The 57,671-nt window shown below is 68.6% G+C and carries 43 protein-coding genes, 1 tRNA gene, 2 pseudogenes and 1 riboswitch (1 of these 47 only partly in view); of the genes and pseudogenes, 22 read left to right on the top strand and 24 right to left on the bottom strand.

What is annotated here, in order from left to right; genetic code table 11:
- Positions 1 to 761, bottom strand: partial view of a CmpA/NrtA family ABC transporter substrate-binding protein gene (locus tag OWC43_RS14405; RefSeq protein ID WP_393957138.1) — the 5' portion only. 610 nt of this gene lie to the left of the window's left edge; only the first 761 of its 1,371 coding nucleotides appear in the window; it begins with the start codon at positions 759 to 761; its stop codon lies off the left edge, out of view.
- Positions 762 to 1,005: 244 nt separating this feature from the next.
- Between OWC43_RS14405 and OWC43_RS14400 the strand changes: the two genes are divergently transcribed.
- The gene (locus OWC43_RS14400) at positions 1,006 to 2,832 is read left to right on the top strand and encodes a sigma 54-interacting transcriptional regulator (protein ID WP_393958564.1); all 1,827 of its coding nucleotides are present in this window, start codon (positions 1,006 to 1,008) and stop codon (positions 2,830 to 2,832) included.
- 244 nt (positions 2,833 to 3,076) lie between these two features.
- Here OWC43_RS14400 and OWC43_RS14395 read toward each other — a convergent pair whose 3' ends face one another.
- From OWC43_RS14395 to OWC43_RS14355, 9 genes are all read right to left on the bottom strand, one after another.
- On the bottom strand, positions 3,077 to 4,009 hold the full coding sequence (locus OWC43_RS14395; protein ID WP_393957137.1) for a transporter: 933 nt from the start codon (positions 4,007 to 4,009) through the stop codon (positions 3,077 to 3,079).
- A 336-nt stretch (positions 4,010 to 4,345) separates the two neighbouring features.
- A complete protein-coding gene (locus OWC43_RS14390; protein ID WP_393957136.1) occupies positions 4,346 to 5,614 on the bottom strand; it encodes an MSMEG_0569 family flavin-dependent oxidoreductase in 1,269 nt (422 codons plus the stop codon).
- Positions 5,615 to 5,651: 37 nt separating this feature from the next.
- On the bottom strand, positions 5,652 to 5,933 hold the full coding sequence (locus tag OWC43_RS14385; protein ID WP_137829915.1) for an MSMEG_0570 family nitrogen starvation response protein: 282 nt from the start codon (positions 5,931 to 5,933) through the stop codon (positions 5,652 to 5,654).
- Complete coding sequence (locus OWC43_RS14380; protein ID WP_393957135.1) at positions 5,926 to 7,116, bottom strand: MSMEG_0565 family glycosyltransferase; 1,191 nt, start codon at positions 7,114 to 7,116, stop codon at positions 5,926 to 5,928. Before OWC43_RS14380 ends, OWC43_RS14385 begins: the two co-directional genes overlap by 8 nt.
- Positions 7,113 to 8,105 carry a sll0787 family AIR synthase-like protein gene (locus OWC43_RS14375; RefSeq protein WP_393957134.1) on the bottom strand — a complete coding sequence of 331 codons (993 nt, stop codon included), beginning with the start codon at positions 8,103 to 8,105 and terminating at the stop codon, positions 7,113 to 7,115. The genes OWC43_RS14380 and OWC43_RS14375 overlap by 4 nt, the downstream gene beginning before the upstream one ends.
- Positions 8,105 to 8,650 (bottom strand): MSMEG_0567/Sll0786 family nitrogen starvation N-acetyltransferase, encoded by a 546-nt coding sequence (locus OWC43_RS14370; protein WP_137829912.1) that lies wholly within the window; start codon positions 8,648 to 8,650, stop codon positions 8,105 to 8,107. The genes OWC43_RS14375 and OWC43_RS14370 overlap by 1 nt, the downstream gene beginning before the upstream one ends.
- Positions 8,647 to 9,747 carry an MSMEG_0568 family radical SAM protein gene (locus OWC43_RS14365; RefSeq protein ID WP_393958563.1) on the bottom strand — a complete coding sequence of 367 codons (1,101 nt, stop codon included), beginning with the start codon at positions 9,745 to 9,747 and terminating at the stop codon, positions 8,647 to 8,649. The genes OWC43_RS14370 and OWC43_RS14365 overlap by 4 nt, the downstream gene beginning before the upstream one ends.
- Positions 9,701 to 10,813, bottom strand: a complete 1,113-nt coding sequence (locus OWC43_RS14360) for a Nit6803 family nitrilase (protein ID WP_393957133.1) — start codon at positions 10,811 to 10,813, stop codon at positions 9,701 to 9,703. The genes OWC43_RS14365 and OWC43_RS14360 overlap by 47 nt, the downstream gene beginning before the upstream one ends.
- Before the next feature lie 65 nt (positions 10,814 to 10,878).
- Positions 10,879 to 11,361, bottom strand: coding sequence for an MSMEG_0572/Sll0783 family nitrogen starvation response protein (locus OWC43_RS14355; RefSeq protein WP_012452016.1), 483 nt, complete (start codon positions 11,359 to 11,361; stop codon positions 10,879 to 10,881).
- A 353-nt stretch (positions 11,362 to 11,714) separates the two neighbouring features.
- On the opposite strand from OWC43_RS14355, the gene OWC43_RS14350 reads away from it, so the two are divergent.
- Together OWC43_RS14350 and OWC43_RS14345 are read left to right on the top strand one after the other, a co-directional pair.
- Complete coding sequence (locus OWC43_RS14350) at positions 11,715 to 13,154, top strand: PLP-dependent aminotransferase family protein (RefSeq protein WP_393957132.1); 1,440 nt, start codon at positions 11,715 to 11,717, stop codon at positions 13,152 to 13,154.
- Positions 13,155 to 13,361: 207 nt separating this feature from the next.
- Entirely contained in the window at positions 13,362 to 13,865 is a 504-nt protein-coding gene (locus tag OWC43_RS14345; protein WP_393957131.1) for a c-type cytochrome, read from the top strand.
- 63 nt (positions 13,866 to 13,928) lie between these two features.
- Here the strand turns inward: OWC43_RS14345 and OWC43_RS14340 are convergent, their stop codons facing one another.
- From OWC43_RS14340 to OWC43_RS14330, 3 genes are all read right to left on the bottom strand, one after another.
- Complete coding sequence (locus tag OWC43_RS14340) at positions 13,929 to 14,300, bottom strand: response regulator (protein ID WP_393957130.1); 372 nt, start codon at positions 14,298 to 14,300, stop codon at positions 13,929 to 13,931.
- 564 nt (positions 14,301 to 14,864) lie between these two features.
- Positions 14,865 to 15,239 (bottom strand): VOC family protein, encoded by a 375-nt coding sequence (locus OWC43_RS14335; protein WP_393957129.1) that lies wholly within the window; start codon positions 15,237 to 15,239, stop codon positions 14,865 to 14,867.
- Between the two features lie 293 nt (positions 15,240 to 15,532).
- The gene (locus OWC43_RS14330; protein WP_393957128.1) at positions 15,533 to 16,717 is read right to left on the bottom strand and encodes an MFS transporter; all 1,185 of its coding nucleotides are present in this window, start codon (positions 16,715 to 16,717) and stop codon (positions 15,533 to 15,535) included.
- Between the two features lie 1,045 nt (positions 16,718 to 17,762).
- Here OWC43_RS14330 and OWC43_RS14325 point away from each other — a divergent pair.
- The 6 genes and pseudogenes from OWC43_RS14325 to OWC43_RS14300 all read left to right on the top strand — a co-directional run.
- Positions 17,763 to 18,350, top strand: coding sequence for a response regulator (locus tag OWC43_RS14325; protein WP_393957127.1), 588 nt, complete (start codon positions 17,763 to 17,765; stop codon positions 18,348 to 18,350).
- Positions 18,351 to 18,408: 58 nt separating this feature from the next.
- A pseudogene (gene groEL, locus OWC43_RS14320) lies at positions 18,409 to 18,633 on the top strand (chaperonin GroEL); the annotation flags it as partial.
- 403 nt (positions 18,634 to 19,036) lie between these two features.
- Positions 19,037 to 20,485 (top strand): alpha/beta hydrolase, encoded by a 1,449-nt coding sequence (locus OWC43_RS14315; RefSeq protein WP_393957126.1) that lies wholly within the window; start codon positions 19,037 to 19,039, stop codon positions 20,483 to 20,485.
- Positions 20,482 to 22,032, top strand: coding sequence for a GMC family oxidoreductase (locus OWC43_RS14310; RefSeq protein ID WP_393957125.1), 1,551 nt, complete (start codon positions 20,482 to 20,484; stop codon positions 22,030 to 22,032). The genes OWC43_RS14315 and OWC43_RS14310 overlap by 4 nt, the downstream gene beginning before the upstream one ends.
- A gap of 1,082 nt (positions 22,033 to 23,114) precedes the next feature.
- On the top strand, positions 23,115 to 23,381 hold the full coding sequence (locus OWC43_RS14305; RefSeq protein WP_393957124.1) for a hypothetical protein: 267 nt from the start codon (positions 23,115 to 23,117) through the stop codon (positions 23,379 to 23,381).
- Positions 23,378 to 23,955 (top strand): annotated as a pseudogene (locus OWC43_RS14300) (transposase); the annotation flags it as partial. The gene OWC43_RS14305 and the pseudogene OWC43_RS14300, both read left to right, overlap by 4 nt.
- A gap of 188 nt (positions 23,956 to 24,143) precedes the next feature.
- Here OWC43_RS14300 and OWC43_RS14295 read toward each other — a convergent pair.
- Positions 24,144 to 24,220: transfer RNA gene (locus OWC43_RS14295), tRNA-Arg, on the bottom strand.
- Between the two features lie 509 nt (positions 24,221 to 24,729).
- On the opposite strand from OWC43_RS14295, the gene OWC43_RS14290 reads away from it, so the two are divergent.
- From OWC43_RS14290 to OWC43_RS14280, 3 genes are read left to right on the top strand one after another with little or no spacing between them, the layout of a single operon-like run.
- Positions 24,730 to 25,674, top strand: coding sequence for an endonuclease domain-containing protein (locus OWC43_RS14290; RefSeq protein WP_238308761.1), 945 nt, complete (start codon positions 24,730 to 24,732; stop codon positions 25,672 to 25,674).
- Positions 25,671 to 26,324, top strand: coding sequence for a hypothetical protein (locus OWC43_RS14285; protein WP_137829893.1), 654 nt, complete (start codon positions 25,671 to 25,673; stop codon positions 26,322 to 26,324). Before OWC43_RS14290 ends, OWC43_RS14285 begins: the two co-directional genes overlap by 4 nt.
- The gene (locus OWC43_RS14280; protein ID WP_393957123.1) at positions 26,321 to 29,521 is read left to right on the top strand and encodes a helicase HerA domain-containing protein; all 3,201 of its coding nucleotides are present in this window, start codon (positions 26,321 to 26,323) and stop codon (positions 29,519 to 29,521) included. The genes OWC43_RS14285 and OWC43_RS14280 overlap by 4 nt, the downstream gene beginning before the upstream one ends.
- A 514-nt stretch (positions 29,522 to 30,035) precedes the next feature.
- On the opposite strand, the gene OWC43_RS14275 is transcribed toward OWC43_RS14280, so the two are convergent.
- Genes OWC43_RS14275 through OWC43_RS14265 form a run of 3 tightly spaced genes read right to left on the bottom strand, consistent with a single transcriptional unit; the run spans position 30,036 to position 33,811 of the window.
- A complete protein-coding gene (locus OWC43_RS14275; protein ID WP_393957122.1) occupies positions 30,036 to 30,998 on the bottom strand; it encodes a TIGR03885 family FMN-dependent LLM class oxidoreductase in 963 nt (320 codons plus the stop codon).
- Between the two features lie 17 nt (positions 30,999 to 31,015).
- Positions 31,016 to 32,860 (bottom strand): glycoside hydrolase family 15 protein, encoded by a 1,845-nt coding sequence (locus tag OWC43_RS14270; RefSeq protein ID WP_393957121.1) that lies wholly within the window; start codon positions 32,858 to 32,860, stop codon positions 31,016 to 31,018.
- 57 nt (positions 32,861 to 32,917) lie between these two features.
- A complete protein-coding gene (locus OWC43_RS14265; protein WP_393957120.1) occupies positions 32,918 to 33,811 on the bottom strand; it encodes an SMP-30/gluconolactonase/LRE family protein in 894 nt (297 codons plus the stop codon).
- Positions 33,812 to 34,158: 347 nt separating this feature from the next.
- On the opposite strand from OWC43_RS14265, the gene OWC43_RS14260 reads away from it, so the two are divergent.
- Complete coding sequence (locus tag OWC43_RS14260; RefSeq protein ID WP_137829887.1) at positions 34,159 to 34,656, top strand: hypothetical protein; 498 nt, start codon at positions 34,159 to 34,161, stop codon at positions 34,654 to 34,656.
- A gap of 206 nt (positions 34,657 to 34,862) precedes the next feature.
- Here the strand turns inward: OWC43_RS14260 and OWC43_RS14255 are convergent, their stop codons facing one another.
- The 5 genes from OWC43_RS14255 to OWC43_RS14235 form a co-directional block, all read right to left on the bottom strand.
- The gene (locus tag OWC43_RS14255) at positions 34,863 to 35,636 is read right to left on the bottom strand and encodes a pirin family protein (RefSeq protein WP_393957119.1); all 774 of its coding nucleotides are present in this window, start codon (positions 35,634 to 35,636) and stop codon (positions 34,863 to 34,865) included.
- Positions 35,637 to 36,678: 1,042 nt separating this feature from the next.
- A complete protein-coding gene (locus OWC43_RS14250; RefSeq protein WP_393957118.1) occupies positions 36,679 to 39,093 on the bottom strand; it encodes an EAL domain-containing protein in 2,415 nt (804 codons plus the stop codon).
- A gap of 309 nt (positions 39,094 to 39,402) precedes the next feature.
- Entirely contained in the window at positions 39,403 to 40,929 is a 1,527-nt protein-coding gene (locus OWC43_RS14245) for a tripartite tricarboxylate transporter permease (RefSeq protein WP_137829884.1), read from the bottom strand.
- A 190-nt stretch (positions 40,930 to 41,119) separates the two neighbouring features.
- Positions 41,120 to 41,617 carry a tripartite tricarboxylate transporter TctB family protein gene (locus tag OWC43_RS14240; RefSeq protein ID WP_137829883.1) on the bottom strand — a complete coding sequence of 166 codons (498 nt, stop codon included), beginning with the start codon at positions 41,615 to 41,617 and terminating at the stop codon, positions 41,120 to 41,122.
- Positions 41,618 to 41,835: 218 nt separating this feature from the next.
- Positions 41,836 to 42,822 (bottom strand): tripartite tricarboxylate transporter substrate binding protein, encoded by a 987-nt coding sequence (locus tag OWC43_RS14235; protein WP_137829882.1) that lies wholly within the window; start codon positions 42,820 to 42,822, stop codon positions 41,836 to 41,838.
- Positions 42,823 to 43,616: 794 nt separating this feature from the next.
- Positions 43,617 to 43,727, top strand: a riboswitch (guanidine-I (ykkC/yxkD leader).
- 404 nt (positions 43,728 to 44,131) lie between these two features.
- Between OWC43_RS14235 and OWC43_RS14230 the strand changes: the two genes are divergently transcribed.
- The 9 genes from OWC43_RS14230 to uca all read left to right on the top strand — a co-directional run bounded on the left by OWC43_RS14230 (position 44,132) and on the right by uca (position 54,916).
- Positions 44,132 to 45,139: an ABC transporter substrate-binding protein gene (locus OWC43_RS14230; protein WP_137829881.1), complete on the top strand. Its 1,008-nt coding sequence runs from the start codon at positions 44,132 to 44,134 to the stop codon at positions 45,137 to 45,139.
- Positions 45,140 to 45,149: 10 nt separating this feature from the next.
- Positions 45,150 to 46,220 carry an ABC transporter permease subunit gene (locus OWC43_RS14225; protein ID WP_393957117.1) on the top strand — a complete coding sequence of 357 codons (1,071 nt, stop codon included), beginning with the start codon at positions 45,150 to 45,152 and terminating at the stop codon, positions 46,218 to 46,220.
- Entirely contained in the window at positions 46,217 to 47,155 is a 939-nt protein-coding gene (locus OWC43_RS14220; RefSeq protein ID WP_393957116.1) for an ABC transporter ATP-binding protein, read from the top strand. Before OWC43_RS14225 ends, OWC43_RS14220 begins: the two co-directional genes overlap by 4 nt.
- Entirely contained in the window at positions 47,152 to 47,940 is a 789-nt protein-coding gene (locus OWC43_RS14215) for a creatininase family protein (protein ID WP_393957115.1), read from the top strand. Before OWC43_RS14220 ends, OWC43_RS14215 begins: the two co-directional genes overlap by 4 nt.
- A gap of 3 nt (positions 47,941 to 47,943) precedes the next feature.
- Positions 47,944 to 49,317, top strand: a complete 1,374-nt coding sequence (gene glnT / locus OWC43_RS14210; RefSeq protein WP_393957114.1) for a type III glutamate--ammonia ligase — start codon at positions 47,944 to 47,946, stop codon at positions 49,315 to 49,317.
- Positions 49,318 to 49,329: 12 nt separating this feature from the next.
- Positions 49,330 to 49,692, top strand: coding sequence for a cupin domain-containing protein (locus OWC43_RS14205; RefSeq protein ID WP_393957113.1), 363 nt, complete (start codon positions 49,330 to 49,332; stop codon positions 49,690 to 49,692).
- A 235-nt stretch (positions 49,693 to 49,927) separates the two neighbouring features.
- Positions 49,928 to 50,740, top strand: coding sequence for an urea amidolyase associated protein UAAP1 (locus tag OWC43_RS14200; protein WP_393957112.1), 813 nt, complete (start codon positions 49,928 to 49,930; stop codon positions 50,738 to 50,740).
- Positions 50,741 to 50,754: 14 nt separating this feature from the next.
- Complete coding sequence (locus tag OWC43_RS14195) at positions 50,755 to 51,372, top strand: urea amidolyase associated protein UAAP2 (RefSeq protein ID WP_393957111.1); 618 nt, start codon at positions 50,755 to 50,757, stop codon at positions 51,370 to 51,372.
- A 4-nt stretch (positions 51,373 to 51,376) separates the two neighbouring features.
- The gene (uca, locus tag OWC43_RS14190) at positions 51,377 to 54,916 is read left to right on the top strand and encodes an urea carboxylase (protein WP_393957110.1); all 3,540 of its coding nucleotides are present in this window, start codon (positions 51,377 to 51,379) and stop codon (positions 54,914 to 54,916) included.
- 291 nt (positions 54,917 to 55,207) lie between these two features.
- On the opposite strand, the gene atzF is transcribed toward uca, so the two are convergent.
- Both atzF and OWC43_RS14180 read right to left on the bottom strand, forming a co-directional pair.
- Positions 55,208 to 57,007, bottom strand: a complete 1,800-nt coding sequence (gene atzF, locus OWC43_RS14185) for an allophanate hydrolase (RefSeq protein WP_393957109.1) — start codon at positions 57,005 to 57,007, stop codon at positions 55,208 to 55,210.
- A 254-nt stretch (positions 57,008 to 57,261) separates the two neighbouring features.
- The coding region (locus OWC43_RS14180) for a carbohydrate porin (RefSeq protein ID WP_393957108.1) at positions 57,262 to 57,671 on the bottom strand (410 nt) is incomplete at its 5' end.

Here is a 57,671-nt window from a genome sequence, read left to right as displayed (position 1 = left end):
TCGGCGCGCATGTTCGCGACCATCTCGGGCGGCGGCACCGCGCGGATCTGCACATCGGTGTCCGGATCGATGCCGGCTTCCGCCAAGTAGTAGCGCAGCAGGTAATTGTGCATCGAGTAGTCGAAGGGCACGGCGAGCTTGAAGCCCTTCCAGTCCTTCGGGTCGCGCCGGTCCTTGTGCTTCATCGCCAGGGTGATGGCCTGGCCGTTGACGTTCTCCACCGCCGGCATCGTGTAGGGCTGCGGGTTCGAGCCGAGACCGAGCGAGATCGCGATCGGCATCGGCGCCAGCATATGGGCGGCGTCGTATTCCTTGTTCAGGGTCTTGTCGCGGATCACCGCCCAGCCGGCGGTCTTCACCACTTCGACGTTCAGGCCCTGCTTCTCGTAGAAGCCCATGGGCTTGGCCATGATGATCGGCGTGGCGCAAGTGATCGGGATGAAGCCGACCTTCAGGTCGGTCTTCTCCGGCTTCCCCGCCTGCGCGAAGGCTTCGGCGGCGAACTTCGTCGGGAAGAACTGACTGACCGCCGCGAGCGCGGTGGCGGCCCCGACGCTCCTCAGGAACGCGCGCCGCTCGGCATCGTGCGGGAAGAGCGCGCGCATCACCGCGCCCTCGACGGCCCGCTCCAGGGCGGCCTCGCCCTCGGGCGCGGCGGCTTGCTCGGCATCGTGGGCGGCCTGGCTGGCATGGGCGCCGCAGGAGCAGCCGCCGCGGGCGAGACGGCGTTTCGCGTCGAAGGGATTGTCGAACAGGGCCATCAGCGCCTCGCGAAATTCGGGACGCCACCAGATTGGCAAGGGGTGTGCCAAGCGTGAAATTTATACAAAATCGTTATCTGTCAGAGAGTTGTCATGATCGTGCCAAACTACGACATCTCGTGTAAAACGAAGTTTCGTAGCGCAACGACGAGATCTCGTGATGCTTGGAGCGGAGTCGGACGGAGCGGCAAGTCCCGATCTCAGGGCTGATTTCGGGCCCGTCTTCGAAGCAGGGGTCGAGGCGATGCTGGTGCTCGATCCGGCCGCCGACCGGGTCGTCGATGCCAACGATGCCGCGGCCCGTCTGCTCGGCCATACGAGGGAAGCCTTGCGGGACATGGCGGCGAGCGCCCTGCATCCCGGCCAGGTCCCGGCCCTGATCGTGTTCACCCAGGGCGTCCAGGCCAAGGGGCGCTGGTGGACCCATACGCTCACGCCCCGGCATGGGGCGGGCCGCGCCCTCAACGTCGAGGCCGTCGGCACGGTGCTGCCCGGCGGGCTCGTCCTCGTCACCCTGTTCGATCTCGACGAGCGCCGTCAGCGCCAGGTCGACCGCGAGGCCGACCGCCACATGCGCGCCGGCCTCTCGGAATGGCAGCGCATGGAGCGGATCTTTCGCGACATCGAACGGGAGAACCAGCTGATCCTGCGCGCCGCGGGCGAGGGCATCTACGGGGTCAATGCCGAGGGGGTCACGACCTTCCTCAACCCGGCCGCCGAGCGGATGCTGGGCTGGTCCGCCGCCGACCTCGTCGGCCGGGACATGCACGCCTCCGTGCATCACACCCATCCGGACGGCTGCCATTATCCGCACCGGGACTGCCCGATCTACGCGGCCTTCCGCGACGGGGCCGTGCATCAGGTGGACAACGAAGTGTTCTGGCGCCGCGACGGCACCGCCTTCCCGGTCGAGTACACCTCGACGCCGATCCGCGACCGCGGCGCGCTCGTCGGCGCCGTCATCGTCTTTCGCGACATCAGCCAGCGCCGCGAGGCGGACGAGCGCCTGCGCCAGGCGCTCGCCGAGGTCGTGTCCCTGCGCGAGCGCCTCGAACTGGAAAACGCCTATCTGAAGGAGGAAATCCGGGCCGGCAGCCACCATCAGGGCATCATCGGCCGGAGCCCGGCCATCGAGGTGATCCGGCGCCAGATCGATCTCGTGGCCGGCACCGACGCCACGGTGCTGGTCACCGGCGAGTCCGGCACCGGCAAGGAACTGATCGCCCGCGCGATCCACGAGGCGAGCCGCCGCCGCGACCGACCGCTGATCCGGGTGAATTGTGCGGCGGTGCCGCGTGAATTGTTCGAGAGCGAGTTCTTCGGCCATGCCCGCGGCGCCTTCACGGGGGCCCTGCGCGACCGGGTCGGGCGCTTCGAGCTCGCCGATGGCGGCACCCTCTTCCTCGACGAGGTCGGCGAGATCCCCCTCGACCTGCAGGGCAAGCTCCTGCGCGTGCTGCAGGAACGCTCGTTCGAGCGCGTCGGCGAGGAGCGCACCCGCGCGGTCGACGTGCGCCTCGTGGCGGCGACGAACCGCGACCTGAAGGAGGAGGTGCGGCGCGGCCGCTTCCGCGGCGACCTCTACTTCCGCCTCAACGTCTTTCCGATCGGCGCGACCCCCCTGCGCGAGCGGCCGGAGGACATTCCCCTGATCGCCCAGCACATGCTCACCGGCGCCGCGCATCGCCTCGGCGTGCCGGAGCCGCGCCTGACGGAGGGCGATGTCCGCGGTCTCCTCCGCTACGGATGGCCGGGCAATGTGCGCGAGTTGGAGAACGTGATCGAGCGCGGCGTCATCCTGGCCCAACGCGGGCGCCTTCGCCTCGACCTGCCGGAACGGGAGGAGACCGGCCCGAGCGAGGCAGCCGCCGGCGACGGCCTGACGGTCGCCGTTCCCGGACACCGCCCGCGCAACGAGACGGAGCGCCGCGCCCGCGATCGTGCCGAGATCGTCGAGGCCCTGGGCCTCTGCGGCGGCAAGATCTTCGGGCCGGGCGGGGCGGCCGAATTGCTCGGCCTGCGCCCGACGACGCTCGCCTCCCGCATGAAGGCCTACGGGATCAGGAAGTAGGCTTCGAAGAAAGCTGCAGGCCGAACGTCGGACATGTTGCCGATACGTCAAAAAGGCCCCGAGAGCGGCCAGAGAGCGGTTTCGATACGCTCTCGTCGATGGGGAGCGGGACCGGGCGGCGTCGGTGTCGAGACTTGGCCACCCGGTCCCCGTCGAAGCATGATCCTTGGGAAGGAAGTGGCTTCGATCCGAGCCGCATCCCGGCGTCACATCGCGTGAGAAGCCGGAGCGCGGGATTCGTCGATCAGTACTTGCGCATCAGCGCGACCGGCTCGATCGCGGCGGCCTTCGGGGGCGAGTAGAGCGGCGCGACCAAACGGATGAAGCCGTCCGTCGATTCCGTGCCGGGGGTGCGCACGGCGACGTCGCGGGCGACCATGAGTTGCGCGGTGAACGGCCCGAAATCGTAGCCGACCAAGCCGCCGATCGCGAAGCGTCCGGCCCGGCTATAGCCTTGCGCCGTCGCGCGCGCGAAATCCCGACCGCTCAACGGCAGGTCCGTCACGCCGTAGGCCACCGCGCCGATCTCGAACTTGCCGAACTTCCGGGTCGCCGTGAGGTCGAGCAGGAGTGCGTCGGCAAGGTAGAGCGGGCCGATCGCCCGGCCGGCGGCGCCTTCGAACCGGCCCGGCGAATCGTAGAAATTGTGGGTCAGGTTGGCCGTGAGGTTCCAGCCATCGGCGGTGTAGCTGGCCGCGAAACCCTGGCGATAGGTGTTGGAGGAAAATTGCGGCAGGCCCCGGCCGGCATCGAGGTCGTTCAGATGGACCGCCGCGAGATAGCTGACACCGAAGCCCTGGCCGAGATCCCAGGCGAAGATCGACCCTATCAGGGTGCCGACATTGATCGTGAAGTCACGGTTCGGCACCCCGGCCGGGTTGTTGGGAAACCCGAACACGGTCGGCTGTGCGATCAGGGGCTGAATATTGGCGCCCAAGATCTTGTAGCCCGTCGACCAGACCAGGACCGGCACGTTGATCGCCGTGTCGGTCGAGAACCGTGTGTCGTTCCGGCGGTAGATGAACGTGTCGATGGCGTAGATACCCTCCGGCAGCGGAGCACCGACGGCGAGACCGACCTGTTCGCCCGGGATGGTGGTGGCCTGGGCGGTGGCGGCGGTCGCGCTCAGCGTCACGGCGGCGAATCCCGCCGCCGCGGCCGCGTACTTCTTCAGCATCGTCGGACCCTTTCCGGTCTGTGCATCGGCCAGCCGCACGCGTTCGCCGAAGAGGATCGGCGCAACGCAGATACTAGCGTGATGTTATTTCGGATTGTCTTGATTGCATGGAAATACATACAATCTGTATGGATCTCCATCAATGCTTATATTCTGCACCGTTAAATCGAAGAGTCGAGCAGAACTTGCTTGGACTCTGCTTGCAGCAAGTGCTTGTTGCAAGATCGGCACAGGTTTTGTCGGCGCGGCGAACAACGGTGCCGCACCGGCGCGACACGATCCGGATCGGCCCGCCCCGATCCGGCACCGAAGGCCCGACCGGTCTCCGCGTCGGTGTCAGACCGCGAATTTCAGGGCCGGCCGCTCGGCGCCGAGGCGCTTCTGGATTACCTGCACGAGATAGTCGGCGTCGCGCCCGACCGCGCCGAAGCGGCCGGAGCCCCATGTGTTCAGCCAGGGCAGACCGATGAAGGACACGCCGTCCTCGTTCGTGATCCCCCGCTTGTGCTTGGGCTGGCCTGCACCGTTGAACACGGAGGCATCGAGCCAGCGGAAATCGGGCGTGAAGCCGATGCACCAGACGACGCTGGTGATGCCCGACCCTTCGAGCGCGAGGCGGGTGACCGGCTCGCCCGGCTCCCAGACGGGGGCGTAAGGGGCCTGCGCCGGCACCGCGATGCCCATCTCGGCGATGTGCTGGTCGATCGCCGCATTGATGCCGTTGTAGGTCCGGTCGGCTCCGTCGAGCGAGCGCTTGAGAGTGTCGCGGAAGTGCAGGCTACCCTGCCGGTAATCCTCGAGCACGCCGTAGAGCCGCATGCCCTCGGTGGCGAAGCGGCGCAGGTCGATGTCGCGTCCCCCGTCCCGGCCGGTCACGTAATGATTGGTGTTGTCGCGGACGCCGTCGCGAAGCGGATGATCCTCGACCGTCTTCTCGTAATAGCCCATGTCGGCGAGCCACGTGACGACGTCGCGGCCGCGATAGAACCGGGCGCAGCGGGGCGCGTCCCCGACCGCGAGATGCACGCGGCGGCCGGCGAGATGCAGATCCTCGGCAATCTGCGCGCCGGACTGACCCGAGCCCACCACCAGCACCTCGCCCTCCGGCAATTGCGCGGGATTGCGGTACTGGTTCGAATGGATCTGGACGACCGAGCCCGGCAGCCGTTCGGCCATCCGCGGGATGATCGGGCTGTGGTAGCCGCCCGAGGCCACGACGATCTCGTTGGCGATGCAGTCGCCCTCCGACGTGGCGACGTCGAAGAGGCCGTCCGCCCGCCGCGTCACCCGCGTGACCGCGACGCCCTCGCGGATCGGCGGCGCCACCTTGGCCACGAAGGCCGCGAGATAGGCGACGATCTCGTCCTTCTTCATGAAACCGTCCGGATCCGGCCCGTCATAGGGATGGCCCGGCAGGTCGCATTGCCAGTTCGGGGTGACGAGACAGAACGTGTCCCAGCGCTGGGTCGCCCAGGTATGGGCGGCCGTCTCCTTCTCGAAGATCAGATGCGCGATGCCGCGTTGCTTGAGGTGGTAGCTGACCGAGAGGCCGGCTTGCCCACCTCCCACGACGACGACGGGGACATGGCGAGGCGTGGCGGTCATGGCGCTCACTCCGTGATGCGGGAGAAGGGCTTCGGGTTCAGGGCTCGAAGGTCTCGACCGTCACCCGGCCGCCGGGCTCGTGCCGCTTCGCCGTGGCCTCGATCCGGGCAAGTTGATCCAGGGCCGAGGAACAGGCGAAACCGTATTTCTCGCGCACCCGCTCGCTGGCGATGGTGAGGGCCGCGCGGGTCTTCTCGACGAAATCGTCGAGGGAATAGCTCTCTCCCGGCGCGAGGAAATCCTTCACCACGAGGGAGGGCGAGTAGCAGGCCTCCCGCCGGCCGTCGGGCCAGCGGACGTGGAAGCGCATCTCAGGCATGGATCGGCTCCTGTCGGGGGCGGGCACAGGCCGCGTAGGCGGGCAGGTGGCGCTCGGCGCAGGCGCGCCAGGAATGCGCGGCGGCCCGCGCGAGGCCGGCGGCCCGCAATCGGCTGCGTCGGTCCGGCATCGTCACCGCGTCCATCGCGTCGGCGATGCCGCCGGACTCGGCCGGATCGACGAAAAGGGCGTCGCAGGGGGCGAGATACTCGGTGAAGGGCGCGAGCCGGGAGACGATCACGGGCGTGCCGCTGGCCATCGCTTCCAGCACGCAGAGACCGAAACCTTCCTTCCACGAGGGGAAGGCGAGCATGTCGGCGATCCGATAGAGCCCCGGCATGTCGCCCTGCGGGACGGGTCCCGTCTCGATCACGGCGGCACCGGGCCCGAGCGCGAGCCCGGCGGCGGCCAGGGCCGCGCGACAACGGGCGCGGTAGGGCGCGTGATCGAGCAGGGAGGCCCCGCCCGCGACCACGAGCTGGGCCGCCGGGTGGCGCTCCCGGAAGCGCGCGAAGGCCGCGATGATGCCGGCCGTGTTCTTGCGCTCTTCGAACCCGCCGACGGCGAGGACGATCGGCCCCGGACCGAGGCCCCAGCGCTCCCGGATGCCCGGATCCGTCCGTGCCGGCTCGGGGCGGTACACCGACAGATCCACGCCGTTCCCGACGATGTCGGCCTCGGTGCCGAGGTCGTCCCGGATCCAGTCGGCCCAGACCCGGCTGACGCAGAGCAGGCGCTTGGCCTCGCGGATCGACCGATCCTGCCATTCCGCGAGCAGCGGGTCGGCGAAGCTGTCGACGTGGTGGACCGTGCGGACGAAGCCGGGAATCAGGCGCCGGTGCCTGAGGGTCGCGAGCGCGTTGCCGCCGATCCCGTCATGGGCGTGGAAGACATCGAAGTCGCAGGCCGCCGGCGACGCGAAGTGACGGAGATAATCGTTGATGCGGGCCTGCACGCGCTCGGCCGTCGTACCGGCGGCCGCCTTGTCGGCCATGGTCCTGGCGGCGACCGGGACCGTCGGACAGGCGGCGGACCGGAAGAAGCCGTTTCCGTCGGGATCCGGCGCGTGAACCACCGCCTCGTGCCCGAGCGCGCACAGGGCCTCGGCCAGCGCGAGGCAATGCGCGACGCCCCCGCGCGGGTTGGTCGAGTGGGTCAGGATGGCGATGCGCAGCGGCCTCATGCGTCGGGCCCGGCGTCGCGTCCGCAGCCGATGAGCGGCCCGGCGGCGAAATCCCAGACCACGGCTTCCTCGCCCGCGGCACTGCGGACCCGGGCGACACGGCTCGCATCGAGGCGTCCGATCGGCGCGCTGGCGATGCCGCGCTCGGCGAAGCGGGCGAGCACGGCCGGCGTGCGGTCCGGGCGCACGCTGAGCAGGAAGCCGAAGCTCGGGAAGGCGGACAGCCAGCGGGCGAGCGGCACGGGCGCGGGGCGCGGGATCGCGGCGAGATCGATCACGCCGCCCACCTGCGAACATTCGAGCAGCATCAGCGCCGTGCCGACGACGCCCGCCATGCTGATGTCCTTAGCCGCCGCCGCCAAGCCGTCCTCGGCGATTCCCGGAAGCAGGGAGAGGTCGCCGCGCAGGCGCTCGCCCGGTGCGCCGGTCGAGGCGTCCCAATAGGGATGCGGCTCGCGGAAGCGTCCGCGCAGGTCGATCGCCGCGATGAGATCGTCGCCGGGTGCCGCGTCGAAGCTCGTCAGGAGGCGCCCACCGGCCCGGCCGAGCACGGCCACCGCCAGGGCGCCGGAGGTCGCGCGGGTATTGGTGTGGCCGCCCACGACCGGAACGCCGTAGAGCGCCGCCGCGTCGGACAATCCGGCCAGGATCGGATCCGTCGCCGCGGCGTCGCGGCTCCAGAGGGCATCGACCACGGCGAGCGGGCGACCGCCCATGGCGGCGACGTCGCTGAGATTGACCATGATGCCGCAATAGCCGGCAAAGTAGGGATCGGCGGCGACGAAGCCGTCGAGGAAGCCCTCGATGGCGAAGAGCAGGTGCCCGTCGCCGTCCGGAATCGCGGCGCAATCGTCGCCGACCGGGATCGCGTCGTGTCGGCTGCCCAGGCCGAGCCGCGTGATCACGGCGTCGATGTCCCGCTTATGGGCGACCCCGCGCGCCTCGCGGATCTGACGGGCCAGCGCCGGAAGATCGAGGGCCACCGTCATCACGCGGCCTTGCGGAAGGTGATGAGCCCCCGCTCGGGATCGTGCATCGGCGGATAGGCCGCAAGATCCGCCTGCATCCGATGATGGGGCCGGCCGTGGAGGTCCACCGTCCCGAGGCTCGCCCAATGCAGGGCCTCGAACAGCGGCACGTTCCGCTCCTGAACATGGGCAAGGAAGCGCGTGCATCCGCGGGCATGGGCCGAGGCGACGGCGACCTGGATGAGCCCGGCCCCGAGCGCGGCGGTGCCCCGGAAGGCCGGGGCGACCGCGAGGCGCGAACCCCACCACTCTCCGGGGCGCTCCGGAACCTCGTGGATGCGCACCGTGCCGACCACGGCGTCGACGTCGCCGCCCAACGTCGAGAGGGCGCAGATCGGGATGGCCCGCGCGTCGATGGCGTCCCGGTCGTCGCCTTCGAACAGGCCCTGCTCCGTGCAGAAGACCTGCCGGCGCAGGGCCGCGCAGGCGCGCCGCTCCCAGGGGGCGACCGCGAATTTCACCCGGAAATGGTTCGGGCGGTAGGGCGGAACGGGTTCGAGGATCATGCCGCCCCCGTGCGCTCGTAGGCCGAGAGCGCCGAGCAGGCACCGCAGCGCCCGCACCCCGCCTTGATGTCGCCCGAGCGCAGGCCGGCGCGTGCCAGCATGTCCGCGAGCGGCTGCAGGATGGCGTGCATGAAGTCCGGCGCGGGCGCCGGATGGCTCTCCAGCGGCGTGCCGGAGATCGGCACGAAGGGCACGACGAAGGGGTAGACCCCCATCGCGATCAGGCGCTCGGCCATCGCCAGGATGGCCTCGGGCGCATCGCCGAGGCCTGCCAGGATGTAGGTCGAGACCTGGCCGCGCCCGAAGACCGGCACCGCCGCCTCGAAGGCCGCCGCGTACCGCTCCAGCGGCACGCTCGCCTTGCCGGGCATGATCCGGGCACGCACCTCCGGGGTGACGGCCTCGAGATGCATCCCGAGGGCATCGATGCCCGACGCCTTCATCCGCTCGAACCAGCGGTCGTCGTCAGGGGGCTCGCACTGGGCCTGGATCGGCAGATCGACCGCCGCCTTAACGGAGAAGGCGCTCTCGCACAGCAGGGCGGCGCCCCGGTCGGTCGCGTTCGGGGTTCCGGTGGTCATCACCATGTGTTTCACGCCGTCGAGCAGCACCGCGGCGCGGGCGACTTCGGCCAGTTGCTCCGGCGTCTTGCGCGCGATGGTGCGGCCGGCGGCCAGCGATTGGCCGATGGAGCAGAACTGGCAGGTCTTGGTGCGGCTTTGATAGCGGATGCAGGTCTGGAGCACCGTCGTGGCGAGCACGTCGCGCCCGTGCAGCACCGCGATCTTCGAATAGGGCACGCCGTCGAAGGTCGAGAGGGCGTAGAAGCGGGGCTTGCCGGGAAAGGTGGCGCGCCCGATCACCACGCCCTCATGCTCGATGATCGCGACGCCGTCCGCATCGGGACGGCGCACGAGGAAGGGCGACTCGAAGGCGGTCTCGGTATGGACCGGCACCATCACGGTTCGCCCCGCGATGGTCATGGCCTTGTGGTCGGAGGGCCCCGCGCCGCCGCGGCGGCTCGGCGCCCCGGCACGGGTGTCGGCGAGCCTAACGCCGTAGGATTGCAACGCGTTGATCAGCCGCTCCGTCGGCATCCCGACCAAGCCCGCCGCTACCGCCGGCAGCGAGGGAGGGCTCATCGGAAGCGGAGTGCTGCTCATGGTCGAGGCTCCGGGAAGGGGGCGGGGAAGGGGGCTGGGCAGAGGTCTGGGCAGGAGTCTGAGAACGGATCGGGCCGTGCACGAACGGGGCCGGACGGTCGTCGTGGACCAGGCTGAGGAGTTCGGGCCGGGCGTAATGGCCGACGGCGTCCATCATCCGCTTGCGCTTGGTCACGAGGGCGAGGTCCATGTCGGCGATCAGGAGGCCCTCGCCGGGGCCCAGAGGATCGGCGAGATGCTTGCCTTCCGGCGAGACGATGGCGGTGCAATTGCCGCCGCGGCAGGCGCCGCGCAGGCGCTCGTCGGGACAGACCTGCGCCACCTGCGCGTCGGTGAGCCAGCCGGTGGCGTTGACCACGAAGCAGGCCGCCTCCAGGGCGTGGTGGCGGATCGTCACCTCCATCTGGTCGGCGAAGATCTGGCCGACGAGCGAGCCGGGGAACTGCGCCGCGTGGATCTCCTCGTGGCGGGCCATGAGGGCGTAGCGGGCGAGCGGGTTGTAGTGCTCCCAGCAGGCCAGCGCCCCGACGCGGCCCACCGCCGTCTCCACTACGGCGAGGCCGGCGCCGTCGCCCTGCCCCCAGATCATGCGTTCATGATAGGTCGGCGTGATCTTGCGGCGCTTGAGCTTCAGCGCGCCGTCCGCGTCGAAGATCAGCTGGGCGTTGTAGAGCGATCCATGGTCGCGCTCGTTCACGCCGAGCACGATGACGGCGCCGTGGCGGCGCGCCGCCGCCGAGACCGCCTGCGTCACCGGCCCCGGGACCGCGACCGCGCGCTCGTAGAGCTTGAGATGCTCCGCCCCCTGTTGAGCCGGCGGCAGGACGAAGGAGAAGTAGGGATAGTAGGGCACGAAGGTCTCGGGGAAGACCATGAACCGCGCGCCCTTGGCCGCGGCCTCGTCGATGGCGTTCAGCACCCGCTCCAGGGTGCCGTCCGGCCGGTCGAGATCGGGGGCGATCTGGACGGCGGCGGCCCGCACGATCCGGCTCTCTGACATGGATGAACCTCCGGCTTGAGACGGCGGCCGGGCCGTGCGCGGCCGCCGGAAGCATTGCGGGTTCCTCAGACCGTCCAGGTGTCGATGATCACCGCGTTGTCGCGCTTGTGCAGGAGGATGCAGTCGAGGACGTCGAGGGGGTTGATCATGCGGATCCCCTCGATGAAGGCCGCCTCGCCGTGGCCGTACAGGGCTTGGGTCGAGAACCGGCAGGCATAGACCTTGCCGCCCTCGGCCATGAACTTCTCCAGTTGGTTGTTGAAGTTCAGGTGGCCCGGAAATGCCTCGTCGCCGAGCCGCGGGAAGCCGCGCTGGACGCCGAGCGTGATGCCGGGGCCGTAAAGTAGGATCGAGGTGTCGAAGCCCTTGCGCTGCAGACGGGTGGCCTGAAGCAGGTTCACGAGGCCGATCGAGCCCTCGAACGCCACCGTGTGGAAGGTGACGAGCGCCTTCTGCCCCGGCTCGGCCTTCACGTCCTCGAAGACCTTCTCCTCGTAATCGACCAGGAAGTCGCCCTTCTTGTGGGGTTCGCGGTTCACGGCAGGCATGGCTCTCGCTCCTTGGAGGACGGACCGCGGCACGGGGACCTGCCGGCGATCGCGGGTCGATCGTGGCAAGCGATGTGCCATTCCCCGCCGATCAATGCGCCGATCAATCTCTTCGAATAGAATACATACAAATATACGATCAATTCGCATCACTCTTGCGATGTCGATCATTCGCAGGCGCATGGTTACATCGGCGCCGGATGCGCAAATGAGCGCCATCGGATGCCCGATGCGGTGGCGAAGATTATTGGAATTGTATGGATTTCGTCCGGGAATCCCAGGAATTACGGTGCGGTACGCCATTTGCAGACCATACAATCGGACATTGATCGTATGGTGATGGTGCGGATCGCATGGGGTCGATGGATCGAGACCTGCGCGGGGATGGTCGGAGCGGCGGGCCGGGGGGCTGGGCGCCCGACCTGAAGCGCTGGGGCAAGCCCCATTACCGCGCGATCGCCGAAGCGCTGTCGGACGACATCCGGACGGGCCGCCTGACGCCGGGCACGCGCCTGCCGACGCAGCGCGCCCTGGCCGAGGCGCTCGGGCTGAACTTCACGACGGTGTCCCGCGGCTATGTCGAGGCGCACAAGCGCGGCCTGATCGAGGGGCGCGTCGGCCAGGGCACCTTCGTGGTCGATCCGGCCCGGACGGCGCGTTCGGGCGGTGTCGAGGGCGCGGCCCGGACCGGGCCGGTCGACTTCACCATGAACCTGCCGCCCGAGCCGGATGCCCCGGCCCTGCAGGCCACCATGCAGGCCTCGTTCGCGGAATTGTCGGGACACCTCAACAACCTGCTGCGCTACCAGGGCTTCGGCGGAACGGACGAGGACAAGGCGGCGGCGTTGCACTGGCTGAGCGGCCGAGGGATCGCCGCGCCGCGGGAGCGCCTGCTGATCTGCCCCGGCGCCCACAGCGCGCTGTCCAGCGTACTCGGGCAGGTCGCCCGGGCCGGCGACACCATCTGCGCCGAACGCATCACCTATCCGGGCATCCGGGCCCTGGCGGCGCATCTCGGCCTGCGCCTCGTCGGCCTGCCCATGGACCGGCACGGGGTCGATCCCGATGCGTTCGCCGCCGCCTGCACCAAGGTCGCGCCGAAGGCCATCTACCTCAATCCGCTGCTGCAGAACCCCACCACCGCGACCCTGCCCCGGACGCGGCGCGAGGCCATCATCGCGGTGGCGCGGCGCTACGCCGTCAGCATCATCGAGGACGACGCCTACGCGCGCATCTGCCCGACGCCGCCACCGAGCTTCGCCGAACTGGCGCCGGAGATCACCTACTACGTCGCCGGTCTGGCGAAGTGCCTCGGCGCCGGCCTTCGCCTCGCCTTCCTGGTCGCCCCGAGTCCCCGATCGGCCCTGCCCCTCGGCGGCGCGCTGCGAGCCGCGACCGTCATGGCCTCCCCGATCTCGACCGCCTTGGCGACGCGCTGGATCATGGACGGCACGGCGGAGGCCATCGTGCGGTTCGTCCGCGAGGAATCGAGCGCGCGCCAGCGCATCGCCGCCGCGCTGCTCCCGGCCGGGAGCTACACCGCCGACCCGCACGGCTTCCATGCCTGGATCACATTGCCCGAGGGGTGGACCCGGTCGGCCTTCGCCAGCCAGGGGCGATCGGCCGGCCTCGGCGTCGTCGGCAGCGACCCCTTCTGTGTGGCCGGGACCCCGCCGGAGGCGGTGCGCCTCTGCCTCGGCGGTCCCTCGACCCGGCAGCAGATCACGCATGGCCTGGAAGTGCTGGCCCACGCCCTCGAAGGCTCGCCGGCGCTCGCCTCGACCTATATCTGAACTGTCGCCGAGAGCATCGTGTCGGATATCGGATCCGGCACGATGCTCTCGGTTATTGTGGCGCATCGGCTTTTTCCGAAAGCCGGCTCCCACCTTTCGGGCCGATGCTTTAGGTCGAAAGAAGCGTTGGCCCGCTTCACGCCATGCCCGAAAGGGACGGGCGATGCGCCGGTGCAAACAGACGCTGGCCGCCGAGCCAGGATGTCCATGCAGATCGCTTCATCGGTGCCACGCCGGTCCCCTCGGCCCTCACGCGCTGGGCTGTTCGCGCTCACCCTCCTCGTCGCGGCCTGCTCCGACGACGCCCCGGAGCGTCGCCGTGCCCTGGGCGAGAACCCGAGCTTCGGCGACGCCATACGGGTTGCCGACGCGGAGCGAGGCGGACGCCTGTTCCGCGCCTGCGCAGCGTGCCACACGATCGGGATGGGTGCCGGCGACCGCAACGGCCCGGGCCTCTACGGCGTGATGGGCAAGCCCGTCGCCGGGAACAGCCGGCGCTTCGCCTATACCGGGGCGCTCCGATCCCTCGGAGGCGTTTGGACGCCGGACCGAATGGACCGCTGGCTTGCCGCCCCGGCCAAGATGGCACCGGGCACGAGCATGACCTTTCGTGGGGTCGCCGATCCCCTCGACCGGGCGGACATCATCGCGTTTCTCCAAGCGCAGAGCGTCGTCGGAGCCGGCGCCGCAGCGTCCCCGCCCCGGCCCTGATCCTCGCGCGTCAGGCGTTCTCGCAGACAGGCGCACCGACTTCGCGCCGGGCGAGGCGGAAGGTCATGCGGTGCACAGGCGCGCAGCGGTGCGAACGAGCTGGCGAAAGTCCGCCGGTTTGCGCAACCGCTCGACATGGTCGAAGCGCGCCGGGATCTCCTCGTCATCGTACCCTGTCACGAACACGAACGGCACGTTCGCGTCCTGCAGCGCCTCCGAGATCCGGTAACCGATGCCGTGGCCGAGATTGATGTCGACCAGGGCGCAACTTGGTCGCTCGGTCTCCAGCAAGGTCAGCGCCAAGTCTTCGTGCCCAACCGGGCCGATCACCTGCCCACCCGCTTCGCGCAAGGCCCGCTCGGTGTCCGAAGCGATGAAGTAATCGTCCTCGACCACCAGCACCGTACACCCGCTGAGATCTTCTTCTCCCGGCATGTCCAACGAGCCTCCTGCCATCGCTGCGCTGAGCGCATCGTGTCAGCTCGCAAGATACGGTCGCCGCGCCGCAACGGAAACTCCCATGCGCAGCACACCCCGTCCGGCTTGACGGCAACCCTGGCCGGGTCCGTCCCATCTCGTCAGGAATCCTCCGTTGGGCGGGCCTCTCGCGCTCGGTGGATGCCGGGCCGCGGACCGAGCCGCAGAGGGCCGCGGCCTTGATGACGGTCGGCCGAGAGAGCCGCTGCACGGCGTCGCTGCGCTTGATCGGAAAGCCCGGCCGCTCGTCGCTGTCCGACGAACCCGTTGCACCACGATGGCCTGCACGGCCCTCATAACGGCGTTGCATTCGTCGTGGCGGGGGAAATGTCCGTATCGAAGATTTGGATAGCCGACTTCATGCTCGGGCTCGCGCCGGCCCTTTGCAGAGAGCGCGACCCGGATCGCCTACCGCCGTGAGGGGAACGGTCCATCGCACGGCTGTAGAGGTCGAACTACGGCGCCCTCCCCGATCAGCCCGTCACGGTTGGCCCGTGCGCCTGCGGCGATGGGCGAGCCCCGTCACCGCGTCGGCGGCGTCCGTGCCGTCAGCTTGTTTCCATCGGGGTCGCGCAGATAGGCGACGAATGCCCCGTTCGGGCGCTCCGTGGGCGGGCTCTCGATGGCGATGCCCCCGTGCCGGATGCCGGCCTCATGCCAAGCCAGGACATGGTCGCGGCTCGCGGCGGCGATACCGATCGTCCCGCCATTGGCCGCGGTCGCCGGCTTGCCGTCGATCGGTGTCGTGATCATCAGGCGGCCGCCCTCATGGGCGTAGATCAGCCGACCCCTGGCATCTCTCTCGCCGGGCTTGCCCCCCAGCGCGGCGAAGGTCGCGTCATAGAAGTTCCGGGCGCGCTCCAAGTCGTTGCTGCCGATCATGACGTGGGTGAACATGCATCCGCTCCCGAAAAGGGAAGCCTGGGATAACCCGCGCCGCCCGCGGAGACGAGCGGTGCGCCGCCCGATGCAGGGGGCCATGGCAAGGGATCGACGCTCGGCGGCATCGCCCCGCTCAAGGCCCGGGTTCGATGAAGCCGTGCGGCCCATGTCGTGGGAGAGAGGAGCCGTCCGTCTTCACTGGCCGGCGCCGACGACTCCCTGCGGGCTTGCGAGTGAGGACGGCATCCTTGGGGAAACCTCAGGCCTTTCCGTAGTGAGGCCTTGCCGGCATGCCGGCCGCCTCCGGCTCACCGACGCGTGACGGGGCGCTTCGGCAGCGCAACGGCACACAGGATCTGAAGCACCGCCAGGATCGCGAAGACGAACCAGAACGGCAGGGCCGGATCGTATTCGTAGAGCGAGGTCGTCAGGGCCGGCGCGATGATCGCGCCCCCACCCTGCACGGCCGAGACGAGGCCCGCGACCGAGCCCTGCAGGGTGCCCGGCACCGCCAGGGAGGCCCCCGACATGAAGCCCGGCAGGAGCAAGCCCGCTCCGACCCCGATCAGGGCGAAAGCGACATAGTAGCTCCACAGCGACATCGTCATGAGCAGGATCAGGATGCCGGCGGCGAAGACGGGGATGCCAACCGTCACCATGCGGCCCGCCTGCCATCGCAGCAGCTTGACCTGAACGACTTGAACCAGCAGCAGGACGAGGCCGGTGATGGTGAGCGCCATGGCGAGCGTCCTGCCGGTCTCCAGCGCCGACAATCCCAACCGATCCTGCAGGTAGAAGCCCGCGTTGATCTGCAGCGTGACGATCACCGTCATGGCACCGAGGCCCACGAGCAGCCAGGGCCATAAATTGGGGTGCCAGGGCCGCAGCGGCTCCTGCGCGCCCATCGGCTTCGGCCGCGTGCTCCGGAGCACCAGGAGCATGGCGCCGAGGCCCATGAGCGGCAGCATTGTGGCGGCATAGAGCGGCCAAAGCAGGCCTCCGAGCAGCAGCACACCGCCGATTGCAGGGCCGAGGATCAGCGCCATGCCGTTGGCCGCGCTCACCAGCGCCATCCCCGCACTGCGACCGGCCTCGTCGGTGACATCCGCCATGTAGGCCTGCGACGCGGTCGGTACGGCCGGAATGAACACGCCGATCAGGGCTCGGCCGAGGATCAGGGCCGCGAGCAATGTGGTCCCGGCCAAGGCGCCGGCGAGACCGAGCATGACGCAGGCCGTGTAGGCCGCATAGCTCGCTGCGAGACCGGCAAATCCGGCGAGGATCACCGGCCGGCGGCCGATCTTGTCGCTCAGGCGGCCCCAACGCGCACTCGCCAGGACCATGGTGGCGGCACCGATCGAGATCATCCAGCCGCCCTGGCTCTCCGACAGCCCCAATTGGCGGACCAGCGGCGAGACAATCGGCAGGATTACCATCATGCCGAGATAGCAGATGAAAATCCCGAGGAAGAGGATCGGTTTCGCACGCCGCATCGCGAACGCCTCCGCAGGCGAAGGCGAAGGCGAATGGTCGGCGTCCCGAACGAATGTCGAAGATGAAGCCGTTTCAGCCATGGAACCCCTTCGAGAACATTCTACGAATGGCAGAGCCGCCGCATCCGGTGGAGCGGATGACCGCGCCGATGGACGCTGCCGGTGGCCCGCCGGGCCTCCGACCCGTGGAAAGCTCAGGCGGTGACGCTGTGAGGCCGGGCCTTGCAGTCGCGCGATGCGACCCGGCGATCGATGGTCGGATCGCCGGAACGGAACCCGTGGCCGCCGACGATGCCCCCGCACCAGGGCGATTTCCGTCGGCACGAGCGTTACGCCGCGGCATGCATCGGCTTGCGGAGCGGATCACCACGCTCATTGCGCGAGCGCGTCCATAGCCGAGCGCTGGCGGACGATTGCCTGCACCGCGATGTCGGATCATCGAGTGTCGGTCCCTGCAGCGGCGGGATCGCCGCCATCGATAGCGGTGGGCTCCACGCAAGGGCTCCGCCCAATTTGATCGAAGCCACGGCGGAGAAGCGCCGCATCAACCTTTATACTGGTTGATCAGACTATCTTCCAAAATCATACGACTCGTCAAATGTCATGCTGCAATCATCAAAAACAAATTTGAATTATTCAATTACATTGATCGGCGCATCCTTACTGCTGATGTGTGGCGGCAGCATCGAACACTGCGTGTCGCACAGCAGCCCTCGACGTCGGCAACTGGGCCAGCCGGGACGGCGAAGAAGGCATCTCGCATCGGTCGGCCCTCTCGCGCTCAAGAAGACAGCTTGAGAAAAAGATCGGTCTTCGCCCGCGCTCGTGAACGGATCTCCATTGATGGGACGATGTTGTTGCCGACAACATTCGCCCGGTGCGCACATGGCCCGAACAGATTCGGGGCATCCGCGCCCTGATACGGATTTCTTCTCAGCTTGGCCGAAACTAGATCCTTTCGACTACGTTCAAAACACAAGCGACTCACATGGATTAACCGAGAACCTGAGCCGTAATGTTGCGCGCTCTCAGGCAGGGAGGAGCTATGCGTCGAGCCGATCAGATTCCTCAGCTCAGCAGCCCTGGGCCTGCCCGCTTCACCGTTCACGGCGTCGCCGACGGGTTGGCGGACAGCTATGCCGGCCTCATCGACGCCGATCTTCCCGACGACATCGCCTCGCTCGTGCTCCTGCTTCACCAGCGCGACGCGGTCAGCCGGAAGCGGCAGGGCGACGGCACGGTGTCGTCCTTGCCATCGAAGCTCGTCCTCGTGGTCGAAGATGATCCGACGGTGCGAGAGCTGACGGTGGCGATGCTGGAGGAAACCGTTCTCGACGTCCTCGCTTGCGCCTCGGCGGAGGAGGCGATCGCGATCATGCGCCAGCATGCGGACGAGATCGCCATGCTGTTCACCGATATCCAGTTGGCCGGTGCCCTAGACGGCATCGACCTCGCGAGTCTCACCGACGCCTCGTGGCCGAACGTTCATCTCGTCGTCACCTCCGGCGGCATGGGCCATCGGATCGCCGAACTGCCTGACCGGGCTGTCTTTCTGGGCAAACCTTGGCGCGCGCTCGATGTCTTCCGGCAAGTCGATCGAGCGGTGCGAGCGCCGGCTTTGGCCGACCGGTAACGACCCATCCGGCGGCGCCGCGCAAGATGCCGGAAATGCTTTCGGCCATTCGTCATAGGGCTCGATCGTGGTGTCCAGGGTGCTCGGAAATCCATCCGAGCCCTCTGGTTTAGACGCGCAGACCGAGACACATGGCGACCTCGTCGAGGCCGGCATCGTCGATCCCGCCAAGGTGGTGCGCACCGCGCTCCAGGATGCTACCTCGGTCGCGGGCCTGCTCGTGATGACGGAGGCACTGGTGGCCGACCGGCCGAAGGAGAAGGCCCCGCTGGCGCTGCCCGCAGCCCCAACTTCTGACCCCGCGCTCGCCGGGCGGCCGATCCGTCACCCGGCAAGCTTGGCGGCATCTTTGTCGCTCGGAGTACTCCCGCCATGCGAGCAATTCCGATCGCAACTCTGGGAGCGCTGCGGGCTTGAGGTTCAGGCCCAGCAGGCGGGTCCAGGCCGGAGCGTCTGCCACGCGCGCAAGAGCCGGGCGCTTGGCGCCGATAGGGAGCTGAGGCACGATCCCTGAGAAATCGGTGGCTCTGCAGGCGTGACGCCCACGGCGGTTCAGGCCTCGGGCCGGGAAAACGGAGTCGTCGCGCCCCACGCGAAGGCGGCACCACCCTGCATCCGCCGCGGTTCATCCCGCCTGCGATGTCGCACTGGCTTGAACTAAGTTAAGCTCGCGCGATGTCCGGCGCATGACCGAACGCGCCCCCGACACACTGTTCTGCCTTCACTTTCTCGGCGGAAGCGCCCGGACGTGGACGCCTCTCGCCGAGGCTTTGGCCGGGACCATGCGGGTCGTCCCCCTCGATCTGCCCGGCTTCGGCGACGCCCGCGAAGAAGGCGGATACAGCGTCGATGCGATGGCCGACAGGATCGCCGCGGCCATCGCTGCCCAATCCGGCCCCTATCGTCTCGCCGGCCACAGCATGGGCGCCAAGGTCGCCCTCATCCTCGCCCGCCGGGCGGAAGATGGAGATCCAAACCTTGCCGGGCTGAGCGGCCTCGTGCTGGTCTCAGGCTCGCCGCCGAGTCCGGAGCCGATCCCGGACGACCGGCGTAACCAAATGCTGTCGTGGATCGATGCCGATCCCGAGACCCGTGCCAGGGAAGCCCGCACCTTCGTTCGGGCCAATGTCGGCGGCTCCCTCCCGTCTGACCTCGAAAATTTGGCGACGGACGATGTGCTCCGGGCCGCCCCCGCGGCTTGGAAGGCGTGGCTCAACTCCGGTGCCGACGAGGATCTCTGCCGCCGGGTCGGCGTGCTGCGTACGCCTGCGCTGGTCTTCGCCGGCAGCGAGGATGCCGATCTCGGCCCCGACGCGCAGGCGGCGCTGACCCTGCCCCACCTCGCCCACGGCCACCTCGTCACCGTCGATGGCGTCGGCCACCTGCTCCCGCTCGAACAGCCGGACGCGCTCGCGCGGGCGATCCTCGATCATGCCGCCAAGCCTCGCGAGCCCCGCGCGGCCCCGCCCGCGATTCCCCCGGGCTACGCCGACCTGATCGCCAGCGACCGGGTGAATTCCCGGCTGCGCTCGGCCCTGAACGAGCGGGCCGCGGCCGACGACCCGGCCTATACCCCGCAGGCCCTCGATCCGGTGGAACTCGCCATCCTGCGGGCGGTCTTCGCGCGGGTCCTGCCGGTCGCCGGCCTCGATGTCGCGGCGCGGGTCGATGCACGCCTCGCCGCCGGCGGGGGCGACGGCTGGCGATTCATGGCCCTGCCCGCGGACGACAAAGCGTATCCCGCCGCCCTGCGCACCCTCGATGCCGCCGCCCGTGCCGCCCATGAGCGCCCCTTCGTCGTCCTCGCCGGGGATCGGCAGGACGCGCTTCTGACCCTCGCGCAGAAGGGCAAGCTCACGGTGCCGCCCTCCCTCGGTGGGAGGCTCGACGCCGACCGGATGCGGTTCTGGTTCGAGGATGCCCGGGCCGATGCCGCCCGCCTTTACCTGTCCCACCCGGCCGCCCTCGCGCGGCTCGGCTTTTCCGGCATCGGGGCGGGGGGCGACAGCCCCGATCCCATCGCCCAGGGCCTGCGGGGCTTTGCCAATACGAGCCTCGATACGCCCGAGCCTTGGGAGCCAAAGCCTTGGGAGCCCGAGCCTTGGAAGCCCTTGGCCGAGGAGTCCGCACGATGAATCTCGACACGATGCGGATCCATTCCGAGGACGAGACGGTCGATGCCGTCGTCATCGGCACCGGGGCGGGGGGCGCGCCCGTCCTCGCCATCCTCGCGGCGGCGGGCCTGAAGGTCGTCGCCCTGGAGGCTGGGCCGAACTTCACGCCGGAGACATTCGCCTTCGACGAGACCCTGGCCGATGAGATCTACTGGACGGAGGAGCGTCTCAGCGGCGGCTCCACGCCCGAGGCGTTCGGCGGCAACAACAGCGGCACCGGCGTCGGCGGCTCGATGCTGCACTGGGGCGCCTTCGTCCCCCGGGCCGATGCCCGCGACCTGCGGCTGCACACCGAGAGCGGTGAGGGCGTCGATTGGCCGATCTCGCATGACGCGTTGCGGCCGTTCTACGAGCGGGTGGAAGCGTTCCTCGGCGTATCAGGGCCGCCGAGCTACCCGTGGGATGCCGAGCGCCGCTATCCTCTGCCCCCGGTGCGTCGCAACGGCCCGGCCGAGCTGATGGCCGGGGCCTGCAAGGCCCGGGGCATCCGCTGGGCCGACGCGCCGGCGGCGGTCGTCTCCCGGGATTTCGAGTCCGAGGGCGGGCCGATGCGCCAGGGCTGCATCAATTGCGGCTTCTGCCACCAGGGCTGCCGCACCGGCGCCAAGGCGAGCATGGACGTCACCTACCTGCCGCTCGCCGTCTCCCACGGCGCCGAGATCCGGCCGGAGAGCTTTGCCCACGGATTCGAGCGGGATCGGGACGGCCGCATCGCGGCGGTGCTGTACACGAGGGACGGGCGAGAGCGCCGCCAGCGCTGCCGGGCGGTCTTTCTCTGCGCGGGGGCCGTCGAGACGCCGCGCCTCCTGCTGCATACCGGCCTCGCCAACGGGAGCGGGCAGGTCGGCCGCAATTACATGGGCCATGTTGCGACGCAGGTCTGGGGCACCTTCGATCACGAGGTGCGGATGAACCGGGGCTACCCCTCCTCCCTGATCACCGAGGATTTCATCCGCCCGAAGGACGCGGACTTCGCGGGGGGCTACCTGATCCAGAGTCTCGGCGTGGTTCCCGTGACCTTCGCCAACGCCGTCGCCCGCGGCCGCGGCCTGTGGGGGCAGCCGCTCCTCGACTATCTCGGGCGCTACAACCACCTCGCGGGGATCGGCATCAACGGCGAGACGCTGCCCTGCGACGCCAACGTGCTCACCCTCTCCGACGAGACCGACGCCCGCGGAATGCGCAAGGCGCGGATCGATTTCGGCTACAGCACCAACGAGAACCGGCTGAACGTCCACGCCACGAAGGTCATGCGCGACCTCTGGGAGGCGGCCGGCGCCACGGACATCTGGGTCCTGGAGCGCGTCGCCCACACCCTCGGCACCTGTCGGATGGGCCACGACGACGACACGGCGGTCGTCGATCCGCACGGGCGCAGCTTCGAGATCGACAACCTCTGGATCAGCGACGGCTCAACCTTCCCGAGTTCGCTCGCCGCGAACCCGGCCCTGACGATCATGGCGCTGGCGCTGCGGACGGCGGAGCGGTTCCTGGCTTTGGGGCGGTAGCCCGTTCGCTTCCGCTCGCTTGTGCAAGGATCGCCGCAACATACGAGTGAGGGGCCAGCGCATGTCCCTCCTCTGCGGGGGAGCGTGGTCACTGCAGCAACAGGGGTCGCGCGAGGGGAACGACGCTTCTAAAAAAAGCGCGCAGCGGTCGTTCAGCGGGCAGAATGTTGAGCGGCAGTTTTCCACCCGTATCAGATGGAGTGCATTCCTTTACTCCCTGCCATTTTGGCATTTTTACATGACAAGAAATAATGCATGCAGATCAATCCGTACAAGCGTTTGCGGATTTGCTAAGATTCATTGCCTGACCATGACCAAATGACACTCGTAAAGAAACACATCTTATTTAATAGGTGTCATGCAGACAACGCGCAAACCGCGCTCCTGTCTGCGCATGAAGCCAATTATTTTTCTCAAACTCTTTTTTAAAGAAATATAGCCCGTCGATGTGGGCTATAAAATATCTCAAAGCATTTTTCTGTACCGCGATTGTATGCAGCACGCATAAAGTGACACCAGGATGAAGATCGTTGTCGTACAAGCCCATGAGGTAGGGGCCACTACGAGTAAAAATTCCCCACACCTCTGGCATCAATCTGAGGTTAAAACAGCTTCAGGCGAGAAACCGCCATCGAACAAATGTGGCGCTATGACGGGTCAGCCACAGTCAGGCGGTTCTCTACGTGCAACCCCCGTAACGTCCGCGAACCACTCAAAGCAGGCCCTCGCTGCGGCCGCTTCCGCGCAGTCTTACGAACCGTATGAGCGACTACGGAGCTACCGATCAGACCATAATTACCGAGAAAGTGGATCCTTGCCGTTTCAAGGTCGCTTCTTGGGTGAACGGTTCGACCTAGAGAAATGGCAAGCCTTACGCCGATCCCTCAACATCCTCAGGCAAGCCCGAACCCAACTCACCCGCTTCCTCAGCGATCCCGGCGCCGATCTCAACGTCCTCGACGACAAGCTCAACAGCACACTTCGTAGTCCTGGCTTTTTGGGAAACCTTTCGGCGCTTCGAGCGTAGCGTTGGCTTTAGGCATCCTGCCAGAGGACCGAGCGCGATGGAACCGATGAAACCCATGAAGCCGATGGAGCCGATGAAGGGCTCAAAGCCCTGGTGGCCGCAGGAACTCGGCCAACCCTCGACCAGCGGTGGCCAGGACGGTATGCGCTACGCGTTCTTCCCCGATCAGCAGCGGCTCCTCGTCGAGACCGACGGCAAGCTGGCCAATTACGACAGCGGCGACCACCGCATCAGCGGCGTCTCTCAATCGAACGGCCGGGCACCGAGCTTCACCACCCAGGATGGTGATGTGAATGTAAACGACCTGAAGGTCGTGGATTGAGGGACGTTCCGGCACGCAAGCGGGTCGAAGCCGTGATCAAGAACATCCGCCGAGCCACGCGTCGGCAATTCACGGACGAGGAGCAGATCCGCATCCTGCTGGAAAGCCTACGCGGTGAGGACAGCATCGCCGAACTGTGCCGGCGCGAGGGCATTGGCAGCTCGATGGACTACGGCTGGTCCAAGGAGTTTCTGGAAGCCGGCAAGAGGCGGCCTTCCGGTGCCACGCCTCAAGCCGTCACCGCCAACGAAGTCAAGGAGTCGCATCGTGAGGCAGGTGCGCTGAAGGAGGTCGTGGCCGACCTCGTTCTCGAAAACCGCCTGCTCGAACAAGCATGAGCAGGGCTTGGGTGCGACGAGGCATGAGGTATCCGGCTCACAAGAAACGGGAGATCATCCGGCTGGTCGAGCCATCCCATCTCCTGGTGCTCGCCACCCTGGAGAAGCTCGGCATCACCCGCGCGCCGTTTTACCGGTGGTACGACGCCGACCAGGGTGGCGGCCCCGAGGCGCGGGCCGACCGTCCATCCCGCCCCTGCCGAGTCTGGAACCGCCTACCGACCGAGATCCGTGACTTAGAGCGCCTAACAGAACCGTCTGACCTGGTTGATGGTGATGAGGCTTGCGGCGAGGCTGGTATAGCCGCCGACCGCCACGCGTCGCTCGGCCGCACTCTCTGGCGTGAAGGCTCGCGCTGCTTCCGCAGAGCATCCGCAAACCCCTCACGGGTATGGCTGGATACCAGCTAAGTCAATGAAATGATTGGCGCACCCGACACGATTCGAACGTGTGACCTTTGCCTTCGGAGGGCAACGCTCTATCCAGCTGAGCTACGGGTGCTGAGCCGTTCCGTGAGTAGCCCAACTGGGCGGCGCGCGCAACGCCGCTGAGCGGGGGAAATGAAGATCCCGATCGCTCAAGGGGATGAACGCGTGGCCCTCCTCAGGCAAAGGTCACACGGTCGAATCGTGTCGGGTGCGCCGGAAGACGGCGGTGGGGACGCTCAAGCGGAGACAAGTTCGGTGCGGCGCTGTGAGGCACGCGGCGTGTGCCGCTATCGTGCCGTCAGTAGCCCTCGACGAACAGCGCGAGCCAGGCACTCCAGTTTGTCCATCCGCCGTTGGGGTGGATCAACCAAGACATCTGACTGAAGTGCTGGGGCACTCATCAACGCTCGCATCAGAAGCAACCTGAGGATGCGAATTCAGTAGCCAGGATCATATGCCTGTGATGAAGTGCCGAGAGCGATGGCTGCCCGGCGATGGCTCAACGGTAGCCGCCCTCCGCTCCACGGCTTCGGTTTGCGACCATCCCTTTATCCTGACGATGCGGCGCGGCCGCAGATCACGGTGAGCGATCTGGTTCGAGGCATCGTCCGCCTCCGGCCGGGGCAGCGCATGGTCGTCGTGGGGATCGACCGCGAGGGCGTCGGTGCCCTCGTCTCGGAAGCGGTCGATGGCGACCGCAGCGCGCTTCTCGTCTCGGGTGAGAAACCTCTCGCTCCCCAGGCGATCATCGACCGATTGCTCGATGATTTGGCCGAATTAGCACTCGCTCGGTGGCCACACTGGCCGGCCCCGGTCGGGGATGCCGAGCCGATCGCAGAAGCCCCCTGGCTGAAGGCCGCCTCCAAGCGGGCCCGGCTAGGCCGGCTGCCGCGTTTCCATCGGTTGGCACGGGAGCTCGAATTCACTCGCTTGCTCACGGTGATCGATCCGGCCGGCATCGTCCTGATCTGGGAGGTCGATCCCGCCTCGACCCAGCGGGCACGTCCGGTGATCGAGGCGCTCGAATGGTGCACGCGGCATGGGGCGGCCCTCGTGGTGGCCCTGACCGTGCCACCGGCCGAGACGACACCCTACGACCGCATCCTCTACGGCGCCGTCGACCTCGTCCGCGCGGAGCCTGCAGCCGTCGCCCGCTTCATCGCGCCGGCCGGAACGCACCCTGCCAGCGCCATCGAGAGGCGGGTCGCTGCCGCCCTGGAACTCGACGCCGAACTCGCAGGCCTGTTCGCCTGCAATGCGGCGGTGCCGGTCGGAGACTGGGGCGTGCGACCGCGGGTCGACTTGCTCTGCCGCACCCATCGCGTCGTCGTGGAACTCGACGGGCCTGAGCATCGGAGCGAACCGAAGTTCAGCAACGACCGCCACCGCGATTACGAGTTGCTGACCGCGGGCTATCTCGTGCTGCGCTTGACCAACGATCAGGTGGCTGCCGACCTGCCGCTGGCGATCGAGAAGATACGCGCCGTCGTCCGTCTGCGGCGTGGCACGACCGAGGAGGAGCGATGAGCGGGACGCCGACATCCAAGCAGGCCCTGATCCTCTGGTGTCTCCTCGGTCGGCACGGGAGCGCCCTGCAGAGCACCCTGGTGCCGCGCATCGATCGGGCGGATCGGGAGGCGTTGATCGCTGCCCGCTACCTCGAGGCCGAGAAGCAGGGCCGCTCGCTGCTCCTGACCGTCACCGACCGGGGCTGGGCCTGGGCCGGCGCGCATATGGGCGAGCCCCTGCCGCCGAACTTCCGCGTGCTGCAAGATTGGCTTGAACGGCTGCAGGCCGATCTCGCCGCGACCGGGCGGACGCTTGCCGACCTCGTGGGGACCCCACCCGAGATGCCGTCGGCGGCACCCGCGCGCAAGGCTGCCCCCAAGCGCACAAAACCGCCCACTCCGAAGCAGCTCCGGGCCCGGATCGAGAACGCCTATCTCGCGCTGACGGGCGGAGAGCGGGCGCAGGCCGTGCGCTTGAGCGCCCTGCGCGCGCATCTCGGCGACCTCGACCGCGCGACGGTCGATGCCGGGCTCGCGGCCATCCTGCGTGGCGACAGGACGGCGCGGCTGAGCCAGTTCAGCGACCCGAAATCACTTGACGCGGCCGAGCGCGCGGCGGCGTTCAGCCCGGCGGGCGAGCCCTTCCACATTCTCTGGATCCAGTCATGACGGACGCCCTCGACGCCCTGCGCCGGGTCGATTTCGACTGGGTGCGCACGCTCGACAGCATCTGGCTCGACACGCCGCCGACCGGCGGCCCGAACGAGCGGCTGGTGCCGGAGATCGTCGCCGACCTGCACGAGAGGGCCCGTCAGCCCTCCGACCGGGCGATGGGCCGCGTCCTCGTCGGCCAATCCGGCGTCGGCAAGACCCATCTCGTCGGGCAACTCCGGCAGGAAGCGTGGCGTCGCGGCGGCTGGTTCGTGCCCCTCGATGTCCTCGGCCTCACGGATTTCTGGCGGAGCGCCGCACTCAGCTTCGTCACCGCCCTTTTGCAGACGATGCCCGACGGGCGGCGGCAATCGGATGCGGTGCTCGCCGGTGTGGCGCGCCGCTTCGGCGTCGAGATGCAGGTCGAGGCTGCCTTCAACACCCCGAACATGGATGCGCGCCGGATCGTCGACGTGCTGGTGCGCGCGCTGATGAGCGTGGACGCGGCCCGCGCGCTCAAGCATCTCGATGTCTTCCGCGCGCTCTGCCTGTTGCGGTCGCAAGATTTTGGTGTGGTCGGGCTCGCCCATGCCTGGCTGCAGGGCTACGAGGCCGATCCGGCAGAGCGGGCCGCGCTGGGCTTCCGGACGCCTCCGCCGGCCCCGGTCGAACTGGTGCGCGGCATGTGCTGGATCATGGCGCTCAGCGGGCCGACCCTCATTTCCGTCGATCAGATCGACGGCCTCATCGAGACGAGCCGGCTCGCGGCCGAGGACGGAATCGAGGCGGAAGCCGGCCTCTCGGAGGTGCTCGCCGCGGGCCTTCTCGAACTCCACGTCGTCTGCGACCGCAGCATGACCGTCGTGACCTGTCTTCAGGAATCCTGGCAACGTCTCACAGCGCGGGCCATGGCACCGATGCGCGAGCGCTTCACCGAGGCGGCGGGTCTGATCGGCATGAACGTGCAAGCCGCCGCCATCGCGCTGGTCGCCGGCCGGTTACAGCCGGCCTATGCGGAGGCGAGCTTCGCGCCGCCATCCCCGACCTGGCCGTTCAGCGAGCGTGCCATCGCGGAGGCGTCGGAGTCGGCGATGATGCCGCGCACGCTGCTGATGCGCTGCGATGCCTTCCGCCGCCGCTGCCTCGCGGCAGGCACGGTGTCCATCTGCAACAGCTTGGTCGAAACAGCAGGCGCCGCGGCGCCCCCACCCCCGACTGCCGAATTCGACCTTGCCGCCGCCTGTGAGCGGGCCGACATCGCCCACATCCGCAGCGACGAGGACCACTGGCTCGGGCAAGTGCTACGCGACGCCTTCGACCTCTACGCCCTGGAGGACGACCCCGACGATGCCCTCGACGTCGCGAGCAAGGGCGAGCCCGACCAGAAGATCCCGCCGTTGCACGGCCGGCTGATCTTCATTCACCGGGATCAGAACGACCGCGAGCGACACGTTTGCTATCGGGCGCTCCAGCATCAGAACGCCATCGCGTTCCAGGCCCGCTTGCGCGCGGCGTTGACGGCCTCGGGCATCTCGGCCCGCATCCCCGACCGGGCGCTGCTGCTGGTGCGCCGCGGGCCGATGCCCGGCGGGGCCAAGACGAAGCAGCTCTTCGATGCCTTCACGGCTGCGGGCGGTCTGCTGATCGACCCGTCCGAGGAAGATCTGCAGGTCTTTGTGGCCCTGCGCGATCTTCGAGCGCGGGCGCAGGAAGAGGGCGCCTCCGATCGGTTCGAAAGTTGGCTCCGCGCGGAGCAGCCGGTCGTACGCACTTCTTTGTTTCGAGCCGCCGGTCTCGCCCACGGCCCGAGCGGCGGCAGGCCGGATGAGGCGCTGGAAGTCCCGGCTTCGGCTGACCCTGTCCGAGAGAACGCACCGGTCCCTTCCGCCGACGCGCCGCGCGCGCCGAAAGCGACGGCGCGCAGCCCCGAGTCAGGGAGCGCGCCCCACGCTTCCCCCGGATCTCCGATGCCCGCGATCAGGCCGGAGGCGATCCCGGTCGGGCACCGCCTGACGCCCGACGCCCCCGGCGTCAGCCTGCCGCTGCGCCTGCTCCCCCGGCACACTGCGATCATCGCGGGCTCAGGGTCGGGCAAGACCGTTCTCCTGCGCCGCCTCGTCGAGGAAGCCGCGCTGGCCGGGCTCCCGGCCATCGTGATCGATCCCAACAACGATCTCTCGCGGCTCGGCACGCCTTGGCCCGAGCGGCCGAAGGGATTTTCCGACGAGGACGCGGGCAAGGCCGCCACCTATCGTGCGGCGGTCGAGGTCGTGGTGTGGACGCCGGGCGTGCATGCCGGCAATCCGCTGTTCCTCTCGATCCTTCCCGACTTCTCGGAGTTGGGTACGGACCGCGACGAGCGCCAACAGGCGATCGAGATGGCGGCCGAGACGCTCGGGCCGCTGGCGGGCGCCAAGACGAACCTGCTGCGCGGCGTGCTCGCCGATGCGCTCCAGCATTTCGCCAACCGAGGCGGCGGCAAGCTGCCCGACTTCATCGCCCTACTGGCGGATCTGCCCGACGGAATCAGCCAGATCGGCAATGCGGCGAAGCTCGGGGCCGGCATGGCCGATCAGCTTCACGCCGCCGTGGCGACGAACCCGCTTCTGAAGGTGGCAGGCACGGTGCTCGACCCGCGCCATCTGTTCTTCGGACCGGACCCGGCCCGCACGCGCATTTCCGTCATCAATCTGTCGGGGCTCGGCTCGGAGGCGGCACGCGAGGACTTCGTGAACCGCCTCCAGATGACGCTGTTCGGCTGGATCAAGAAGAACCCGTCGCCGCGCGGCATGCTCTACGTGCTGGACGAGGCCCAGACGTTCCTGCCGGCTCAGAGAGCCTCGCCGAGCCTCGGCAGCGGCATCAAACTCGTGGCGCAGGGCCGCAAGTATGGTCTCGGGATGATCGTGGCGACGCAGGTGCCCCGCGGCATCCACAATCAGGTCGTCTCGAACTGCACCACGCAATTCTTCGGTCGGCAGAGCGCGCCCGCCACCATCGCGGCGGCCCAGGAGATTATCGCCGCCAACGGGGGCACGGCTGCCGATATCGGCAAGCTGGGTGCGGGCGAGTTCTACTTCGCCACCGAGGCTTCGGGACGGCCGGCCAAACTGCGCACGCCGATTTGCCTCTCCTATCATCCGGCCAATCCCCCGACGCCCGAGGAAGTTGTTCGGCAGGCAAAGGTATCCGCGCCGCAGGAACAGATGCCCTGATCGCTCCAAGGGACGCGTAGCCCTCCTCAAGCAAAGGTCACATGTTCGATTCGTGTCGGGTGGCGCCGGTCAATCAAGGGAACGGGTTGCGAGCACGGGAGAATAGGCGTCGCGGCGCTGATGCGGTGCGCGGCGGGTGCCGCTGTTGTGCCGGCAGAGCGTGCTGCAGGGGCTGGATGTGGACGCAACACGAATCGTGACGCCGTAGCAGGCAGATGATCTCCGGAAGCACGCGACATGATCTTCTACGCGCATTCCATTCCGGGCCGACCGGAAACGGATCGAGAGCCGCGGTCGGATCATCTCTCGTGTCGCCGCGACGTGCTCAAGGCACTCGAGCAGACCTACGGGGAACAGACAGTGGATGGCGAGCCCTACGTGCCCCTGTCACGGCTTCAGGAGCCAGCAGCGCGAGAGTGAACGTGCGCAACCGGCCAATCGATGATCGACTGGATACGCGATGGGGTGTGATTGTCCTGATAGATAGAAGCTCCCGGTCGCGCTCTGATGTCTGTCAGAGAGCGAGCTGCGGCAGCACGCGTTGCCCGAACGCCTCGATGAAGGCCTCCTGGCTCGCGCCGACCTGATGGACGATGATCTCGGCGAAGCCCAAGGCGGCGAGGTCGTCGAGCCACGCCGCGTGCTGCCCGAGATCGTGCGAGATGCGCACGCAGGCATGCATATCCTCGGGGCGGACGAAGCGAGCAGCAGTCTCGAACTCCTCCGGGCGGCGCAGCTCCCAGTTCACGTCGCCCTCGATGGCGTTGCTCGCCCACTGGGCGTGGGCTTCCGCCAGCGCGCGGGCCGGATCGCGGTCCCAGCACACCTTGGTCTGGAGGAAGACCGGCTTGCCCTCGCCACCCCCTTCGCGGAACGCCTCGATCACGGGGCGCAGCTTGTCCGGCTCGATCCCGACGGTGACGAGCCCGTCCGCCCAGGCACCGACCGCGCGGGCGCTGGCCGCGGTGACGGCGCCGCCCAATAGCAGCGGCGCCTTGTGCGGGCGCGAGTAGAGGCGCGCATCGACGACGGTGACGCGACCGCGGTGCGTCACGCTCTCGCCCTCGAATAAGGCGCGGATGATGCCGGCGCACTCGGCGAGCCGGGCGTTGCGCTCGGCCTTGTCCGGCCAGGGCAGGCCGGTGATGTCCTCGTTGAGGCGCTGCCCGCTGCCGAGCGCCAGCCACAGGCGCTCGGGGAACATCTCGGACAGGGTCGCGGCCGATTGCGCAAGCACGGCCGGGTGATGCCGGTAGCCCGGTGCGGTGATGATGCCGAACGGCAGGCCGGTCGCAGCCATCGCGGCACCGAGCCAAGACCAGGCATGGCCCGAATGGCCCTGCACCCGGCTCCACGGCTTGAAGTGCTCGGAGGACATCGCACAAGCAAAGCCCGCCGCCTCCGCCGCCCGCACGTAGCGCAGGAGGGCCGAGGGCGCGTGCTGCTCGTGCGAGGCGTGGTAACCGATGCGTGCCATGCTCGTCTCCGGTCTCGTCACTCTGCGCCACCCGCGATGCAGGGCGCGCGTCGGTCGTCGGTCTCGCGCAGGGAGCGGTCGGCATAGGTGCCCTGCACCGCCGCGCGCCCGCCGTGCTCGTAGAGATCGAGCATCAGCGCGCTGTGGATGAAGCCGAGATGGCTGAAGGCCTGGGGGAAGTTCCCGAGGAAGGACCCGTCCTCCGCCGCTTCTTCGGCATAGAGGCCGACATCGTTCCGCATCGCCCGCAGCGCCTCGAAGCGGGTGCGGGCGTCCTCCTCGCGCCCGAGCCAGAGCAGGGCGTCGACGAGCCAGAAGGCGCAGAGCAGGAAGGTGCCCTCGTGGCCCGGCAAGCCGTCGTCGTTCCGGTAGCGGTAGACGAGGTGGCCGTGGCCGAGCCGCTCGATCACGACATCGACGGTGCGGGCGAACACCGCCTCGTCCACGGGGAAGCCGACCATCGGTGCGATCAAAAGCGCGGCGTCGACCGCGTCCGTGCCGAGATATTGCGGATAGTAGCCGTCGCGGTGCACCGCCTCGCCGTTGACGAAGGCGACGATCCGGTCGCGCTCGCGGCACCAGTCCAGCCGCTCGCCGAACAGGCGGATCGCCCGGTCGAGGGCGACCCAGTTCATGATCGCGGCGTGCAGGTAGCGCTCTTCCGGCTTGCGCGGCTCCCACAGCCCGGCATCCGGCTCGTGCCAGTGGGCCGCCGAGATGTCGGCCAGCCGTGCGCCGTGCCGGCGCATGTCGTCCGACAGCGTGCCGCCGAGGCGGTCGTAGAGGTAGAGCAGGTCGAGCACCTGCCCGTAGGCGTCGGCCTGATGCTGCTCGGCGGCCTCGTTGCCGTGCTGCACCGGCGCACTGCCGCGCCAGCCCTCGAAGTGAGCGATCTTGCGCTCGGAGAGATCGGCCTCGCCGGCGATGCTGTAGAGCGGCTTGAGCTGCCCCTCCTCGCGCTCGCACAGGGCCGAGACGAAGCCGAAGAAGGCCTCCGCCTCGCGCGACATGCCGAACTTCTTCAGGACGTAGAACGACAGGCAGGCGTCGCGAATCCAGCAGAAGCGGTAGTCCCAGTTGCGGATGCCGCCGATCTCCTCCGGCAGCGAGGTCGTGGCCGCGGCCACGATCGCCCCGGTCGGCTCGTAGGTCAGGCCCTTGAGCACGAGGGCCGAGCGCATCAGCTCGCCCGCGAGCGGCCCGACATAGGCGGCGTCCTGCGTCCACAGCGCCCAGGCGCGGCGCGTCTCCTCCATCAGGGCGCGGGCGTCCGGCGGAGTGTCGGGCAAGGCATCGAGGCTGTCGGCGAGGTAGAGGGCGAAGCTCTGCTCCCCGAGGGCCTCGACGCTGAAGCGAGCCACCGCGCGGTCACCGTCGAGCGAGAGGTTCACGCTCGTGACGAGGCCGGGGCAGTCCGGGGCGGTGACGCGCCCGCCATCGACCTTGAGCGGCGCGAAGCTCTCGGCGAAGCCCGCGAGGGGGCGATAGGTGGCGATCATCGCCACGCGGCCGGAGATGCCGGTGACGAGACGCACGAGGCGTGGCCGACCCGCGCCGCCCTCCGCGCCGACCATGAAGTCGTGCAGGGTGACGAAGCCGGTCTCGGTGGTGAAAGTAGTCTCCAGCACGTTGCTGCGGCTCAGGTATTGCCGCGCCGTCTCGAAGCGTCCCTCGGGCCGGATCGTGAAGTGGCCGCCGCGCTGCCGGTCGAGCAGGCGGGAGAAGGACGGGTCGGCGTCGAACCGCTCCAGGCAGGCCCAGTCGATCGCTCCATCGCGGGCGACGAGGGCGCAGCCCTCGCAATTGCTGAGGAGGGCGTAGGCTTCGATCGGCTGATACGGGCGGTCTTCCGCGGCAGGCATGCAGGCTCCTCCGGCGGCACACTCGGCCGCCCTTCTCAATCGTCGGTTCGGGACGGATCAGGCGTCGAGGCGGAAGGCCGGCTCCAGCAGGCCTCGGACGCCGACATCGACGAGGAAGGTGCGGCCATGCTCGGGGTCGGCCGCGCGCTCGTCCGCGTCCATGCCCTCGTAGCCGCTGGTGACCAGAAGGCGGTCGAGGGTGCGCCCGGCGAAGGTCGGGCAGGTCGGTTGGTGCACGGGGACCGGCACGGTGCGCACCCGCTCGCCGTCCGGGCTGTAGGCGTCGAGGCAGGCCGCACCGAAGCGCGCGGTCCAGACCAGCCCGTCGGCATCCACGGCGGCGCCGTCGATCCCGCCCTCGCCGCCGCTGTGATCGTAATGGGTCTCGGGCTCGCCCGTGGGCAGGCCGGTGGCCGGATCGAGAGCGACGCGGCGCAGCACGCCCTCCTCGGTGTCGACGAAGTAGCCCGTCGCCCCGTCCGGCGAGAAGGCGATGCCGTTCGGGATCGTGAGATCGGTGTAGAGCCGCGTCACCCGCGTGCCGGCGACGTGGTAGATCGCGCCTCGCCCGGTCTCGGCCTCTCGGCTCATGGTGCCGATCCACAGGGCGCCGGAGGGATGGACCCGGCCGTCGTTGGAGCGATTGCCGGTGTTCTCCGCCTCGAGCGGGCACAAGCGGCTCAGGGCGCCGTCGGCGATCGTGCGGACATAGAGCCCGTCCTCGGCGGAGAGCAGTTGCCGCCGCGCGTCGATGGCGGCGACATCGCTGGCCAGGAAGGGCAGCGTATGGATCCGGGCCGGGCCGTCATCCCCGTGCAGGGATCGTTCGAACAGACGTGCGTCGAGGATGTCGACCCACCATGCCGTGTCGGTCGCCGGATCGTAGCTCGGGCCCTCGCCGAGATGGCAACGGCTCAGGTCTAAAACTTGGATCGACGGGGCAGAGGCCAACGCGACAACCTTTTGCTGGATTTGCGAGCGTTGACGCGCGCTTTTGATTTAGGTTCCAGCAAATTCACTGTCGTTTACTGCATGCGTTGCCGCCGAGATTATACGATCAGATTTCGCAATTCATCCTGCCTGCGTCATTGGGCCGTAGGTGGCCGCCGCGATACTAGTGGAATGATCCGGTGGATTGCCGCGCGAGCGAAGATGAACGGTCGAACGGGCCGCTTCATCCCAACACACCCGTGCCGTCGTGCGCATGGGCACGATGGTGCCGCCCGGCCGCCGGCGAGACGCAACATCCGGCCCATGATGCTGTTGGCGAGGCATCAGCATGACTGGATGGAGGATGCATGTCCGTATCGCGACGCCGTGAGCAACGACTTCTCGACACCCACGAAGCCGAACTGGTCGCCCGCTCGCATCGGCCGGACCTCTCGGCCGCGGATGATGCGCAGATCTCCGAGTTGATCAGGCTTCTGCGTGAACGGCGCGACCGTGCCCGGGACGTCTCGCGCCGCCAGCGCCGCGAGGTGCGGGGCAAGGCGGCTCCCTCGGGTGCTCGTCCAGCCTCGGACAACAGCGGCACCCGTGAGAAGGCGGCGCTCCTGGCCGCGGCGGTGAAGCGGGTCAGCAAGGAGCGCGAGCGCCGCCGCAGCACGACGGCCTCCCACGCGCGTCGCGCCCTCTCGATGAAGCGGGCCGCGGGCGATCCCGCCGCGAACCGCCCGATGTCGCGAACCTCGAGCCGCGGCATGCACCCCGTAGCCGACGACACGAGAGCGCCGTCCGGGGCACTCAACGAGGAAGGGCAGGAGATCGCGCGGCGCCGTGGCGGCGGCCCGCGCTAGAGCCTCGGCCCGAAAGGTGGGAGCCGGCTTTCGGAAAAAGCCGATGCGTCACAATAACCGAGAGCATCGTGCCGGATCCGATATCCGACACGATGCTCTAGAGGCACGATGCGTCGGGCAATCCTGGCCGTGCGCGGTCGATCATCGCCGTGGTGAGACGGGCAGCCGCCGATGCGCGCTCGCGCATCGGCGGCTGCCCGGACAAACTATGACCGGGCTCGGGCGGCCATACGCTGAACCGTCTCGCCGTCGCCGACGGTGCCGCCGCGACAGATCGGGGCGGCGGGATCGACGACGAAGGCCACGACGAGGGACGCCGCGGTGGCGTGGAGACGGACCTCCGCACCGTCCGGGCAGAGACCACTCTCGGCCTCGCCGAACGTCTGCCCCTCGGCTTCGACGCAGCCGGAGAAGACGAAGAAGTAGGTCTGCCAGCCCGGCCGGGCCGGCAAGACGGCGATGTCGCCCGACCCCATCCGGATGTCGTGGCAGTGGACGGCGTTGCGCACGGTGAACCGCGCTCCGCCCCCGCTCGGGCCGAAGACGTGACGCCACACGTTGATGTCGGGCTCGGGCAGGCGCCCGTGTTGGATCTGCGGTTCGAGATCGGCGGCGTGGGGCCGCACGAAGATCTGGAGCATCCGCAGCGGTGGGTCGTCGGCGCGTGTGCGCTCCTCGTGCTGGAAGCCGCGCCCGGCATTCATGACCATCAGGTGATCGACATCGACGGTTAGATGTTCGCCCTGCGGATCGTCGTGGCGCATGACGCCGGCAGGGACCCAGGAGACGATCTCGTCCTGCACGTGCTCGTGGAGCTTGATATGCGTGCCGGGAGCCAGAAATGACTCCATGATCGTCGCCAGGGGCCCGAGGCCGTGGTCAGAGTGACCTCGTTTCAGGTGCCCCGGAAAGTAGGCCCGGGCCACGAACCCATCGCTGTCGATGGCATCCTCGGTCGTCCGCTCGGCTTTTTCGATCATCGAATTTCGCGTCGCTTTCAGCGTCGGGCACCCACGCGGGATGCTTACGCTCGACAACACTCTCGACGGCTCCGGGTGCCGGTGCCGACTTGAAGTGCACGCATCGTCACGACCCGCATCGACCAGGGCTACGTGCCGATCATGAGACCGGAAGCCAGTCCATCTCGTCGTCACGAAGTGAGGATGCGCCGAGGATAGCGCGACGAAGCTCGCGGGCGCGGAAGGCATTCCCTTGCCGGACCGGCAGTTTTTCTAAGACTTCGCTCCGCCCTTCGACCCGCGTTGTCCGAGCTCAGATCGGATGTGCCGCGCGAACTCCACGTCCGCATGCGCCGAAGGAGTGCCGTGATCGGGTTGCTGTTTCCTACACCCAACCGCTCGCCGATGCGGCCCAATTGCGCCGCGGAGAGCTCCCGGCGCCGTAGACGTCGATCAGCATCGAGCTAATTTTTTGATTTTGCAGGAGGCACTTCGCGGGCTGGAGAGCTGAGGCTTGGGCCTTCGGAGGGCAACGCTCTCTCCAGCTGAGCTACGGGTGCTGAGCCGTTCCGTGAGTGGCCCAACTGGGCGGCTCGCGCAACGCCGCCGAGCGGGGGAAATGAAGATCCTGGCGGCAAGCCCACCTCGGTTCGCCTGGTCGTAAGACATGAGCCGCTAGAAGCGAGCCACAGCGCCATCAATGGGCAGCGGGTCGCCGGACCCGACTGGTCCCGGCTCCTCGTGTTCCAGGTCCCGAGGCTTGATCACCGGCGCAATGTCCGGGGGAACGTGATGCTGGGGCTGGCGGCCCGCGGCGTTGCGAGGTCCGAGCGCGTGGCCGGCATTCTCGGCAAGCCGATCTGATCCTGCGGCGGCACAAGCGGCCCAGCGATCTTGGACGCGAACCGGCCCGCATGCGGCTCCGCGAGCCTGTGCCGGCCTCAAGCCTCGGATCATGAAGGATCGCACGGGTCGTCCAACGAAGATCCGGAGGGGAAAGACCGTCAGGAGGCTGCGGCCCGGCCGATCCCCCTCACGACCAAGCCCTGCCGGGGACGCGCCGTTACGCGGCGGCTCGGGCCGGCTTGCGGACGAAATCGAGCGCCTCTTGGGCCGGGAGCGGCTTGCTGAAGTAGTAACCCTGCACCTCGCTGCAGCCCTCCTGGCGCACGCACGCGAGTTGCTCCTCTGTCTCGACCCCCTCGGCCGTGATCACAGCACCGCGCTGTGTGCCGATCCCGACGATCGCCTTCACGATCGCCGCCGCATCCGGATCGGTGATGTCGCGGATGAAGGATCGGTCGATCTTGATCTTGTCGAAGGGGAAGCGGCGCAGGTAGCTCAGCGAGGAATAGCCCGTGCCGAAATCGTCCATGGCGATGCGCACGCCGAGCGACCGCAGGCGGTGGAGGCAGGTGATCGCCGCCTCTGCATCCGCGATCAGGATGCTCTCGGTGATCTCGAGTTCCAGCCGCTGCGGCGCGAGGCCGGCGGCCGCGAGCGCGCCGATGACGGCCTGCTCGAAGCCGGGCTTCTGGAACTGGACCGCCGACACGTTGACCGACACGCGCAGATCACCCGGCCAGCCCGCCGCCTCCCGGCAGGCTTCCTGCAAGATCCAAGCTCCGAGCGGCACGATCAGCCCGGTATCCTCGGCGAGCGGGATGAAATCGATCGGTGAGACCATACCCCGGCTGGGATGCGGCCAGCGGATCAGCGCTTCGAAGCCGCAGGGCCTGTCGGCGGCGAGGTTGATGATCGGCTGATAGTACAGGACGAAGCCGCCCTCCCGCACCGCGTTGCTCAGGTCGCGCTCGAGGGCGGTGCGGTCGGCGACGATCCCGTCCATGCCGGGCTCGTAGAAGCTCAGGGTGTTCCGTCCCGCGGCTTTGGCCCGGTAGAGGGCGATGTCGGCGTTCTTGAACAGGCCATCGGCGTCCTCCGTCTCCGAGGTTCCGAGGGCGATGCCGATGCTGACACCGATGCGAGCGTGGCTGCCGTCGAGGTCGATCGGGGCACCCACGATCTCGATGATGCGTTCCGCCGCGGCATTCACGGCCTGGGGTTCGTCGAGCCAGGACAGGATGATGGCGAATTCGTCGCCGCCGAGCCGGGCGACCGTATCGACGTTGCGCACCACCGAGATCAGCCGATCGGCGACGATGCGCAGCAGCGCGTCACCGGCCGGATGGCCGAGCGTATCGTTGACGGACTTGAACCGATCGAGGTCGCAGGCGAGCACCGCGAAGCTGCCGCCGTAGCGCCGCGCATTGGCGAGTTCCTGGTTGAGCCGGTCGCGGAACAGCAGGCGGTTGGGCAGGCCGGTCAGGGCGTCGTGCATCGCCATATGCGCGATCTGCAATTCGGCTTCCTTGCGCGCGGAGACGTCGCGCAGGGAGGCGACCCAGCCGCTCAGCCAATCGGTCGTGAGACCTTTCGTCCGGCTGATCGACACCTCGACCCAGACATACCCGCCGTCCTTCCGTCGGTAGCGCATCTGACACGTCGTCTGCTCGATGCGACCGTGCCTCAGATCATCGAGAACTTTGCGGAAATCCTCGGTCTCGTCCGGATGCACCGAGTCGAGCGCCGGTGTTCCCACGAGTTCGTCGGGCTCGTAGCCGAGCAGCCGCGGCGCGGCGGGCGAGACGTATTTGTGCGTCCCGTCGAGATGACACCAGATGATGACGTCGGTGGTGTTCTCGGCGAGCAGCCGGAAGCGTTGCTCACTGGCGCTCAAGGCCAGGTTGGCCCGGCGCATCCGGTCGGCGAACAGGGCCAGGATGGCGAATCCCAGGATGGTGAGCATGACCGCCGCGACGCCGAAGGCGAGCGTGAGGCGCGGCAGGCCTCGATCCGTGCCCGGGTGGGCCAAGTCCGGGACGATTTCGACGGCTGCCATGGCGGTGAAGTGGAGACCGGCGATCGCGACGGTCAGGAGAGTGGCGGCGATCGCATTGGCGTGCCGGATCTGCGGGCTCGCGAAAACCGTGAAGGCCGCGGCGGCGATCGCGCTTCCGCTCAGGAGGGACGCGAGGACGAGGGGCCAGGTCCAGACGAGGGCACCGGGGACGTCCACCCCGGCCATCCCGGTGACATGCATGGCCCCGACGCCGAGCCCGAACCAGAACCCCGCGATCGCCGCCTGCCCCGTTCCCTCGGCCCTCCTCAGCAGGGTCAGCGTCCCCGCCGCCGTCACGACGCCCACCGACAGCGAGGCCACCGTCAGGCGCAGATCGTAGCCGAGCACGACGCCCGGGTCGTAGCCGAGCATGCCGATGAAATGCGTGCTCCACACCCCGGCGCCGGCGGAAAAACCGGCTGCCGCGAGCCACATCCAGCGGCCGACATCGCGCCCCTCGCGGGACTGCCGGACGAGGCGCAAGGCAGTGTGGACAGAGACCCAGCAGACGAGGGCGGCGAGGGGCACGACCCAGGCGGTATGCTGTTCCGTCAGGCAGACGATGGTGCGGAACATGAGTGTATTACAGTCCTGCGCGGACCCTCACTCTCATGCGGCAAAGCTTAACGAAATGCGCCCACGGACAATGCAAAAGTGAAAACCAAAAACATCACCTGAGCGTTCGACGGCAACTGCTCTGCGTTGTCGGGGCCTTTCTCAGGAACAGGCTCCGGCGACCAGCATCGCGGGAAGGTCCGGATCGGATGACGGGGGCGGAGCGCCGCTTCGCAGGCGGCGCTTGCGCATGCCGGGCTCAGATTCTCGGCCATCGCGGCGCCGGCTCGAGACGAGGACCCGCGACGCGCATCTGGGCAAGGTCGCGGCTCAGGGCGAGAGGGGCGAGGGCCGGGTCAGATCAGTCTTGCGCCCGAACCGCTTGCGAAGATCGCTCAGCGGCCCCCAGAACAGGAGCAGCACGGCGAGGATCATGAGGGTCGAGACTAGGCCGTTGGAGAAGAAGATCGACAGGTCGCCGCCCGAGCCGAGCAGGGCCTGCCGGAAGGCGTCCTCGGCCCGGTCGCCGAGGACGAGGGCGAGCACCAGCGGCGCGAGCGGATAGTCGAGCTTCTTGAACACGTAGCCGACCACCCCGAAGGCCAGCATCAGCCAGATGTCGAAGCTCGAGGAGGCCACCGTGTAGGCCCCGATGGCGCACACGACCAGGATGATCGGCGCGACCAGCGCGAAGGGAATGCGCATGATCGCGGCGAAGACCGGCACGGTCGCCAGGACGATCAGCAGGCCGGCGAGATTGCCGAGATACATCGAGGCGATCAGGCCCCAAACGAACTCCTTCTTCTCGACGAAGAGCATCGGGCCGGGCTGGAGACCCCAGATCATCAATCCGCCGAGCAGCACCGCCGCGGTCGCCGAGCCGGGAATGCCGAGCGCCAGCATCGGCAGCAGGGCCGAGGTGCCGGCGGCGTGCGCCGCGGTCTCCGGGGCGAGCACGCCCTCGATGTCGCCGCGCCCGAACTGCTCCGGCTGGCGGGAGAAGCGCCGGGCGAGCCCGTAACCCATGAACGAGGCTGCGATCGCGCCGCCGGGGGTGACGCCCATCCACATGCCGACGACGGAGGAACGGATCAGCGTCGCCCAGTAGCGCGGCAGGGAGGCCCAGGTGCGCAGGACCACGCCGAGATCCATGACCGCCCGCTTGCCCTTGAAATGCAGCCCCTCCTCGATGGTGAGCAGGATCTCGGACACGCCGAACAGCCCGATCACCACGACGAGGAAGTCGAACCCCTTCATCAGTTCGGTCGAGCCGAAGGTGAGGCGCAGGTCGCCCGAGATCGTGTCCATGCCCACCGCCGCGAGCAGGAAGCCGAGCGACAAGGAGACGACGATCTTGGCCTTGTTCTCACGGCCCATGCCGACGAACGAGCAGAAGGTGAGGAAGAACACCGCGAAGAATTCGGCCGGCCCGAAGCGCAGGGCGAACTTGGCGACCAGCGGCGCCACGAAGGTGATCAGCACCACCCCCGACAGCGCGCCGATGAAGGAGGCCGTGAACGCCGCCGTCAGCGCCTCGCCGGCCCGGCCCTGCTGGGCCAGGGGGTAGCCGTCGAAGGTTGTGGCCACCGACCACGCCTCGCCGGGAATATTGAAGAGGATCGAGGTGATCGCGCCGCCGAACAGGGCGCCCCAGTAGATCGACGACAGCAGAATGATCGCCGAGGTCGGGTCCATCCCGAAGGTCAGCGGCAAGAGGATCGCGACGCCGTTCGGCCCGCCGAGGCCCGGCAGCACGCCGACGACGATGCCGAGCAGCACGCCCACCACCATGAACAGCACGTTGTGCCATGTCAGCGCGACCTGGAAGCCGAGCAGGAGCTGGTTGAGGTCTTCCATCGGGTCACTCCGCCGCGGGCCGGCCGTATCGAAACGTCTTCAGGCGAGGGCATCGCGGTTCGGGGTGCCGTCGCGTCGATGCATGGTCTTGGTGCGATCCTCGGATGACGAGGCTCTCGATCTTCATCGCGGCCGTGTCGCCGCATCGGCTGTTTTCCGAAGGCCGGCGCCCACCTTTCGGGCCGCTGCTTCAGTAGCCGAGGAGGGCCTCGATCGGCCCCTTCGGCAGGGGAACCCGGAACTGCAGTTCGAACACCCAGAAGGTGACGAGCGGCACGAGCACGACGGCGAGCGCGGTTTGCCACCACCGGAACGTGCCGAGGGTCAGCATGAACAGCGCCATGAACAGGGCCGAGGCGAGGTAGATGCCGAGGACGGCGATCCCCAGCACGTAGAGGAAGAGCGGCACGAAGACCTGAGCGACCATTCGAAGCTGGCCGTAGGTGACGAAGACGCTGTCCTCCCGGCGCAGCGCGCTCACGAGCGCGAAGATCGCCCCGATGGCCAGGATCGCGGCGACGCGAGCCGGAAAGAAGCCGTTCTCCGGCCCGTTGTCCCAGCCCGCGCCGCGCCCGTAGGAATCCCACAGACCCAGCGCCGCGATTCCCAGCAGGAGGAGCGCGACGACGATCTCGACGGCGCGGCGCGACAGGCCGCGCTCGGCGAGCGGGGGAGAAGCTTCGGTCATGACAGGCTCATCCAGAACAGGCGTTCGTCTCAACCGGAGGCGCCGCTCGAAGCCTTGTCCGTCGATCGGGATGACGGGCGAGGGTCCGGACGCATGTCGAAAGACGGTGGAGCGACCTGAAGTCACGACCCGATCACGCTGAACCGGGCCGATTATTCAAATCCTTGTTCTGCCGTGCATCTTTCGCTCAACCGGCCTTTGTCTCGGCGGAGGATGCCTCAATTGGTGGCGATGAACCCGGCCTTGGTCATCAATTCCTTGTGCTTGCGCTCATCCTCGGTGAGGAAATCCACGAAGCTTTGACCCGAGCGGAAATCCGGCACCAGCGCGTTGCGCTCGAGATACGTCTTCCATTCCGGCGTCTCGATGACCTTCTTGAACAGGTCCACGTAGAAGGTCTGCTGTTCCGCCGTCACCTTGCCGGGCATGAACATGCCGCGCAGCATCTGATACGAGACGTCCAGGCCCTGTGAGGCACAGGTCGGAATATCGGACCACGCCATGTCGGCGGTGATCTTCTGCGTGTATTCCATCGGCTTGGGCGAGAAGGCGCAGAGCGGCTTGACCGCACCGGAGCGCCAGTTCGCGATCTCCTCGGCCGGATTGTTCATGTTGGCGTCGATATGGCCGCCCGCGAGCTGCACCGAAGCCGGGCCGCCACCCTGATAGGGCACGTAGGTGATCTTCGCGCCCGACGTCTGTTCCATGATCACGGAAATCAGGTGGTCTTCGCGCTTCGAGCCGTTGCCGCCGGTCTTGAGCGGGGGGCTCGCGACCTTGGCGGCCTCGATGAAGTCCTTGGCGGTCTTGTACGGCTTGGCGCTGTTGACCCACAGCACAAAGACGTCCTGCGCCAGCATCGCGATCGGCGTGAAGTCCTTCCAGTTCACCGGAAGCTTGGTGGAGAGCGGCGTCATGTAGATGCCGCTCGATGTGGTGATAAGCTTGTGCGGGTCGCCGGCGGATTTCTGGATGTCGAGCATCGCCTCGCCGCCGGTGGCGGCGGGCTTGTTGACGATGATGATCGGCTGCTTGACGAGGTTGTTCTTCTGAATGGCGCCTTGAATCGTGCGGGCCATCTGATCGGAGGATCCGCCGGGCGCGAACGGAACGATGATCTCGATCGGCTTCGTCGGCTCCCATGCCTGCGCTGCCGTGATGGGCAGCAACACGGTCGCGATCACGGTCGGCACGACACTCTTCATAGCGCTTCCCCTTGCGGTGCTCGTTTCAGCACTCGATCGTGTTGTTCACGCATCGAAGACCGATCACGCCCTGGCTGCACCGCGAGGTCGCTCCTTATGCGGAGCGTCCCTCATCGATCCATGTTCCGATGAGCGACCGATCAACGACAGGCACCGGTTGGCGAGGCCGGGACGCCTGATGTGAAGCAATTGAATTTTGAATTATAAAACGCGACGACGCAAGCGGTGGAAGCGTTTTTTTGCATGCGCCTTACATTCCGAAAACGCGCGATGCTCCCTGCCTTTGGCTCGGCAGCGTGTTTGGGTTCCGTGGTTCGACGCTCTGCTCAGCGCTCCACCCCTGTTGGTCCTATGCAGGCGAGAGCGTGTTGCGACGGGGTCCCGCGAACAGCGCCTGTCCGCTGTCAACGACGGAACCCGGGCCGGACATCCCTTTCCCGGACGCGAATGCGTCCGATTGCCGGCGGGGTCAGGCCTCTTCTCGACCTCCCGTGTCTCGTCTTGGGGTGCGCCTCAGGCTCGAAATGCGCTCGTTCCCGCCCAGCGACCGCTTCTGCGCCTGGATTGAATGCGGAGGACGCAGCGTCGAACGAAGGCGCGGGGACGCGTCACCCCGGGCCTTCGGGGACGGAGACCTACGATTGAAGAAACAACAGGCTCACAGACTTGGCGAAAATCCTTGCCGCCAGCGCTCGCAGCCGGACTAAAACTTCAGCATCGTCCGACGAAAAATGATGCAAGCTTGAAGCAGCGCCTGATTGACCCTGCACTTCAGCGAAGAGTACCAATCATGACGAGTTGACCGCTAGGGTTCCTGCATCGAATTCGGTGTGAATGGTCCGAGAGCGGTCGCCGCGGCGGGAGACATCCGCCCGGATGCACGGCGGGATAAAAGCCCGGGAGACCTCACTGGCCAAGGGATTGGCAGGCGGTGGTCTTGTGCAATCCCTTCATGCAGGAAGGGAATCTATGTTGCCCTCTCGAACGATGTGTTCTGCGATCCGGCGGCGCGAGACGCCGGTGCCGATCGTCGCCCCGCAGCGCCCCGGCATCGCTGCCTAGAGCCCTGTGCCGCGTCGGCTTTCTCCGAAAGTCGATCGCCTCTCGAGCCGATCCTCCCGAGCGCATTCCGACGAAGCGGGAGCCGGTTCGTCGAGAGACTGCGCGGCACGACGAGAACTGAGAGCCGCGCCCCCATTCAGGTCCCGCCGCGCCCCGGCCTCCCGGCCGGGCTCTGAGCGCGCGGCGTCAGGCCCGAGTCCGCTTCCCCGTCAACCCGAGCCCCGAGCGGCTCCCTTGGAGACGAGACATGCGCATCCCGACCCTGATCTCCGGCTGTCTCACCGGTGCCCGGCGCGGCCTGTCCGCCCTGGCGCTGGCCGCGAGCCTGATGGCGGCGCCCGCCCTGGCCGCCGAGCCGCTGCGGATCGGCTACAGCGATTGGCCGGGCTGGGTGGCGTGGCAGGTCGCCATCGACAAGGGCTGGCTGAAGGAAGCGGGCGTCGAGGCCAAGTTCGAGTGGTTCGACTATTCCGCCTCGATGGACGCGTTCTCGGCGGGCAAACTCGACGCGGTGACCTGCACCAACGGCGACGCCCTCGTCATGGGCGGGAACGGCGCCAAGAACGTCATGATCATGCTCACCGACTACTCGAACGGCAACGACATGATCGTCGGCAAGCCGGGCGTGAAGTCGCTGTCCGATCTCAAGGGCAAGAAGGTCGGCCTCGAGGTCGGTCTCGTCGAGCACCTTCTCCTCATCGACGGCCTGCAGAAGGCTGGGATCAAGGAGAGCGACGTCACGCTCGTCAATGCCAAGACCAACGAGACGCCCCAGGTCCTGGCCTCCGGCGACGTCGCGGCCATCGGCGCATGGCAGCCGATCGCCGGACAGGCGATGCGCGGCGCGGCGGGCGCCCGACCGCTCTACACCTCCGCCGACCGGCCCGGCCTGATCTACGACGTGGTGACGGTGACGCCCGCGAGCCTCGCGGCGCGCCGGGCCGACTGGATCAAGCTCGTCGGCTTGTGGGACCGGGTCGTCGATTACATCGAGAACCCGAAGACGCAGCCCGACGCGGTGGCGATCATGGCCGCCAAGGTCGGAATCGAGCCGGCGGTCTTCACCCGCTTCCTCAAGGGCACGAAGCTGATGCGGCTCGCCGATGGCCGGGCCGTGATGAAGGACGCGGACGGGTTCGGCTCCCTCTACGGATCGAGCCGGCACGCCGACGCCTTCAACGTCAAGTTCGAGGTCTACAAGACCGCGCAGGACGTGAAGAGCTACATCGATCCCGCCCTCACCGACGGCAAGTGAGGCGGTGAGGATGCGCGCCCGGCCCCTTCCCCCCCTCGCCGACGGCGACGTCGGCCCCGCTGGGCTCGCTCCGCTGCCGCCGGTGGCCGGGGTGGCGGCTCCGGCGGGCCGGGCGCGCCGCCCTCGAACCCGCTCCTGGATCGGTGTGGCCCGGCCGCTTCCGCCGCGGCGGCGGCTGGCGCTCACCCTCCTGTCCTTCCTGCTGCCGCTCGGGCTCTGGGCGGCGGTCTCCTACCTGCCCTTCCTCTGGCACCCGCTGGTCGAAGTCGTGAATCCCGGCGAGGTGGCCTGGATGGAGCCCGGCATGCGGGTGCCGAAGGCCGCCTTCGCGGAGGAAGTCGCGGCGGCCGGAACTGCGGGCACCGAGGTGCCCGTCGGGCGGCCCGCCAACCCGGTCTACCTCCCGGCCCCGCACGAGGTCGCCGTGGCCTTCTGGACCACGCTCACCGCCGCCCCGCCCCAGCGCGACGCGATCTGGCTGCCCGCCAGCCTGTGGCACTCGATCCAGATCATCTTCTGGGGGTTCACCCTCTCGTCGATAGTCGGCGTGCCGCTCGGCGTGCTGTGCGGCGCGCAGCCCACCATCGCCCGGCTGACCGAACCGGTCATCGAGTTCGTGCGCTACCTGCCGGCCCCCGCCTTCGGCGCGCTGATGGTGGCCATTCTCGGCATCTATGACGGGCCGAAGATCGCCATCATCGTGATCGGCACCTTCTTCCAGCAGGTGCTGGTCATCGCCAACACCACCCGCCGGGTCGATCCGTTGCTGATCGAGGCGGCGCTCACCATGGGCTCGCGCAACCTGCGCCTGATCCGCCGGGTGATCGTGCCGGCAGTGCTGCCGCAGCTCTACCGCGACCAGCGCATCCTGCTCGGCTGGGCCTGGACCTACCTCATCGTCGCCGAGCTGATCGGCACCTCCTCGGGCATCACCTTCTTCATCACGCAGCAGGCCCGCTACCAGCATTTCGACAACGTCTACGCCGCGATCCTCGTGATCGGCCTCGTCGGCATCGCCACCGACATCGCCCTGGCGCTGCTCGGCCGCCGGCTCTTCCCCTATGCGAGGGCCGAGGCATGAGCGCGCCGGCTCCCATCCCGATGACCGGCGCGCCGTGCGACTACCGCACGCAATGCGAGCCTGTCCGCGCCCGCTTCGACCGGCTCAAGGCCCGCGAGGTGGCGCTCGAAGTCGAAGGCCTCGGCAAGGTGTTCCGCAACGCGGATGGCGGCGAGACGGTGGCCCTGCGCGGCATCGATCTCGTCACCCACCGCCGCGAGTTCCTCTGCGTCGTCGGCCCCTCGGGCTGCGGCAAGTCCACCTTCGTGCGGATCCTGGCGGGCCTGGAGACGCAATCGTCGGGCACCGTCAGCGTCGGCGGCGTGCCGGTCTCGGGGCCCGGCGCCGACCGGGGCATGGTGTTCCAGGGCTACACCCTGTTCCCCTGGCTCACCGTCAAGCGCAACGTCGCCTTCGGGCTGGAGGAGAACGGCGAATCCCGGCACGTGGCCGAGCGCGAGGCCCTGCAATGGCTGGCGTTGATCGGGCTGGAGCGCTTCGCCGACGCCTATCCGCATCAGCTCTCGGGGGGCATGAAGCAGCGGGTCGCCATCGCCCGCGCGCTCGCCATGCGGCCCCGCATCCTCCTGATGGACGAGCCGTTCTCGGCCCTCGACGCCCAGTCACGGGCCCGGATGCAGGCCTACCTGATCGAGATCTGGCGCAAGATCGACATCACCATCGTCTTCATCACCCACGATCTCGACGAGGCCGTGACGCTGGCCGACCGCATCCTCGTCCTGAAGGCCCATCCCGGCGAGATCGAGGAGCTCATCGAGGTGCCGGTGCCCCGGCCGCGCCATCCGAGCCAGATGCTCACGCCGGAATTTCGCGCCACCCGCGCCCGGCTCGACGCGCTGATCCACCCGGCGGAAGCCGAGGCCGAGGGACCGACCGATCTCGGCGGCCTCGACATGGTCACCCGCATGGCGAGCGTGGGGGACGAGGTCGAATGAGCGTCCCCGTCCTCTGGTCCGAGCGCACCTGGGAGGAGATCCCCGGTGATCTCGGGGGCGCCGCGCAGGCCGCTTTGCTCCCCGTCGGCGCCACCGAGCAGCACGGGCCGCATCTCGGCTGCGGCATGGATTTCGTGCTGGCCGACGCCGTCTGCCGCGAAGTCTCGGCCCGCACGTCGGTGCCGATGCTGCCGACCCTTCCCTATGGCTGCTCGCTCGGCCATTCGCGACGCTGGCCCGGCACCATCGCCCTCGATCCGATCCTGATGACCGATCTGGTCCGCCAGGTCGGAGAGCAGGCCTATCACTCGGGCGTGCGCCGCCTGTTCCTCGTCAACGCGCACGTCACCAACGCCGCCCCCCTGCGCTGCGCCCTCGAACTCCTGCGCGCCGCCCACGACGACCTGATGGTGGCGCTCGTCAACACCGCGACCGTCAGCGAGCGGGTGCGCGCCGCCCATTTCGCCGACGCCGAGGACTGGCATGCCAACCGGGCCGAGACCGCGCTGATGCAGGCATTGGCCCCGGCCCTGGTGCGCGAGGACTGCATCGCCGCTGCCGACGATCCCGACCGCACCGGGGGCTTGGTGTTCGCCCACCCGGTCAACCGCACCAGCCGCAACGGCGTCACCGGCTCGCCGTCTCAGGCGAATGCCGCCGAGGGCGCCGAGCTGTTCGCCTGGATGGTCGAGGACCTCGCCGCCCTCGTCCGGCGCGGCCTGACCGAGACCCCGCCCCTTCCCCATTCCTACGACGGCCCGGCCGTCGCCCCTCAAGGAGCCTGACCCATGGGTCACACCAAGGATATCGATCCGGCCGTCCGCGCCGTGCAGGACGACCTGCGCGCCAAGGGCGTGAAATACGTCATCGGCGCCTATGTCGACATCCACGGCGCGCAGAAGGCCAAGGTGGTGCCCCTCGATCACCTGCCGCAGATGGCGGCGGGCTCCGAGCGCTATACCGGCTACGCCCTCGACGGCCTGGGACAAGCCCCGAACGAGGACGAGCTCGCCTCGGTCCCCGACCTGTCGCAGGTGATCCAGCTTCCCTGGGAGAGCAAGCTCGCCTGGGCGCCCGCCGACCTCACCTTCCAGGGCAAGCCCTACCCGCTCTCGACCCGCGTCGCGCTCAAGAACGTGCTCAAGCAGGCCGAGGCCATGGGCTTCGGCTTCAACCTCGGCATCGAATGCGAGATCTTCCTGTTGCGCCAGGCCGCCGACGGCTCGCTGCACACGCCGGTCCCCGAGGATAAGCTGGTGAAGCCCTGCTACGACGTGCGCGGCTTCGTCGACAATTTCTCCTGGCTCGACAAGGTCGCGACCACGATCAACGATCTCGGCTGGGACCTCTATTCCTTCGACCATGAGGACGCGAACGGCCAGTTTGAGTTCGATTTCAACTATTCCGACGCGCTGACCATGTGCGACCGGCTGACCTTCTTCCGCATGATGACGAAGCATTACGCGAAGGAGGAGGGGCTGATCGCCACGATGATGCCCAAGCCCTTCGCCGACCGCACCGGCAACGGCGCCCATTTCAACATGTCGCTCTCCGACGCCAAGACGGGCCGCAACCTCTTCGCCTGCGCGCCGGGCGACGATCCCCGGGGCTTGGGGCTGACCGAGACCGGCTATCATTTCATCGGCGGCGTGCTGCGCCACGGTCGCGCGCTCTGCGCGGCCTTCGCGCCGACGGTCAACAGCTACAAGCGCCTCGTGCGCCAGGGGGCGATGGCGGGCTTCTCCTGGGCGCCGGTGTTCAACTCCTACGGCTCGAACAACCGCACCAACTCGGTTCGCGTGCCGGCCGGCGGCGGGCGCTGCGAGAGCCGCAACGCGGATGGGGCGGTCAATCCCTACCTCGCCGCCGCCCTGGTGCTCGCCGCGGGCCTCGAGGGCGTGCGCGAGCGGATCGATCCCGGCGCGCCCAACGAGGACAACCTCTACGAACTCACCGATGCCCAGCGGAAGGACCGCGGCATCGCCTTCCTGCCCCAGACCCTGCAGGAGGCGGTGGAGGCCTTCGCCGCCGACCCGCTGGTCGAGGCGACCCTCGGGGCGGGCCTGCGCGACGAATTCATCCGCTACAAGCGCGACGAGTGGAACGCCTATCATCTCACGGTGAGCCCGTGGGAGATCGAGCGCTACAGCCACCTGTTCTAGGCGCAGACCTCGATGAAAAAAGTCATCGCCTTCGCGACATCTTCCGCCGCGTCCTCGACCTACCGGCCGGCCCCGGAGCGCATCCTCGCCGGCGATCCGGCCCAGACCGCGACGCTCCACTTCACCAGCGAGGATGGGCGCTTCTCCGCCGGCACCTGGGCGGCGGAGCGGGGGACGTGGCGGGTCGTCTTCACCGAGAGCGAGTTCTGCCATCTCCTGGAGGGCGTGATCGTCGTCACCGACGAGGCCGGCGAGCGCACGACGTTCCGGGCCGGCGACACCTTCGTCTCGCCCGCCGGCTTCACCGGCACCTGGGAGATCGTCGAGCCCGCCCGCAAGCTCTTCGCCTTCTACGAGGTGCCAGCGGCTCCGTGATCCTCCCACCCACACCCTCATCCTGAGGTGCTCCGCGAAGCGGAGCCTCGAAGGAGGGCTCCAGCCAGCCATGCGATCCCTGGAGCCCTCCTTCGAGGCCGCAGACGCGGCACCTTAGGATGAGGGGAGCGGGTGGGTCGAGAATCGTCGAAACCCCGAAACTGCCTGCCGGGACGGCCCGGCCGCGACAGGGCTCCTGCGCCGGGACGACCCGGCCTCCATCGGAGACACGCGCATGTCGGACGAAGCGAGCGTCATCGCCGAGAACCGCCGCCGTTACGAAGAGCTGAAACGCGCCGGCCAGGGCCACGCCCCCCGCGCCCTGCCCGGCCCGAGCCCCCGCGGCGGCGTGCCGATCGACGAGGCAACGATCCTCCATCGCGAGACGATTCCCGGCGGCTGGTACTGGACCACCGCGCTGAAAGCCGGCGAGGCCCTGCGGCTCGCCCTCGACCATGGCCCCTCGAGCGTCGCCCTGGTGGCGTGGTCGGCCACGGATCCGAGCGAGCGGCTGAACTACGCCGACACCGTGAAGGTGCAATGGACCGCGGCCCTTCGAAAGGGCCGGGTGCTGTTCTCCGACATGGGCCGGGTCATGCTCTCGCTCGTCGAGGATTCGTGCGCCGCGCACGATGCGCTGATGGGGGGCTCCAACGCCGCCTCGAACGCGGCGCGCTACGGTGACGCCCCCCACCGCAACACCCGCGACAACCTCGTGCTCGCCGCCCTCAAATGTGGGCTGGAGCGGCGCGACATCCCGGCTTGCATCACCTTCTTCGCCCCCGTGAGCGTCGGGCCGGAGGGGCGGCTGGCCTGGAACGAGGCTGGTCGCGCGGCGGGCGACTTCGTGGACCTGCGCGCCGAGATGGATCTGATCATCGCCCTCTCGAATTGCCCGCACCCCCTCGATCCGGCGCCCGATTACGCGCCGAACCCGGTCGCGGTCACCCGCTTCCGCGCGCCGGTTCCTGCGGCGGACGATCTCTGCCGCACCGCCACCGTCGAGGCCGTGCGCGGCTTCGAGAACAACGCCTTCGCCGGCCTCTGAGGGGAGCGACCGCCATGACCGACACCGTGACCGCGCTCTTCGATCAAGTCGTGCCCGCGCAGGCCCCGTTCTCCACGCTGGTCCGTGCCGGCCAGATCATCCGCATCGAGGATATCGAGGGGTGCCAGGCCGTCGACACCCTGTTCTACCGTGCCGACGACCTCACCGAGCGCTACTCCTCCCAGGACACCGTGCGCGAACAGGGCGCGGCCTACGTCACCACCGGCACGCGGGTGATGTCGAACGAGGGCCGGGTGATGCTCACCGTCACCGCCGATTCCTGCGGACGCCACGACACCTCCGCCGGGGCCTGCTCATGCGAGAGCAACACCGTCCGGTTCGGCCACGCCACCAAGTATCTCCACGCCTGCCGCGAGAATTTCGCGATCGAGGTCGCGAAGTACGGCCTTTCGAAGCGCGACATCGTGCCGAACATCAACTTCTTCATGAACGTGCCGATCGAGCAGGACGGCAGTCTCGCCATCGTCGACGGCGTGTCCTCGCCCGGCGACTATGTCGAGCTTCGGGCCGAGATGGACGTGATCTGCGTGATCTCGAATTGCCCGCAGATCAACAACCCCTGCAACGGCTTCAATCCCACGCCGATCCGCGTGACGGTGCGCGAGGGCTAGCCGCATGTTCCGCAAGGTCCTGGTCGCCAATCGCGGCGAGATCGCCGCCCGCGTCGTGCGCACCCTGAGGCGCATGGGCATATCCTCGGTCGCCGTCTACTCGGATGCCGACCGCTTCACGCCGGGCGTGCTGGCCGCCGACGAGGCCGTGCGCCTCGGGCCCGCTCCGGCCGCGCAGAGCTATCTCGACGTCGAGGCCGTCATCGCCGCCTGCAAGGCGACGGGGGCCCAGGCCGTCCATCCGGGCTACGGCTTCCTGTCGGAGAATGTCGGCTTCGCCGAGCGGCTGGCGGCGGAGGGCATCGTCTTCATCGGCCCGCGCCCGGAGCACCTGCGCGCCTTCGGCCTCAAGCACACCGCCCGCGAATTGGCCAAGGCGAGCGGCGTGCCGCTCCTGCCCGGCACCGATCTCCTGCCCGATCTCTCGACGGCGCTGAACGCGGCCGGGGCCATCGGCTATCCGGTGATGCTCAAGAGCACGGCGGGCGGCGGCGGCATCGGCATGCAGCTCTGCCATTCGGCCGAGGAATTGGCCGAGCGCTTCGCCGCGGTCGAGCGCACGGCACGCGCCAGCTTCGGCGATGCCCGCGTCTATCTGGAGCGCTTCGTGGCTGAGGCCCGCCATGTCGAGGTGCAGATCTTCGGCGACGGGCAGGGTCGGGTCGTGGCTCTGGGCGAGCGCGACTGCTCGCTCCAGCGCCGGAACCAGAAGGTGATCGAGGAGACCCCTGCCCCCGGTCTCCCGGACGAGGTCCGCGCCCGCCTCCACGCGGCGGCGGTGGCTCTGGCCGAGAGCGTCGCCTACGCCTCCGCCGGGACCGTCGAGTTCATCTACGATCCGCAGCGCGAGGACTTTTCGTTTCTCGAAGTGAACACGCGGCTCCAGGTCGAGCATCCGGTGACGGAAGCCGTATTCGGCATCGACCTCGTCGAGTGGATGGTGCGCCAGGCCGCGGGCGAGGACCCGATCGGCGACGCGGGCGCCCTCACCCCGAAGGGGGCCGCGATCGAGGCGCGGCTCTACGCGGAGATTCCGCACGCCAATTTCGCCCCGAGCGCCGGCCTCCTCACCGAGGTGCGCTTTCCCGAATCCGCCCGCATCGACGGCTGGATCGCCACCGGCACCGAAGTGACGCCGTACTACGATCCGATGCTCGCCAAGATCATCGTCACCGGCCCCGACCGGGGGCAGGCGATCGCGGCGCTGCGAGCGGCGCTCGGTGAGACCGCCGTGTCGGGCATCGAGACCAACCTCGATTACCTGCGCACCATCGCGGCCTCGGACCTTTTCGCGAGCGGGCGCGTCGCGACGACGGCGCTCCGCGACCTCGCCTATCGCCCGCGCAGCATCGAGGTGCTGCTGCCGGGCCCGCAATCGAGTCTGCAGGAACTTCCCGGCCGCCTCGGCCTGTGGGAGGTCGGCGTGCCGCCGAGCGGGCCGATGGATGCGCGCTCCTTCCGCCACGCCAACGCGCTCGTCGGCAACGATGAACAGACCTGCGCCCTCGAACTCACGGTGTCGGGCCCGACCCTTCGCTTCCACACCGACGCCGTGGTGGCGCTCTCGGGTGCGGCCATGCGGGCGACCCTCGACGGTGAGGTGCAGCCGCACGGCCGCGCCTTCGCGGTCGCGGCGGGGCAGACGCTCGCCGTCGGTTCGATCGAGGGGCCGGGCCAGCGCACCTACCTCGCGCTCCGCGGCGGTTTTTTCGCGCCGGTCGTGCTGGGTTCCCGCGCCACTTTCGCCCTCGGCGCCTTCGGCGGTCACGCCACCGGCGTGCTCAAGGCCGGCGACGTGCTCCATCTGGGCGACGCGCCGTACGCAGAGGCTTCCGTGCCCGAACCCGCGCCCCTCGCGCAGGATTGGGAGATCGGCGTCGTCTACGGCCCCCACGGGGCACCGGACTTCTTCCAAGAGGCGGATATCGACGACCTTTTCTCGGCCTCGTACGAAGTCCACTTCAACTCGGCCCGCACCGGGGTGCGCCTGATCGGCCCGACGCCGCGCTGGGCCCGGCCCGACGGGGGCGAGGCCGGGCTCCATCCGTCGAACCTGCACGACAACGCCTACGCCATCGGCGCCATCGACTTCACCGGCGACATGCCGATCCTGCTCGGCCCCGACGGCCCGAGTCTCGGCGGCTTCGTCTGCCCGGCGGTGATCGCCCGGGACGAGCTGTGGAAGATGGGCCAGTTGCGGCCGGGGGATACCGTCCGGTTCCGGCCGGTGCCGAGGCCGGAGGATGCGGCGCTCGCGCAGGCCGCGCCCGGCGTGATCGGACGCGTCGGTCCTCTGCCGGGCTCTCCCATCCTGGCCCGCGACGAATCCGGCCCGGTCCCGGTGGCCTATCGACGCCAGGGCGACGACAATCTCCTCGTCGAGTACGGCCCGATGGCCCTCGACATCGGCTTGCGGCTGCGGGTCCATCTGCTGGCGGAGGCCGTCCGCGCCGCCCGGCTGCCCGGTCTGATCGATCTCACGCCCGGCATCCGCTCGCTTCAGATCCACTACGACGGCGCGAGGCTCCCCCGCCCGCGCCTGCTGGGCCTCCTGCGCGAGATCGAGGCCGCTCTGCCCGCGGCGGAGGATGTCAGCGTCCCGAGCCGCATCGTTCACCTGCCGCTGTCCTGGAACGATCCGCAGGCGGAGCTCGCCATGCGCAAGTATCAGGAACTGGTGCGCCCGAACGCGCCCTGGTGCCCCTCGAACATCGAGTTCATCCGCCGCATCAACGGCCTGCCCGACGAGGCGGCGGTGCGGCGCACGGTGTTCGATGCGCGCTACCTCGTGATGGGCCTCGGCGACGTCTATCTCGGCGCCCCGGTCGCGACGCCGGTCGATCCGCGCCACCGCCTCGTCACCACGAAGTACAACCCGGCCCGCACGTGGACGCCGGAGAACGCGGTGGGCATCGGTGGCGCCTATATGTGCATCTACGGCATGGAGGGACCGGGCGGGTATCAGCTGTTCGGGCGCACCATCCAGATCTGGAACACGTGGCGGACGACGCGCGAATTCACCCCCGGCCATCCCTGGCTGCTGCGGCCGTTCGATCGCATCCGCTTCTTCCCCGTCTCCCACGAGGAACTGACGGAAGCCCGCGCCGCCTTCCCGCACGGGGCCTATCCGGTGCGGATCGAGGAGGAGACCTTCTCCTACGCCGCGCACCGGGCCATGCTGGCGGAGAACGCCGAGGCGATCGAGGCCGCCCGCACCCGGCGTCAGGCCGCCTTCGAGGCCGAGCGCGAGCGCTGGAAAGCGGAAGGCCTCGACAGCTTCGTCACCGATGAGGGTCCGGCGGCGGAGGCCGGCGACATCCCGCCGGGCTGCCAGGGCGTGCCGACGACGGTGCCGGGCAATGTCTGGAAGGTGCTGGTCGGCGAAGGCGAGACCGTTGCCGCAGGCCAGACGGTGGCGATCCTCGAATCGATGAAGATGGAGGTGCCGGTGGCCGCCCCGGTCGCCGGACGCGTGCGGGAGATCCGGACCCAACCCGGCCGCACGCTGCGCGGCGGCGATCTCGTCGCCGTCCTCGAACCGTAACGGCCGCCGGAACGGCCTCTTCTGGCCTGGGACTTGCCGCGCCGTCCTCGCGGCGGGGCGCCGCCGGGAAGGGGCTGGGCCGATGCGTCAGGTCACCAACGTCGTTCGCTCGGTGCTGCGGCTGGTCCTCGCGGGCGCGCAGGCCAAGGCGTCGGGCATTCGCCGCCGGGAAGCCTGATCCGGCTTCCGCCCGATGGAAGCGGTCGCCGGATCGGAGGGCCCGCACGGCGCGGGGGCGAAGCCCCCGTCCGCCATTCCGAAGGGATCAAGCGGACTGGGTATGGGCGGCCCTCATGCGACCGTGCCGGCGGCACAATAGGCCCGCCATCCGCCGTAACCGGTGATCTCCTCGGCCCCCGATACGGCGTGTGACTCGCACAGGAAGCCGCTGACCTCCCGCCCGTCGTCGAGGGCGATGCGGCCGATTCCGAGGGGGGCGGGAATCGCGGCGACGAAGCGGGCGAAGGCGGCCGGCGCCAAGGCCCAGATCTCGACGGCGAGCCCCGGCCCGTCGTAGCCGGGATCGCGGACGAGGCCGGGCTTGGCCGGGCGCGTCCCCGGCAAGGCATAGAGGCGATAATCGGCCGCCGTGCGGGCCGGCGCGACGAGTTCGGCGCCGAGGTCGAGCAATTGGCCGTTCAGCGGCAGGCCGGAGAGATGGGCGCCCACCACGGCGAGGTGGATGCGGTCCGGCTCGGCTGTCGGGACCGGGGGGAAGCGCGCCGCCCGGTCGAGGCCCGCGCCGCAGGCGGCGCCGCGATGGAGCGCGTCGGCGAAGGGCCCGAGCGCGTCGTCGCTGCCGCCCGGACCGATCAGCGTCACGCCGGCCGGCAGGCCGTCCGGGCGGAAGCCCGCCGGCACGGCGATGGCGGCGAGGCCGAGCAGGTTGGCGAAGTTGGTGTAGAGCCCGAGCCGGCTGTTGAGCGCGATCGGGTCGTCGCGCATCTCGGCCACCGTGTAGATCGTCGGCGCGCTCGGCAGGAGCAGCAGATCGACGCTGGCGAAGATCGCCTCGGCACGCCGTTTCAGCGCCTCGAAGCGGTAGCGCGCGCGGAAGGCATCGACGGCGCTGAAATCTTTCGCCGAAGCGATGATCGCCCGCACGCTCGGGTCGAAATCCTCCGCATGGGTGGCGAAGAACGCCTCCACCGCCGCGAGCCGCTCGGCGACCCAGGGACCGCCATAGAGGAGTGCCGCGATCTCGCGCAGGGGCGCGTAATCGAACGGCACCGGGGTGGCGCCGAGGGCTTCGAGTCGCGCCACCGCGGCGTCGTAGAGCCGCTCGGTCTCGGCATCGCCGAAGAATTCGCGCTCGGCGCCCGTCAGCACGCCGAAGCGCGGCGCGTTCGACAGGGCCACGGGCGGGATGGATCGGGAGAAGGCGTCGGCCGGATCGACCCCTTCGGCCACGCGGCGGATCGCCAGACCGTCGGCGACGCAGGATGCGAAGACGCTGATGCAATCGAGACTGCGGCAGGCCGGCACGAGGCCGGAGCCGCTCAGGAGTCCGGGCGTCGGCTTGATGCCGACGAGGTTGTTGAAGGCCGCGGGCACGCGCCCCGAACCGGCGGTGTCGGTGCCGAGGGCGAAGGCGGCGAGACCCGCCGCCACGGCGACGGCCGAACCCGAACTCGATCCGCCGGAGATATGCGCCGACGAGAACACGCTGCGGGGCGCGCCGTAGGGCGAGCGGGTGCCGTTGAGGCCGGTGGCGAACTGATCGAGGTTGGTCTTGCCGGTCACCAGGGCGCCCGCCGCCCTCAGCCGCACGACGACATGGGCGTCCGCGTCCGGCCGGTAGGCGAAGGCCGGGCAGGCGGCGGTCGTCGGCAGCCCGGCGACGTCGATGTTGTCCTTGACCGCGAAGGGCACGCCCCAGAGCGGCAGGCTGTTCGGCTCGGGATGCCGTTCCATCAGCGCGCGGGCCGCGGCGACGAGATCGCCCCGCGGAACGGGCGCGATGAAGACCGCCGGATCGGCAGAGGCCTCCATGCGGTCGGCGACCGCCTCCGCGACATCGACCGGCGTCACCGCGCCGGAGGCGTACAGATCGCGCAGGCTGGTGAGCGTCAGAATCGTGGGAAGCGTCACGCCAACTCCTCGTGCCCGTTGGGGGCCATTGTGCCGCGATGATCGCCTGCTCGGCCGCAAGGGACGAGCGGTCTTCGCAGCGGCACGCTTCGGGAGCAAGGCTCCGGCCAGAATGCCGTTCCGCCGGGCCGTCATCGAAAAAACCGGCGGAACGGATTCACCCGGCTTCGACGATGATCGAAGCCGGGTGCGGAGAACGGATCGCGGCATCGGGACATGTCCCGATGCCGCTTTCACAGCCCTGCGGCCGGGCTTCAGCCTGGGGCGAGGCCGAGGAGGGTTCCCAGCGGAACGACGAGGGTGAAGCCGCCGTAGAAGCCGTCCTTGGCGCGCCGGGGGGTGTAGGGGTTCCAGAACGAGTTGGGATTGACGACGTACTGGACCACCGGCTCGAGGATCACGCCCTTGCCGATGTCGAGATGGGCGTTGGCCTCGAAGATGAACTTGTCGCGCGAGTAGGGCGCGCCCGAACCGCCGGCGATGAAGTTCGCGTCGGCCAGGAACTGGGTGTAGTTCTCGTTCAGGCGCTGCCAGTTGACCTTGAGCCCGTAGGTGTCGTTGGGCCGGCTCTGGTCGGGCGCCTCGAGCAGCACGCCGAAGAACGAGTTGAAGCGGATCGGGATGGTCGGGTCGAAGGCGTAGCCGGTGCCGGTGTAGAGCGAGA

The sequence above is a fragment of the Methylorubrum sp. POS3 genome, from assembly GCF_043352485.1.
GTDB lineage: Bacteria > Pseudomonadota > Alphaproteobacteria > Rhizobiales > Beijerinckiaceae > Methylobacterium > Methylobacterium suomiense.
Note: the sequence above shows the minus strand (reverse complement) of the source record. Positions and strands in the feature narration are given on the sequence as shown.

Bases quoted from the DNA above. Each gene is read 5' to 3' on its own strand.
- OWC43_RS14230 (WP_137829881.1), top strand. From the start codon at position 44,132: ATGCGCATCCCGACCCTGATCTCCGGCTGTCTCACCGGTGCCCGGCGC.
- OWC43_RS14355 (WP_012452016.1), bottom strand. From the start codon at position 11,361: ATGCCTGCCGTGAACCGCGAACCCCACAAGAAGGGCGACTTCCTGGTC.
- OWC43_RS14345 (WP_393957131.1), top strand. From the start codon at position 13,362: ATGCAGATCGCTTCATCGGTGCCACGCCGGTCCCCTCGGCCCTCACGC.
- OWC43_RS14200 (WP_393957112.1), top strand. From the start codon at position 49,928: ATGTCGGACGAAGCGAGCGTCATCGCCGAGAACCGCCGCCGTTACGAA.
- OWC43_RS14385 (WP_137829915.1), bottom strand. From the start codon at position 5,933: ATGCCTGAGATGCGCTTCCACGTCCGCTGGCCCGACGGCCGGCGGGAG.
- OWC43_RS14215 (WP_393957115.1), top strand. From the start codon at position 47,152: ATGAGCGTCCCCGTCCTCTGGTCCGAGCGCACCTGGGAGGAGATCCCC.
- uca (WP_393957110.1), top strand. From the start codon at position 51,377: ATGTTCCGCAAGGTCCTGGTCGCCAATCGCGGCGAGATCGCCGCCCGC.
- OWC43_RS14335 (WP_393957129.1), bottom strand. From the start codon at position 15,239: ATGTTCACCCACGTCATGATCGGCAGCAACGACTTGGAGCGCGCCCGG.
- OWC43_RS14225 (WP_393957117.1), top strand. From the start codon at position 45,150: ATGCGCGCCCGGCCCCTTCCCCCCCTCGCCGACGGCGACGTCGGCCCC.
- OWC43_RS14285 (WP_137829893.1), top strand. From the start codon at position 25,671: ATGAGCGGGACGCCGACATCCAAGCAGGCCCTGATCCTCTGGTGTCTC.
- OWC43_RS14340 (WP_393957130.1), bottom strand. From the start codon at position 14,300: ATGCCGGGAGAAGAAGATCTCAGCGGGTGTACGGTGCTGGTGGTCGAG.
- glnT (WP_393957114.1), top strand. From the start codon at position 47,944: ATGGGTCACACCAAGGATATCGATCCGGCCGTCCGCGCCGTGCAGGAC.
- OWC43_RS14255 (WP_393957119.1), bottom strand. From the start codon at position 35,636: ATGATCGAAAAAGCCGAGCGGACGACCGAGGATGCCATCGACAGCGAT.
- OWC43_RS14325 (WP_393957127.1), top strand. From the start codon at position 17,763: ATGCGTCGAGCCGATCAGATTCCTCAGCTCAGCAGCCCTGGGCCTGCC.
- OWC43_RS14365 (WP_393958563.1), bottom strand. From the start codon at position 9,747: ATGCCGACGGAGCGGCTGATCAACGCGTTGCAATCCTACGGCGTTAGG.
- OWC43_RS14205 (WP_393957113.1), top strand. From the start codon at position 49,330: ATGAAAAAAGTCATCGCCTTCGCGACATCTTCCGCCGCGTCCTCGACC.
- OWC43_RS14270 (WP_393957121.1), bottom strand. From the start codon at position 32,860: ATGCCTGCCGCGGAAGACCGCCCGTATCAGCCGATCGAAGCCTACGCC.
- OWC43_RS14280 (WP_393957123.1), top strand. From the start codon at position 26,321: ATGACGGACGCCCTCGACGCCCTGCGCCGGGTCGATTTCGACTGGGTG.
- OWC43_RS14310 (WP_393957125.1), top strand. From the start codon at position 20,482: ATGAATCTCGACACGATGCGGATCCATTCCGAGGACGAGACGGTCGAT.
- OWC43_RS14240 (WP_137829883.1), bottom strand. From the start codon at position 41,617: ATGACCGAAGCTTCTCCCCCGCTCGCCGAGCGCGGCCTGTCGCGCCGC.
- OWC43_RS14350 (WP_393957132.1), top strand. From the start codon at position 11,715: ATGGGGTCGATGGATCGAGACCTGCGCGGGGATGGTCGGAGCGGCGGG.
- OWC43_RS14250 (WP_393957118.1), bottom strand. From the start codon at position 39,093: ATGTTCCGCACCATCGTCTGCCTGACGGAACAGCATACCGCCTGGGTC.
- OWC43_RS14400 (WP_393958564.1), top strand. From the start codon at position 1,006: ATGCTGGTGCTCGATCCGGCCGCCGACCGGGTCGTCGATGCCAACGAT.
- OWC43_RS14360 (WP_393957133.1), bottom strand. From the start codon at position 10,813: ATGTCAGAGAGCCGGATCGTGCGGGCCGCCGCCGTCCAGATCGCCCCC.
- OWC43_RS14275 (WP_393957122.1), bottom strand. From the start codon at position 30,998: ATGGCACGCATCGGTTACCACGCCTCGCACGAGCAGCACGCGCCCTCG.
- OWC43_RS14305 (WP_393957124.1), top strand. From the start codon at position 23,115: ATGAAGCCGATGGAGCCGATGAAGGGCTCAAAGCCCTGGTGGCCGCAG.
- OWC43_RS14220 (WP_393957116.1), top strand. From the start codon at position 46,217: ATGAGCGCGCCGGCTCCCATCCCGATGACCGGCGCGCCGTGCGACTAC.
- OWC43_RS14390 (WP_393957136.1), bottom strand. From the start codon at position 5,614: ATGACCGCCACGCCTCGCCATGTCCCCGTCGTCGTCGTGGGAGGTGGG.
- OWC43_RS14235 (WP_137829882.1), bottom strand. From the start codon at position 42,822: ATGAAGAGTGTCGTGCCGACCGTGATCGCGACCGTGTTGCTGCCCATC.
- OWC43_RS14195 (WP_393957111.1), top strand. From the start codon at position 50,755: ATGACCGACACCGTGACCGCGCTCTTCGATCAAGTCGTGCCCGCGCAG.
- OWC43_RS14395 (WP_393957137.1), bottom strand. From the start codon at position 4,009: ATGCTGAAGAAGTACGCGGCCGCGGCGGCGGGATTCGCCGCCGTGACG.
- OWC43_RS14370 (WP_137829912.1), bottom strand. From the start codon at position 8,650: ATGATCCTCGAACCCGTTCCGCCCTACCGCCCGAACCATTTCCGGGTG.
- OWC43_RS14315 (WP_393957126.1), top strand. From the start codon at position 19,037: ATGACCGAACGCGCCCCCGACACACTGTTCTGCCTTCACTTTCTCGGC.
- OWC43_RS14375 (WP_393957134.1), bottom strand. From the start codon at position 8,105: ATGACGGTGGCCCTCGATCTTCCGGCGCTGGCCCGTCAGATCCGCGAG.
- OWC43_RS14380 (WP_393957135.1), bottom strand. From the start codon at position 7,116: ATGAGGCCGCTGCGCATCGCCATCCTGACCCACTCGACCAACCCGCGC.
- OWC43_RS14260 (WP_137829887.1), top strand. From the start codon at position 34,159: ATGTCCGTATCGCGACGCCGTGAGCAACGACTTCTCGACACCCACGAA.
- OWC43_RS14245 (WP_137829884.1), bottom strand. From the start codon at position 40,929: ATGGAAGACCTCAACCAGCTCCTGCTCGGCTTCCAGGTCGCGCTGACA.
- OWC43_RS14330 (WP_393957128.1), bottom strand. From the start codon at position 16,717: ATGCGGCGTGCGAAACCGATCCTCTTCCTCGGGATTTTCATCTGCTAT.